The organism is Bacteroides sp. 51 (genome assembly GCF_010500965.1).
In the GTDB taxonomy this organism is placed as follows: domain Bacteria; phylum Bacteroidota; class Bacteroidia; order Bacteroidales; family Bacteroidaceae; genus Bacteroides.
Map to the genome: position 1 here is coordinate 1 of NZ_QVMI01000008.1, position 57,671 is coordinate 57,671.

Annotated in this window: 48 protein-coding genes, 2 tRNA genes and 1 pseudogene (1 of these 51 running past the window's edge); 25 read left to right on the forward strand and 26 right to left on the reverse strand. The window is 40.3% G+C overall.

What is annotated here, in order from left to right; all coding sequences use genetic code 11:
- Positions 1-158 precede the first annotated feature (158 nt).
- From D0T87_RS07980 to D0T87_RS07995, 4 genes are all read left to right on the forward strand, one after another.
- Positions 159-962, forward strand: coding sequence for an MBL fold metallo-hydrolase (locus tag D0T87_RS07980; protein ID WP_163174687.1), 804 nt, complete (start codon positions 159-161; stop codon positions 960-962).
- Positions 963-1,049: 87 nt separating this feature from the next.
- Positions 1,050-1,122: transfer RNA gene (locus D0T87_RS07985), tRNA-Lys, on the forward strand.
- 961 nt (positions 1,123-2,083) lie between these two features.
- Positions 2,084-2,521: a DoxX family protein gene (locus tag D0T87_RS07990; RefSeq protein ID WP_163174574.1), complete on the forward strand. Its 438-nt coding sequence runs from the start codon at positions 2,084-2,086 to the stop codon at positions 2,519-2,521.
- Positions 2,522-2,685: 164 nt separating this feature from the next.
- Positions 2,686-3,240: a DUF3332 domain-containing protein gene (locus D0T87_RS07995; RefSeq protein WP_163174576.1), complete on the forward strand. Its 555-nt coding sequence runs from the start codon at positions 2,686-2,688 to the stop codon at positions 3,238-3,240.
- A gap of 43 nt (positions 3,241-3,283) precedes the next feature.
- Here D0T87_RS07995 and D0T87_RS08000 read toward each other — a convergent pair whose 3' ends face one another.
- On the reverse strand, positions 3,284-5,593 hold the full coding sequence (locus D0T87_RS08000; protein ID WP_163174578.1) for a BamA/TamA family outer membrane protein: 2,310 nt from the start codon (positions 5,591-5,593) through the stop codon (positions 3,284-3,286).
- Between the two features lie 329 nt (positions 5,594-5,922).
- Here D0T87_RS08000 and D0T87_RS08005 point away from each other — a divergent pair, with 329 nt between their 5' ends.
- Complete coding sequence (locus D0T87_RS08005; protein WP_163174580.1) at positions 5,923-6,681, forward strand: RNA methyltransferase; 759 nt, start codon at positions 5,923-5,925, stop codon at positions 6,679-6,681.
- Positions 6,682-6,685: 4 nt separating this feature from the next.
- Here D0T87_RS08005 and D0T87_RS08010 read toward each other — a convergent pair whose 3' ends face one another.
- From D0T87_RS08010 to ileS, 5 genes are all read right to left on the reverse strand, one after another.
- Positions 6,686-7,048, reverse strand: coding sequence for a hypothetical protein (locus D0T87_RS08010; protein WP_163174582.1), 363 nt, complete (start codon positions 7,046-7,048; stop codon positions 6,686-6,688).
- Positions 7,048-8,010, reverse strand: coding sequence for a DUF4296 domain-containing protein (locus tag D0T87_RS08015; RefSeq protein WP_163174583.1), 963 nt, complete (start codon positions 8,008-8,010; stop codon positions 7,048-7,050). The genes D0T87_RS08010 and D0T87_RS08015 overlap by 1 nt, the downstream gene beginning before the upstream one ends.
- Entirely contained in the window at positions 7,997-8,644 is a 648-nt protein-coding gene (locus D0T87_RS08020) for a lipoprotein signal peptidase (RefSeq protein WP_163174585.1), read from the reverse strand. Before D0T87_RS08020 ends, D0T87_RS08015 begins: the two co-directional genes overlap by 14 nt.
- A gap of 97 nt (positions 8,645-8,741) precedes the next feature.
- A complete protein-coding gene (locus D0T87_RS08025) occupies positions 8,742-9,122 on the reverse strand; it encodes a TraR/DksA C4-type zinc finger protein (RefSeq protein ID WP_163174587.1) in 381 nt (126 codons plus the stop codon).
- Between the two features lie 35 nt (positions 9,123-9,157).
- Positions 9,158-12,583, reverse strand: a complete 3,426-nt coding sequence (gene ileS, locus D0T87_RS08030; protein ID WP_163174589.1) for an isoleucine--tRNA ligase — start codon at positions 12,581-12,583, stop codon at positions 9,158-9,160.
- A gap of 169 nt (positions 12,584-12,752) precedes the next feature.
- On the opposite strand from ileS, the gene D0T87_RS08035 reads away from it, so the two are divergent.
- Together D0T87_RS08035 and D0T87_RS08040 are read left to right on the forward strand one after the other, a co-directional pair.
- A complete protein-coding gene (locus D0T87_RS08035; protein WP_163174591.1) occupies positions 12,753-14,090 on the forward strand; it encodes an MATE family efflux transporter in 1,338 nt (445 codons plus the stop codon).
- A 118-nt stretch (positions 14,091-14,208) separates the two neighbouring features.
- Complete coding sequence (locus D0T87_RS08040) at positions 14,209-14,880, forward strand: OmpA family protein (protein ID WP_163174593.1); 672 nt, start codon at positions 14,209-14,211, stop codon at positions 14,878-14,880.
- Between the two features lie 560 nt (positions 14,881-15,440).
- Here the strand turns inward: D0T87_RS08040 and D0T87_RS08045 are convergent.
- A pseudogene (locus tag D0T87_RS08045) lies at positions 15,441-15,854 on the reverse strand (RNA polymerase sigma factor); the annotation flags it as partial.
- 332 nt (positions 15,855-16,186) lie between these two features.
- On the opposite strand from D0T87_RS08045, the gene D0T87_RS08050 reads away from it, so the two are divergent.
- Positions 16,187-16,630, forward strand: a complete 444-nt coding sequence (locus D0T87_RS08050) for a DUF4251 domain-containing protein (protein WP_239063565.1) — start codon at positions 16,187-16,189, stop codon at positions 16,628-16,630.
- Here D0T87_RS08050 and D0T87_RS08055 read toward each other — a convergent pair.
- On the reverse strand, positions 16,616-17,224 hold the full coding sequence (locus tag D0T87_RS08055) for a trimeric intracellular cation channel family protein (protein ID WP_163174599.1): 609 nt from the start codon (positions 17,222-17,224) through the stop codon (positions 16,616-16,618). The genes D0T87_RS08050 and D0T87_RS08055 overlap by 15 nt on opposite strands.
- A gap of 71 nt (positions 17,225-17,295) precedes the next feature.
- Between D0T87_RS08055 and D0T87_RS08060 the strand changes: the two genes are divergently transcribed.
- The 4 genes from D0T87_RS08060 to D0T87_RS08075 all read left to right on the forward strand — a co-directional run bounded on the left by D0T87_RS08060 (position 17,296) and on the right by D0T87_RS08075 (position 23,370).
- Positions 17,296-18,399: a UDP-N-acetyl glucosamine 2-epimerase gene (locus D0T87_RS08060; RefSeq protein WP_163174601.1), complete on the forward strand. Its 1,104-nt coding sequence runs from the start codon at positions 17,296-17,298 to the stop codon at positions 18,397-18,399.
- 138 nt (positions 18,400-18,537) lie between these two features.
- On the forward strand, positions 18,538-21,105 hold the full coding sequence (locus D0T87_RS08065) for a DUF5686 and carboxypeptidase-like regulatory domain-containing protein (RefSeq protein ID WP_163174603.1): 2,568 nt from the start codon (positions 18,538-18,540) through the stop codon (positions 21,103-21,105).
- Positions 21,106-21,117: 12 nt separating this feature from the next.
- Entirely contained in the window at positions 21,118-22,392 is a 1,275-nt protein-coding gene (locus D0T87_RS08070) for a replication-associated recombination protein A (RefSeq protein WP_163174605.1), read from the forward strand.
- A gap of 21 nt (positions 22,393-22,413) precedes the next feature.
- Positions 22,414-23,370 (forward strand): D-2-hydroxyacid dehydrogenase, encoded by a 957-nt coding sequence (locus D0T87_RS08075; RefSeq protein WP_163174607.1) that lies wholly within the window; start codon positions 22,414-22,416, stop codon positions 23,368-23,370.
- Positions 23,371-23,604: 234 nt separating this feature from the next.
- Here D0T87_RS08075 and cydB read toward each other — a convergent pair whose 3' ends face one another.
- Genes cydB through D0T87_RS08090 form a run of 3 tightly spaced genes read right to left on the reverse strand, consistent with a single transcriptional unit; the run spans position 23,605 to position 26,590 of the window.
- Entirely contained in the window at positions 23,605-24,750 is a 1,146-nt protein-coding gene (gene cydB, locus D0T87_RS08080; protein ID WP_203558640.1) for a cytochrome d ubiquinol oxidase subunit II, read from the reverse strand.
- Between the two features lie 17 nt (positions 24,751-24,767).
- Positions 24,768-26,336 carry a cytochrome ubiquinol oxidase subunit I gene (locus tag D0T87_RS08085; RefSeq protein ID WP_163174609.1) on the reverse strand — a complete coding sequence of 523 codons (1,569 nt, stop codon included), beginning with the start codon at positions 26,334-26,336 and terminating at the stop codon, positions 24,768-24,770.
- A 17-nt stretch (positions 26,337-26,353) separates the two neighbouring features.
- The gene (locus D0T87_RS08090) at positions 26,354-26,590 is read right to left on the reverse strand and encodes a DUF4492 domain-containing protein (protein ID WP_163174611.1); all 237 of its coding nucleotides are present in this window, start codon (positions 26,588-26,590) and stop codon (positions 26,354-26,356) included.
- A 246-nt stretch (positions 26,591-26,836) separates the two neighbouring features.
- On the opposite strand from D0T87_RS08090, the gene D0T87_RS08095 reads away from it, so the two are divergent.
- From D0T87_RS08095 to D0T87_RS08120, 6 genes are all read left to right on the forward strand, one after another.
- Positions 26,837-28,168 carry a TolC family protein gene (locus D0T87_RS08095; RefSeq protein ID WP_163174613.1) on the forward strand — a complete coding sequence of 444 codons (1,332 nt, stop codon included), beginning with the start codon at positions 26,837-26,839 and terminating at the stop codon, positions 28,166-28,168.
- 57 nt (positions 28,169-28,225) lie between these two features.
- On the forward strand, positions 28,226-29,422 hold the full coding sequence (locus tag D0T87_RS08100; RefSeq protein ID WP_163174615.1) for an efflux RND transporter periplasmic adaptor subunit: 1,197 nt from the start codon (positions 28,226-28,228) through the stop codon (positions 29,420-29,422).
- An 8-nt stretch (positions 29,423-29,430) separates the two neighbouring features.
- Positions 29,431-30,174 carry an ABC transporter ATP-binding protein gene (locus D0T87_RS08105; RefSeq protein WP_163174617.1) on the forward strand — a complete coding sequence of 248 codons (744 nt, stop codon included), beginning with the start codon at positions 29,431-29,433 and terminating at the stop codon, positions 30,172-30,174.
- A 107-nt stretch (positions 30,175-30,281) separates the two neighbouring features.
- On the forward strand, positions 30,282-31,502 hold the full coding sequence (locus D0T87_RS08110; protein WP_163174620.1) for an ABC transporter permease: 1,221 nt from the start codon (positions 30,282-30,284) through the stop codon (positions 31,500-31,502).
- Between the two features lie 19 nt (positions 31,503-31,521).
- The gene (locus D0T87_RS08115) at positions 31,522-32,613 is read left to right on the forward strand and encodes a sensor histidine kinase (RefSeq protein ID WP_163174622.1); all 1,092 of its coding nucleotides are present in this window, start codon (positions 31,522-31,524) and stop codon (positions 32,611-32,613) included.
- Positions 32,614-32,622: 9 nt separating this feature from the next.
- On the forward strand, positions 32,623-33,321 hold the full coding sequence (locus D0T87_RS08120) for a LytTR family DNA-binding domain-containing protein (RefSeq protein WP_163174624.1): 699 nt from the start codon (positions 32,623-32,625) through the stop codon (positions 33,319-33,321).
- A 727-nt stretch (positions 33,322-34,048) separates the two neighbouring features.
- On the opposite strand, the gene pgl is transcribed toward D0T87_RS08120, so the two are convergent.
- From pgl to gnd, 3 genes are all read right to left on the reverse strand, one after another.
- Positions 34,049-34,762: a 6-phosphogluconolactonase gene (gene pgl / locus D0T87_RS08125; protein WP_163174626.1), complete on the reverse strand. Its 714-nt coding sequence runs from the start codon at positions 34,760-34,762 to the stop codon at positions 34,049-34,051.
- Positions 34,759-36,240, reverse strand: coding sequence for a glucose-6-phosphate dehydrogenase (gene zwf, locus D0T87_RS08130; RefSeq protein WP_163174689.1), 1,482 nt, complete (start codon positions 36,238-36,240; stop codon positions 34,759-34,761). The genes pgl and zwf overlap by 4 nt, the downstream gene beginning before the upstream one ends.
- 167 nt (positions 36,241-36,407) lie before the next feature.
- The gene (gnd, locus tag D0T87_RS08135) at positions 36,408-37,883 is read right to left on the reverse strand and encodes a decarboxylating NADP(+)-dependent phosphogluconate dehydrogenase (protein ID WP_163174628.1); all 1,476 of its coding nucleotides are present in this window, start codon (positions 37,881-37,883) and stop codon (positions 36,408-36,410) included.
- Between the two features lie 115 nt (positions 37,884-37,998).
- On the opposite strand from gnd, the gene D0T87_RS08140 reads away from it, so the two are divergent.
- Genes D0T87_RS08140 through D0T87_RS08150 form a run of 3 tightly spaced genes read left to right on the forward strand, consistent with a single transcriptional unit; the run spans position 37,999 to position 41,346 of the window.
- Positions 37,999-39,171: a dicarboxylate/amino acid:cation symporter gene (locus D0T87_RS08140; protein ID WP_163174630.1), complete on the forward strand. Its 1,173-nt coding sequence runs from the start codon at positions 37,999-38,001 to the stop codon at positions 39,169-39,171.
- Positions 39,172-39,173: 2 nt separating this feature from the next.
- The gene (gmd, locus tag D0T87_RS08145; RefSeq protein WP_163174632.1) at positions 39,174-40,247 is read left to right on the forward strand and encodes a GDP-mannose 4,6-dehydratase; all 1,074 of its coding nucleotides are present in this window, start codon (positions 39,174-39,176) and stop codon (positions 40,245-40,247) included.
- Positions 40,240-41,346 (forward strand): GDP-L-fucose synthase, encoded by a 1,107-nt coding sequence (locus tag D0T87_RS08150; protein ID WP_163174634.1) that lies wholly within the window; start codon positions 40,240-40,242, stop codon positions 41,344-41,346. Before gmd ends, D0T87_RS08150 begins: the two co-directional genes overlap by 8 nt.
- A gap of 132 nt (positions 41,347-41,478) precedes the next feature.
- Here D0T87_RS08150 and ettA read toward each other — a convergent pair whose 3' ends face one another.
- Both ettA and D0T87_RS08160 read right to left on the reverse strand, forming a co-directional pair.
- A complete protein-coding gene (gene ettA / locus D0T87_RS08155) occupies positions 41,479-43,167 on the reverse strand; it encodes an energy-dependent translational throttle protein EttA (protein ID WP_163174636.1) in 1,689 nt (562 codons plus the stop codon).
- 78 nt (positions 43,168-43,245) lie between these two features.
- A tRNA-Lys gene (locus D0T87_RS08160) sits at positions 43,246-43,318 on the reverse strand.
- 209 nt (positions 43,319-43,527) lie between these two features.
- On the opposite strand from D0T87_RS08160, the gene D0T87_RS08165 reads away from it, so the two are divergent.
- Positions 43,528-44,259: a 1-acyl-sn-glycerol-3-phosphate acyltransferase gene (locus D0T87_RS08165; RefSeq protein WP_163174638.1), complete on the forward strand. Its 732-nt coding sequence runs from the start codon at positions 43,528-43,530 to the stop codon at positions 44,257-44,259.
- Between the two features lie 149 nt (positions 44,260-44,408).
- Positions 44,409-45,377, forward strand: a complete 969-nt coding sequence (locus tag D0T87_RS08170) for a YihY/virulence factor BrkB family protein (protein ID WP_163174640.1) — start codon at positions 44,409-44,411, stop codon at positions 45,375-45,377.
- A gap of 200 nt (positions 45,378-45,577) precedes the next feature.
- Here the strand turns inward: D0T87_RS08170 and D0T87_RS08175 are convergent, their stop codons facing one another.
- The 3 genes from D0T87_RS08175 to D0T87_RS08185 are packed head-to-tail and all read right to left on the reverse strand — an operon-like array spanning position 45,578 to position 48,163.
- Positions 45,578-46,795: an MFS transporter gene (locus tag D0T87_RS08175; RefSeq protein ID WP_163174641.1), complete on the reverse strand. Its 1,218-nt coding sequence runs from the start codon at positions 46,793-46,795 to the stop codon at positions 45,578-45,580.
- Between the two features lie 7 nt (positions 46,796-46,802).
- The gene (locus D0T87_RS08180; RefSeq protein ID WP_163174642.1) at positions 46,803-47,126 is read right to left on the reverse strand and encodes an L-rhamnose mutarotase; all 324 of its coding nucleotides are present in this window, start codon (positions 47,124-47,126) and stop codon (positions 46,803-46,805) included.
- 5 nt (positions 47,127-47,131) lie between these two features.
- Positions 47,132-48,163 carry a uroporphyrinogen decarboxylase family protein gene (locus tag D0T87_RS08185; RefSeq protein WP_163174643.1) on the reverse strand — a complete coding sequence of 344 codons (1,032 nt, stop codon included), beginning with the start codon at positions 48,161-48,163 and terminating at the stop codon, positions 47,132-47,134.
- A gap of 129 nt (positions 48,164-48,292) precedes the next feature.
- On the opposite strand from D0T87_RS08185, the gene D0T87_RS08190 reads away from it, so the two are divergent.
- On the forward strand, positions 48,293-49,150 hold the full coding sequence (locus D0T87_RS08190) for an SGNH/GDSL hydrolase family protein (protein ID WP_163174644.1): 858 nt from the start codon (positions 48,293-48,295) through the stop codon (positions 49,148-49,150).
- 175 nt (positions 49,151-49,325) lie between these two features.
- A complete protein-coding gene (locus tag D0T87_RS08195; RefSeq protein WP_163174645.1) occupies positions 49,326-50,180 on the forward strand; it encodes a neutral zinc metallopeptidase in 855 nt (284 codons plus the stop codon).
- 45 nt (positions 50,181-50,225) lie between these two features.
- Here the strand turns inward: D0T87_RS08195 and D0T87_RS08200 are convergent, their stop codons facing one another.
- The 7 genes from D0T87_RS08200 to nrdD all read right to left on the reverse strand — a co-directional run.
- Entirely contained in the window at positions 50,226-51,053 is an 828-nt protein-coding gene (locus D0T87_RS08200; protein WP_163174646.1) for an endonuclease VIII, read from the reverse strand.
- Positions 51,054-51,062: 9 nt separating this feature from the next.
- Complete coding sequence (locus D0T87_RS08205; RefSeq protein ID WP_163174690.1) at positions 51,063-52,214, reverse strand: GyrI-like domain-containing protein; 1,152 nt, start codon at positions 52,212-52,214, stop codon at positions 51,063-51,065.
- 80 nt (positions 52,215-52,294) lie between these two features.
- On the reverse strand, positions 52,295-53,005 hold the full coding sequence (locus tag D0T87_RS08210) for a precorrin-2 C(20)-methyltransferase (protein ID WP_163174647.1): 711 nt from the start codon (positions 53,003-53,005) through the stop codon (positions 52,295-52,297).
- A gap of 21 nt (positions 53,006-53,026) precedes the next feature.
- Positions 53,027-54,343, reverse strand: a complete 1,317-nt coding sequence (locus D0T87_RS08215) for an acetylxylan esterase (RefSeq protein WP_163174648.1) — start codon at positions 54,341-54,343, stop codon at positions 53,027-53,029.
- A gap of 234 nt (positions 54,344-54,577) precedes the next feature.
- Complete coding sequence (locus tag D0T87_RS08220; RefSeq protein WP_239063557.1) at positions 54,578-55,612, reverse strand: L,D-transpeptidase; 1,035 nt, start codon at positions 55,610-55,612, stop codon at positions 54,578-54,580.
- A gap of 231 nt (positions 55,613-55,843) precedes the next feature.
- Positions 55,844-56,320, reverse strand: a complete 477-nt coding sequence (gene nrdG / locus D0T87_RS08225; protein ID WP_163174649.1) for an anaerobic ribonucleoside-triphosphate reductase activating protein — start codon at positions 56,318-56,320, stop codon at positions 55,844-55,846.
- Positions 56,298-57,671 carry the 3' portion of an anaerobic ribonucleoside-triphosphate reductase gene (gene nrdD, locus D0T87_RS08230; RefSeq protein ID WP_163174650.1) on the reverse strand. 717 nt of this gene lie beyond the right edge of the window, so only the last 1,374 of its 2,091 coding nucleotides appear in the window; its start codon lies beyond the right edge, outside the window; the stop codon is at positions 56,298-56,300. The genes nrdG and nrdD overlap by 23 nt, the downstream gene beginning before the upstream one ends.

The window sequence follows — 57,671 nt, forward strand, 5'->3', positions numbered from 1 at the left end:
AAGTTAAGGAACCGCCACGTGCCGAACGGCATGCGTGGTGGTGTGAGAGGTCGGAAAATGAAATAGGAGGAAACTATTTCATTTTCCTCCTACTCGATTGTCTATATTTGCGGTCACTTATGCAACAGTTGAAGATAAATTATCCGATTGATTATACAATGAAGGTGAGATTCATGAGCCTGGCAAGTGGTAGTAGTGGAAATTGCTACTATTTAGGCTATGGAGATCATGGAATATTAATAGATGCCGGTATCGGCATCCGTACGATAAAGAAGCACTTGAAGGACGTTGGTATTTCAATGGATTCTATTCAGGCTGTTTTTGTTACTCACGATCATGCAGACCATATAAAGGCAGTAGGGCATCTTGGCGAAAAGCTGCATATTCCGATATACACAACTGCTCTTGTCCATGCGGGAATAAATAAGAGTTATTGTATGACAGAGAAGTTGCACTCCTCTATACGTTTTCTTGAAAAGGAGGAGCCACTGCAACTGGAACATTTCCGGATCACTTCTTTTGAAGTACCACATGATGGTACAGACAATGTAGGGTATTGTATTGAGGTAAATAATAAGGTCTTTTCTTTTGTAACTGACCTGGGTGAGATAACTCCGCTCGCTGCGCAATACATTAATAAAGCACATTATTTGATTCTTGAAGCGAATTACGATGAGGAGATGCTTAAGATGGGGCCTTATCCTGCATATCTTAAACAGCGTATTTCCGGGAAGAATGGACACCTTAGCAATTCCGCTGCTGCAGATTTTTTGGCCGAGAATATTAGAGAAGAATTACAATATATCTGGCTGTGCCATTTAAGTAAAGACAATAATCACCCTGAGTTGGCTTATAAAACAGTAGAATGGAAATTAAAAAATAAAGGAATTATTGTGGGTAAAGATGTGCAACTGCTTGCTTTAAAGCGAAGTACGCCATCGGAGCTATATATCTTTGAATAAGCTGCCACAAAAAGTAAATAAAAAACATCCATTTCATTTGGCGAAATAAAACAAAACCCCTAAATTTGCAACCGCAAACCAGGAAATGCACTCTTAGCTCAGCTGGTAGAGCAATTGACTCTTAATCAATGGGTCCAGGGTTCGAGTCCCTGAGGGTGTACTAAAAAAGAGAGTTACATAAAAGTGGCTCTCTTTTTTTGTTCTTATTCTAAAAACTCTTAGTTTACATTTTGCTAATTCTATCCTGAATCGCATAAAAGCATTTACCTTCGTTCGTTAGCTGAAAAACATTCAGCAATTCCTGTTTTGAGAATACAAAATAAAATCGAACTTACTGATTATGTGTGATTATATAACAAATCGGGATTCTTTTTAAATTTCCAGTTTAATATTGGCGCGTTTCTGTGTCTATATGACAAATTTACATTTCGCAGAAAAACAATTGAAATAGAAAGAGTAACCTTTTAAATTTTCTTTTTTACTCGGTTTTGCCTTTTTTCAATATTCAAAAATGTGACAGAAATACCTTTTATTCTCCTTGTTACACACAGCGACTGTCAACGTTAACATATCAACTGGCGCACTTAACACCACAAGTAGCCACGCATAACACGAGCATTGATATTTATTAATCCCCAGAGTTGATTTGTTAAGCAAGCGAGTTAACCTGTTAAACAAAGAAATATGTAAGAATTGTGCCAACATTCCGGTTTTCTAGCAGAGAATTTGCCAATTTACATAGTAAACATGCCTTTCTTTCTCTTTTTTAGCTAGAATTCTTTTATTTAATTACAATTAAATAGCTCTTATACGACTTCTGGGGCATATTTTGTATCTCGAACAGGCGAAAATCGCCACAAGTGTACTGTCGAAAAGAAATTGAACAATTAGAAAGGGTACCAATTTGACGCATGAATTGAAATACACAAATCAAATTGACATCTTTTAAATGCATTAAAAACAACTCTCCACACCTTCAGGAGCCCGAACCCTGGACCCATTGATTAAGAGTCAATTGCTCTTGAATTAAAATTTAGCGTCTCTCTTTTTTAAATATAAAAACAATTATTCGTTAATATTGTTATTTATAGAAACAGATATTTATTAAACGATATTAGAATATGATTTATAATTTACTATTTCCTCGCAAACCCGATACAACAGGTGCTTCCCTACTTCTTCTCTCTGCACGCATTATATTTGGCCTGTTATTCTTATCTCATGGTATACAAAAATGGAGCAATTTCCAGGAACTTTCATCAGTATTTCCAGATCCGTTGGGAGTTGGTAGTTCTGTTTCACTTGGATTGGCTATTTTTGCAGAATTAGCCTGTTCGATTGGTTTTATGTTTGGTATTCTTTATCGTTTGGCTATAATACCGATGATATTTACCATGCTTATGGCATTTTTTGTTATTCATGGAGCTGATCCTTTTGCAGTAAAAGAATTAGCATTGGTATATTTGGTTATCTTTGTTTTAATGCTACTTGCTGGTCCGGGGAAATTTTCTGTTGACAGCATTCTGGGCAAGATTTTGGCTAAAAATAAAAGAAAATAAAGGTTTTACAGTATTAATAACCACCTATATTGCAATAACATCAAGTTGACAACGGATAAGGGGACAATAGAATCTCAAACCCTTATCCGTTTTTTATGTTTGTATATTGACTTAAACGTTTTATATTTGCATTTGAATTTTTAAACTTTAAAAAACAAATTATTATGAAGAGAAGTAAATCATCATTAGCACTTGTATGCGTACTTTGTAGTAGCATTCTGTTTAGTTCATGTATCGGTTCGTTCGCTTTGTTTAACAAGGTTAAAACATGGAATCAGGGCATTGGAAACAAATTTGTAAATGAACTTGTATTTGTAGCACTAAACATAGTGCCGGTTTATGGTGTCGTATACTTAGCTGATATTTTGGTTATTAACTCTATTGAATTTTGGTCAGGTGACAATCCGGTTGCTAGCGTAGGTGAAGTTAAAACTGTAAAGGGAGAGAATGGCGATTATCTGGTCGAAACACTTGAAAATGGCTATTCTATTACCAACGAAAATGGCGATCAGGCTATGGAATTGCTTTATAACAAAGAAGCTAATACCTGGAGTGTTGTATCAGACGGCGTAAGCTCAGATTTAATTAAGATTAATGATGACGGTACTGCACAACTGTATTTGCCAGACGGTAACTCTATGAACGTGACACTAGATGCACAAGGTGTATTGGCTGCACGCGAAGTGACCATGAGTACATTGTATGTACTTAACAAATAAATAAAATAAATAAGGTTGAGAACAATTCTCAACCTTATTTATTTTAAAATGGATATCCAACGGCAAAATGAAATGCAAAATCGCGGCTGAATTTAGGACGAACAATTGGATACCTTTCTTTTCCGCTACTATATTCAGGGTTAATCGCTTTCATACCTCCATCAATACGTATAACAAAGAAATCCAAATCAAGCCTTAATCCCAACCCATAGGCCACAGCTATTTCTTTGTAGAATTTCTTAAATTTAAACTGTCCTCCGGGTTGTTCCTCACTATAATTGTGAAGCGTCCAGATATTTCCGGCATCAACAAATAAAGCTCCCTGGAATTTCCAGAAAAGTTCACTTCGAAGCTCAATACTTGCATCTAGTTTTATATCTCCGGACTGGTTTAAAAAGTTCTTCTTATCACCCGAGAATGAACCGGGCCCAAGGCTACGTACCGACCAACCACGGACACTATTTGCCCCTCCCGAAAAATAACGTTTTTCAAACGGAATAACATCTGCATTTCCATAAGGTATAGCAATTCCCATTCCGATATGGTACGCCAACGAGTTACGCTCATCCACAACTATATTTTTGGCAAAATCAAAATCAGCCTTTATATATTGCGCAAAAGGTATATTTAATATAGAATACTCTCCTTTATCATTTTTAGACAGGCCTGCCAATTTAGAAAAACCATATAGTAAGTTCCCGGCAGATTCAATGCCCGTTCTGATTGAATAAGAATTAGATGCAATGGTATTATTTGTCAGGTTCGCACCAACGCTATTATAACTATAAGTATACCCCATGCGTACAATCAGGCGATTTTTGTAATTATATTCAAGAATATAATTTTGTCCGTCTTGATAAAGTTGCTCAAAGGCATCGGACATAGATGCCATATAAAGGTAGTTGACATCAATTAAATCAATACGGTGTTGTGCACGCTGCCGTTCTATCCAATGATACGACCAGGAAGCTGATGCAACCATGCGCGAGAATTCCGGTCTTATCTGATAATTATACTGCATACCAAACTCAGTGGTAGCGCGGATTCCCCGTCGAAAATCCGACGAAAGAAAAGGAAATAAAAATCGTGGAAAATTTATACTTGTTTCAACTCCATATTCTGTATAGTTATCACTTGTATAATCTTGTGTAAGACCCGAGATGGCCTCGTATGCTCCACGAAATTTCAATGTTAATTGCTCAGATCCCCGGAATAAATTACGGTGTTGATACGATACAGCGGCGGCAGCGCCTAAATCACCGGCCGAATTTGTTCCTTCAACCTCAAACGATACCGACTGATGCTTGCTCTTGGTCAGCAATACATAAGCATCTAATTTCGTACTATCTCCTATCTGGGTTTCGATAAAGCGAATGTTTGTATATTTTAAGGCTGATAAACGCCCGAAGTTATTGTATGTCCGTTGCACATCCCTTTCATCATATAAACTACCTGATTGGATTCGCAGGTTATTCACCAGAATTTTAGGTCGTATATACAAGCTTTTATTATAATATACCGGAATACCGTTATAATGCACAGAATCATTTACATATATGCTGTTTAATGAAGAGGAACGCATAATATCGTAGTCCGTCAGAAAACTAACTTTATTAATTTTATATTGGCTATGATCCTTAGGTGCATCTGCAAGGTGTGTACCGTATGGAAGAACCTGTAGCGTGAGATCTACCAGGTATGTATTTCTTACGGTATCTGCAATATAAGTGATATAGTCTTTATTAAATTTATAATACCCATTCCGAAGTAAATGGTTTGTTATGCGTTGCCGTTCTGCATCCAATACACTAACATCAAATACCATTCCCTCCTGCAATAAAGTAGACATTGAGTCTTCCTGCATATATTCTGCAATTTTGTGATCTTCAATATCCTTTTTTATAAAACGAACAATATATGGCCTTCCCGAAGTGACATCAAAAGATAGTTTAAGTTTCTTTTTTTTGATTTTTATCTTAGTATCTACCGTCGCTCCCATATATCCCATATTATGTACGGCTTTAGTAATCTCATTCTCCGAACGTTGTGCCAGAGATTCATTGTATATTACAGGAGCATCGCCAATCTTGCGCAAGAATTTATTGAACCAGCGGGTTGAATCGCGCCCGGAAAGATTATACACATAGAGTTGCGTTTTTATCGTACTGAACCACTTTGAATTCGGGTTCTGCCTCACATAAGGTTGTAGAGTAGATGATTTTATGTTTTTATTGTCGGTTTGTATCTTTACCTCATCTAATAAATAAGTCCCATCAGGCACGTACTTTGTCGAAGAACATGATGCAAATATAAAAAGAATAAATAGTAGTGAATAAGGGAAACCTTTCTTCATACGTGCGTACGTTAATATATACAATGCTTTTTAAAGCCTTGCAAATATAAACTATAATTTCCCTTTTAGAAAATAAAACGGAAGGAAGATGGCGAGTTTTTTGAAGCGGCAATATACCGCTTCAAACTTTTAAGGCTTCGTTACCTTTAAGCCATATAATTAATGAAATTCTGCATAAGGCTCTTTTCTGATATAATCAGTATTTCTATAATCTGATATGATGTTATACTCCTATTTCAGAGAAAAAGAAAGACTCTCAAAAAAACATAAGGTCATTTCACCATTTATTAAGATTATCTTTATAGTTTTGCTGTTAAAATAAGCAATACATGTTATTAAGTAAGAATAAAATAAAATATATACGTTCACTTGAATTAAAGAAGAAGCGAAAGGAAGAAAAAGTATTCATAGCCGAAGGCCCTAAGTTAGTGGGTGATTTGCTTGGTATTTTTCCTTGTATCCTTCTCGTTGCAACTCATGACTGGCTAATTGAAAACCCTAATATTCAGGTTAATGAAGTTATTGAGGTTAATAATGAGGAATTATTAAAAGTAAGTTTGTTAAAGCATCCCCAACAGGTTTTAGCTATATTTGAGCAACCAGAATACGCTACAGATATAAATGTGATTAAGAAATCACTTTGTTTGGCACTGGATGATGTGCAAGATCCCGGGAACCTCGGCACTATAATACGCCTGGCAGATTGGTTTGGTATCGAACATGTCTTTTGCTCTCTTAATACGGCTGATATTTATAATCCCAAAACAGTACAGGCCACGATGGGAGCTATTGCGAGGGTTAAAGTCCATTATCTACCTCTCTACGAATTGATAGATAAGCTTCAGGACTGTCCGGTTTATGGAACCTTCCTGGATGGAAAGAATATTTATGCTGAATCCCTCTCTTCTTATGGACTAATTGTGATGGGAAATGAAGGAAACGGAATTAGCCATGATATTGCAGGATTAATCAATCGTAAGCTATATATTCCCAATTATCCGAGTGGGCGGGAAACCTCAGAGTCATTAAATGTTGCTATTGCCACAGCAATAACCTGCGCTGAATTTCGCCGCCAGATGCTGATGTAGCAGACTAGGATATACGATTCCCTAAAATCTGGATAATTGTACTCCCGGTTGGTTGCATTTGAGTAAAATCAAATGGATAGAGACGAACAGCTGCAAGTTCTATACTTGCCATGTTGTTATACTCAACAGGAAGCTCTGTTTTAATCTGCTTATGCTCAAAGATTATTGAACCTTGCCACTCTTCTATTTTGGTAAGCCATTCTGGTGTAACCAATAAGATTACGCCTGGCGTCCAGATAATTGATTCGCTTTCTTCTCTTAACGGATATAATGCAGTAACATGTCCATCATTATTAACTTCCACCACATACTGTTTTAGAAAACCATATGAAGGAATATATAAATAATGCGAAGCAAAACGTTTCATTATCTTGCTATCTCTTTTAGCGTATCACCTTTCTGCAAAGCCCGTGGCCTTTCTCCCCTACGTCTTAATTCATCAGGGCTTATTCTTTCCGGTTGTTGAATAGGTTGCTCGATCAGGTTTTCTTCTGTTTTTTCCGGTTCTACTTTAAGAATAGGTCCGGTTTCTAACGTATCTGCTTTATTTGAGAATAAAGAATCATTTGAATGATAACGCATTAACGATATGCGATTAGCAAATAAGTGTTTGATCGAGTCTTTACCTCCCGAGTAATAAACATATCCCCTAATTTCTTTGATATCTCCCAATGTATCAGCTTGCAGGCGTATACTTTGCAATCCTGATTCAACAACCCTTTTTGTAAAACTAATAACACTATCATTAGCGTATTGAATAGCCATTGACATTAATGCGGCTTCAGCGCTATCCGGTTTTGAATCCAGGAAATAATAATGTATATCCCATTGGAGCGTATCTCTGGCTTTAAAGTTTGAGTCAGATGGAATTGCAAACGTAAGTTTATTATTCAGAGGTTTACCAGTGAGATGTAACATTCGATCCAGAAGCCAAACATCAATACTATCTCCGGGTGTAGATATTTTAGGTTTATTATCGCGAATAGCAATCAGGTTATCTATCTCACCCTGTTCTGCTTTGAGCCTACTGTTCACCCTATCATACATTTTAGATAGCAAATTAGCATGCCTTGTATACCAAACCATAGAGGAATCGAACACAGCTTCTGTCGTACCGTGTTTCTGGAATACGTATTCTATATATAATGCTTTTTTATAGTTCTCATTGTATGGTAAGTTCTCTCCTAACGCTTTGGCGATATGATAGTCGTACAACAAGTTCTCCATCTGACTTTCGGGAATAACTTCCTTAGGCCTTCTGACTTTACAGCCAGTCAACACAAAAATGAGGACCAGCGCATATAATATATAGTATTTATTTATCTGCATTTTCATTATGCTTTATTCCTGCATGATAAGCGTCATTCAAATATTTGCTATAGAAAAGAAGCAATGCGATAATACCACAGCTGATAGCTGCATCAGCGAAGTTAAAAATTGGGCTAAAAAAGATAAAATGTTCTCCCCCTACGAACGGCATCCAGCTGGGCCAATTTGTTTCAATGATAGGGAAATAGAACATATCAACTACTTTACCGTAGAACCATTGAGAATATCCTCCACCTTCAGGCATAAAGGTAGCAATTTGCGAATGAGTGCTTTCGTTGAATATAACTCCATAGAAAACACTATCTATAATATTGCCCAAAGCTCCGGCAAGGATTAGTGAAATACATACGATATATCCAGTCTTGAATCCACGTTTTACAATACGGTGGATATACCAACCAATCAAGCCTACGGCAATGATGCGGAATGTGGTAAGAAAAAACTTTCCGAAGATTTCCATACCGAACGCCATCCCGTTATTTTCGGTAAAGTAGATATAAAACCAATCTGTAATCCGGATGCTTTCATGCCAGTACATATTAGTTTTTACTAAAACTTTGATAATCTGATCTATTATTAGAACAGCGAATATGATCAATACCGAGATCTGGCCTTTTGTTAATCGTATTTTCATTAATCGTTTTTAAAAGTGCTTTAATTAAGCATTTTACTAAAAAGCGCACAGAGACATATGTTGGATATATGTCTCTGTGCAAATTATTCAGACTATGTTATTTCTTACCGTCATTTTTCGCTTCAATACTTAGTGTAGCATGTGGTACTGCACGAAGTCTTTCCGCCGGAATCAATTTTCCTGTTTCACGGCAAATTCCATATGTCTTATTTTCTACACGAATCAAAGCTGCTTGAAGTCCTTGAATAAACTTTAGCTGGCGTTGTGCCAATCTGGATGTTTCTTCCTTTGACAATGTATTTGCTCCTTCTTCCAATACTTTGTAAGTTGGAGACGTATCATCCGTGTCATTTCCATCCAGGTTCATGATACTTCTTTTTAACAGGTCATAATCGCGTTGAGCCAGTTCCAATTTTTCATTGATGATCGCACGGAATTCTTCCAATTCGGCGTCAGAGTATCTTGTTTTTTCTGCCATAACTTCAAATTTTAAATGGTTAGTTCTAGTAGTTATTATTCTTTCTCAACAACGATAAACAAAGAGAACTCGTCAAAGTTCAGTTCGGTTCCGTCTTCAACTTTATCTGTTAGTATTAATGAGGTTCCCAACACTTGGTTGCAAATATAGGTATTATATTCTATCACGGCATCATCCGTTTGCGGATTTTTAGATAAAGTAATTTTTATTTTATCTGTTATTTCAAAGCCGTTTGATTTGCGGATATTTTGGATGCGGTTTACCAATTCACGGGCAATTCCTTCCCGGCGTAACTCCTCTGTGATTGTTACTTCCAGGGCAACAGTTAACTTCCCTTCATTAGCTACAAGCCATCCAGGTATATCTTCACTGAACACTTCTACATCTTCAAGTTCAATAGTAGCTTGTCCACCGTCGATGTCAAGAATATATCGGCCATTTCTTTCCAGTTCGGCAATTGCTTCCTGCGACATTCCGCCAACGGCAGCAGCAACTGCCTTCATTTGTTTACCAAATTTAGGGCCGAGCTTTTTGAAATCGCACTTCACTTTCTTAACCAAGACTCCGGCTGCTCCATCTACAAAATCAATGTCTTTCACATTGACTTCGCCCATTATCAGTGACTTCACAGCTTCGATGTGGGCTTTTTGTTCGTCGTTAAGCACGGGTATCATTATACGCTGTAATGGCTGGCGTACCTTGATATTCACCTTACGTCTGAGTGCTAACACCATAGAAGTAATATCTTGTGCCATTTTCATCCGGGTTTCCAATTGCTCATCGATCAATGTTGTATTGTATTCCGGGAATTTGGCTAAGTGTACAGACACGCCATTATCACGACCTGTTGCCGTAGCAAGATCCATGTACAGTTGGTCTGCATAGAAAGGTGCAATCGGTGACATTAGTTTGGCTACTGTTTCCAAACAAGTATATAATGTTTGGTATGCCGACAATTTATCCTGTGTAAATTCACCACCCCAGAAACGTTTACGATTCAGGCGCACATACCAGTTTGAAAGGTTGTCGTTTACAAAGTCAGAGATTAAACGCCCTGCTTTGGTTGGTTCGTAATCGTTATAACATTCATCTACTTCTTTAATTAAAGTATTCAGTACGGACAAGATCCAGCGATCAATTTCCGGACGATCAGCCATCGGTACATCGGCTTCTTTATAATCGAAACCATCTACATTGGCATAAAGTGAGAAGAATGAATACGTATTATATAATGTTCCGAAGAATTTACGACGCACTTCTTCTACTCCGTCAAGGTCGAATTTCAGGTTATCCCATGGAGAAGAATTAGTAATCATGTACCAACGTACAGAGTCCGATCCGTATTTCTCTATGGCCATAAATGGATCTACTGCATTATTGAGGCGTTTAGACATTTTATTTCCATTTTTGTCTAAAACCAGTCCATTGGAAATAACAGCCTTAAAGGATTTGGTGTCAAACACCATTGCTGCGATAGCATGCAACGTAAAGAACCATCCACGTGTCTGGTCTACCCCTTCGGCAATGAAATCGGCAGGAAATACCTGCCCACTATCCAAAAGTTCTTTGTTTTCAAACGGATAATGTATTTGTGCATAAGGCATGGCACCCGAATCAAACCATACATCGATAAGATCGGCTTCGCGTTTCATTGGTTTTCCACTTTGAGAAACCAAAATAATATCGTCCACATATGGACGGTGCAAGTCTATTTTATCGTAGTTCTCATCGCTATATTGACCTGGTACAAATCCTTTATCTTTGTAAGGGTTAGATGTCATAACACCAGCTTCTACAGCACGCTCAATCTCGTTGTATAGTTCTTCAACAGATTCAATACAGATTTCTTCGCTGTTATCTTCTGTACGCCATATTGGAAGTGGTGTACCCCAATAGCGTGAACGGCTTAAGTTCCAATCGTTCAGGTTCTCCAGCCATTTGCCGAAACGTCCGGTTCCTGTTGATTCTGGCTTCCAGTAGATTTCTTTATTCAATTCCATCATGCGTTCTTTGCATGCAGTAGAACGAATAAACCAGCTATCCAGCGGGTAGTATAAAATAGGCTTGTCTGTACGCCAGCAATGTGGATAGTTGTGCACATGTTTTTCGATCTTGAAAGCCAGGTTGTTTGCTTTCAACATCATACAGATTGCTACATCCAGCGATTCGTCTGCTTCGGTTAGACTGGGGTCATATATGTTTTTAACAAAACGTCCGGCGAAATCCTTATACAGGTCTACATTAACTCGTGTTTTAACGAATTCCGTATCCAGTTCATCCAGTTTGTAGAATTTACCTGTCAGATCAACCATTGGGCGTAATTCGCCTTTAGTGTTTACTAATTGTAAGGGAGGGACTCCGGCAGCTTTAGCTACCTGGGCATCATCTGCACCAAAGGTTGGAGCAATATGTACGATACCTGTACCGTCTTCGGTAGTCACATAATCGCCTTGTATTACACGGAATGCACCTTCTCCAGGGTTTACCCAAGGGATTAGTTGCTCGTATTCCATTCCAACAAGATCTGTTCCTTTATATTCGGCAATAACCTTGAATGGGATTAGTTTATCACCTTGTTTATAATCTTCCAGTACCAGTTCGGCCGCTTTAGGATTGAAGTGTACATTCATCAATGCTTTGGCAAGAAGAACAGTAATTGGTGCTCCTGTATAGGCATTGTATGATTGTACAGCTACATAATCAATCTTTGGACCTACACATAATGCTGTGTTTGAAGGTAATGTCCAGGGAGTTGTTGTCCAAGCGAGGAAATAAGGTGTTCCCCAGGCTGCCATTTCCGGTTTGGGGCTTTTCATCCGGAATTGTGCTACAACAGTAGTGTCTTTTACATCGCGGTATGTTCCCGGTTGGTTCAACTCGTGCGAGCTTAAACCTGTTCCTGCAGCAGGAGAATAAGGTTGAATTGTATATCCCTTATACAAATATCCTTTTTTATGTAATTGTTTCAATAACCACCAAAGCGTTTCAATGTATCGGTTATCGTAGGTGATATAAGGATCTTTCATATCTACCCAATATCCCATAATATGAGTAAGATCTTCCCATTCTTTGGTGTATTTCATCACATCTCTGCGACATGCTGCGTTATAATCAGCAACGGAAATCTTTTTGCCAATATCTTCTTTGGTAATGCCCAATGATTTTTCAACACTAAGTTCTACGGGCAGGCCGTGAGTATCCCATCCGGCTTTCCGCTTAACCTGAAAACCTTTCATTGTTTTGTAGCGGCAGAAAATGTCTTTAATGGCACGTGCCATTACGTGGTGAATCCCTGGCATACCATTAGCCGAAGGAGGACCTTCATAAAACACAAACGAAGGTTGTCCTTCGCGCTCTGTCAAGCTTCTGGCAAAAACGCTGTTTTCATCCCATTTCTTCAGTACTTCTTTGTTTACTTCGGAAAGGTTAAGCTGAGAATATTCAGCAAATTTCTTACTCATAGTTATATTGTAAATAGATTTTTGTTGTTTTTTTAAGACCTTTGCAGCGGTACATTGCCGTCTGCCTAAAAATAAGGTGCAAATTTACAAAAACATTAGTTAGCAGAAAAGATTTATATATTCTTTTTTATATATAACTTTGCCCCCTTTAAGAAGAAAACTTAAACCTATGCAAGGAGTTAAACAATTAACCCAAGGCCCGATCCATAAACAGCTTTTCAATTTGGCATTACCTATCATGGCCACCTCTTTTATCCAGATGGCGTATAGCCTTACAGATATGGCATGGGTAGGTCGTATTAGTAGTGAAGCAGCGGCAGCTGTCGGTTCGGTAGGTATTTTGACATGGATGGCCAATTCGATTTCTTTATTGAGTAAAGTGGGATCGGAAGTTAGCGTAGGACAATCTATAGGCTCAAAGAATGATGAAGATGCACGAAATTTCGCATCTCATAACGTAACTATAGCTTTGATCATATCTGTTTGCCTTGGTATAATCCTGTTTGTGTTTGCCCATCCCATTATTGGTATATACAAATTGGAGGAACACATTGCTGCGGATGCTGTTTTTTATTTGCGGGTCATTTCTACAGCACTTCCATTTCTCTTCTTGTCTATCGTGTTTACTGGTTTGTATAATGCAGCAGGAAGAAGTAAAGTGCCTTTTTATATCATGGGGATGGGGTTGATACTAAATATGCTGCTCGATCCGTTATTTATTTTTGTTTTCAATTTAGGCGTACACGGAGCGGCTTATGCTACCTGGATTGCACAAGGGTGTGTTTTCTCACTGTTTGTATATCAACTCCGGTATCGCGACGCGCTACTTGGTGGCTTTCCATTCCTAACCCGTTTAAAAAAGAAATACTCACAACGCATCTTTAAAATCGGGTTACCTGTAGCTGTATTTAATACATTATTCGCTTTCGTAAATATGTTTCTGGGGCGTACTGCATCTGAATACGGCGGACATATTGGTTTGATGTCTTTAACCACAGGAGGACAAATTGAAGCTATTACCTGGAATACGTCTCAAGGTTTTTCTACGGCATTAAGTGCTTTTGTTGCTCAAAATTATGCAGCAAAAGAATCTAAGCGCGTTATTAAGGCTTGGCATACAACATTATGGATGACCTTCGTATTTGGGACTTTTTGTTCCCTGTTATTCATTTTTGCAGGTAGTGAAGTCTTTTCCATATTCGTTCCTGAACCGGAAGCATATCATGCCGGAGGAATTTTTCTACAGATATCTGGTTATTCGGAAGTGTTTATGATGCTCGAGATCACTACTCAGGGCATCTTCTATGGTCTGGGGCGTACTATCCCTCCGGCAATAGTCAGTATTGTTTGCAATTATTCCAGGATTCCTTTGGCTATCCTGTTTTCCCGGATGGGTATGGGTGTGGAAGGTATTTGGTGGGCTATCAGCGCAACAAGTATTGCGAAAGGAATCATCCTGACAATATGGTTTATAATTATAAAAAAGAAAGCATTAGTACTTAGGTGAATCTAAAGTTTATCCGTACTTATCAAATTTTAACTTAAAAAAATGAACTTTGTGCAGCAAATTCAGTTCTAATGTTGTTAATTAGATATAGAATAAAAACTAAATTAAAATTTATAGTATGAAGAAGATGAAGTTTTCGGCATTGCTTTTGAGCATTGCATTGATTTTAGGAGGTTGTAACGCAAACAACACGGTAAAAGGCGGAGCAATCGGAGCTGGTTCCGGTGCTGCTTTGGGTGCCATTATCGGTGGTATTGCAGGTAAAGGTAAAGGCGCTGCTATTGGTGCCGCTATTGGTACAGCCGTAGGTGGAGGTGCAGGTGCTATCATTGGAAACAAGATGGACAAGAAGGCCAAACAAGCAGCAGAAATTGAAGGTGCTGAGGTAGAACAAGTAACCGATACAAATGGCTTACAGGCTGTTAAGGTTACATTCAACTCTGGTATTTTATTTGGCTTCAACTCTTCTACACTGAGTGCATCGGCAAAATCTTCCTTGAGTGAATTCTCTAAGATTTTGAGAGAAGACCCAACGATTGACATTGCCGTAGTTGGACATACCGACAAAGTTGGTTCATATGAAGCGAACCAAACCGTATCTACGAGGCGTGCAAATGCTGTTGCCGATTATTTGAAACAAAATGGTGTTGCATATAATCAATTCCAGGCCGTACAGGGTGTAGGATATGATCAATATGATGAATCTGCATCAGCCGAACAGAATCGCCGTGTAGATGTGTATATGTATGCCAGCGAGCAAATGATTAAAAATGCTGAAGCTGGTAAATAATACCTGGCGCTACATAACAAAACAAATTAAAGCCCGGATCATGATAAAAGCATGTATCCGGGCTTTAATGTAAGCATTCGGTTTGATATATTACTTATTTTTCCACTCCGTTATTCATAGTAAAAAGGGTCGGACCATCGATTATAAATCATCCAACCCTTTACTATAAATCATCCGATGTTTTTCATCAAAGGTCCGGAGTTTAATTTTCTGGGATCAAGCAGAAAATAATGTGAACTAGTAAAATTATCTCTTTATTTTATTTCTAAAAAGGTCGGTGCCATCCCAGTGAGATGCCCTAGGCATTCCAATGGTTTGCCTAGGGCATCCCAACCACATAGTAGCTATACAATAATTAGCAATCTTTCTGCTTGCCCCCTTTTCTGACCATACTATGATAACATTCATTGGGTGGTATGCTAACTTCCGTTGGTAGTATGGTAAGAACACCAGGGTACTACCTAGGAAAACAATGAAAGGAGTAAACCAGCCTAAGCCTATTTACTCCTTTCCAACAAACTAAAAACTACACTAAATTTTGAACTAACCTAAAAGTCTATTTAATTATCTGAAATTATTCCTGATTGAAGCTGTAATCTTCTATGGGTAAAGAAAATACGGCTCTTTACTGTACCAAGAGGTAAGCCTAATTTATCTGCAATCTCATGGTATTCAAAACCAGCGATATGCATAGAGAATGGTATCTTATATTCTTTTGACAGTTCATTCAGTACATGACGCACCTCTTTCAAATCGTAAGTACTTTCTGCATTGCTAACCTCTGAGGTTTGGGGTAGGTTAAGGTGATATAGGTTTTCTGTGTGGTCAACGTGAGTTTGTTCCCGAACCACTCTTTTGTAATTGTTTATAAATAAATTGCGCATCATAATGTACATCCATCCTTTAAAGTTAGTTTTGGGATTATATTTATTTTCGTTATCTAATGTCTTAATCGAGGTTTCCTGTATGAAATTTAAGCTCTTTTTCATAATAAACTCACTTTCCTTTTAAATTATTAATTTATTCGTTTTTTATCGTTTAGGTATTGCAAGTTTAGCTGTATTTTCCGACTTTAGTGGGATGAAAACTATCTCAAAAAGGGGGTAAAACTAACATCTGATAGTTTTCCGGTTCTTTTTGACAGTTTATAGGTGGTTTATTTGCAGTATATCTTTTTTAAACCATTGTATGATCAAAACATCTAATATATTGTTTAGTGTATATTATGTGTTTTATTTAATGGAGGATAATTATGAAAATGAAAACGTTTTTTTGGATCACTTGCATAATAGCATGTTTAACGACTATGCCACTTATGGCTCAAAATGCATCAAATAAAAAGAAACAAAAAGAAGTAGCAATAAAAGAGCTTATTAAGTCGGGAAATTATAAAATAGAGGTTTCAATCGCTTATCCGCGAGGTGGAAAGAGCGTACCCTTAACATCTTCGTATGATCTGGAAATACGGAATGATTCCGTTATTTCGCACTTACCTTTTTATGGAAGGGCTTATTCTATACCTTATGGAGGTGGAGATGGCTTGAATTTCAAAGCTCCTTTGGATGAATATGAAGTAGAGTATAATCCTAAAAAAGAAAAATACGAAGTCAAATTGGGTGCACGAACAAACGAAGATACCTTCCGGTTCAATCTGGAGATCTTTTTTAATGGTTCCTCAAGAATTGATGTTACGATGCAAAACCGCGAATCAATTAGCTATTCGGGCGAAATAGAACTACTCCCCCTTTAGAGTAGGAAGCCCTATTTGATATTTGACTGCAATTATACGAACCAGGAATACGCTGCATCCGCTGATGATTTGTGTAAGGATTAAATCTATACCAATCCAATCACATATATAATACACAATGCCTCCGATAAGGCAGGCCAGCGCATATATTTCCTTTCGGAAGATCAGGGGGATTTCGTTGATAAATACATCACGAAGTACCCCACCCGCCGATCCGGTAATACCACCCATAATGATAGCTACCCAAAACGGATAGCCCAGAGCGATTGTTTTCTCAACTCCAACGACAGTGAATAATGCCAGCCCGATGGTGTCAAACATAAAAAAGGTATTATTCAGGTGGATGAGATATTTGCCAAAGAAAACAACCCAAAGTACAGCCAATCCTGAGCAAACAAGATACATCGGGTTTGTCATCCAGAAAGGGGTAACATCCAGGAGTAAATCACGTATCGTACCGCCGCCGATAGCGGTTGCCAGCCCTACAACGTAAGCTCCAAACCAATCAAATTGCTTGGCCGAAGCCAGCCGGATACCACTAATTGCAAATGCAAATGTACCAAAGAACTCTATTATTTGGGTAAATGTTGGCATATTGTTATTTTTCTTTCTGCAAAGAAACGAATAATTTGCGGCAACAAAAAATATCATGTATTTTTGTAGATATGAAAATAACTATTGTTGCAGGGGCACGCCCGAATTTTATGAAAATAGCTCCTATTACACGAGCTATTGAAACGGCCAGAAAGCAAGGACAACTTATTTCTTACCGTTTAATATATACCGGTACAGAACAAGATGCCAGTCTTGACGCTTCTTTATTTTCAGATTTACAAATGAAAACTCCCGATGCTTACTTAGGTATAGATGAAACGGACCCGATACAGTTGGCAGCCCGCATTATGATCGCTTTTGACAAAGAGATACAGAAAAATCCGACTTCGGTTGTTCTTGTTGTCGATGATCTTACTGCTACAATGAGTTGTGCAATTGTAGCTCAGAAACGAAATATAAAAGTAGCTCATTTGGTTGCAGGAACCCGTTCATTTGATTTGCATATGCCCAAAGAAGTGAACCGGGTGATTACAGATGGACTGTCGGATTACCTTTTCACCGCAGGAATGGCTGCAAACAGGAATTTAAATCAAACAGGCACCGAAGCAGAACATGTTTATTATGTAGGTAATATATTGATAGACTCCATCCGTTTCAATCGTGGACGATTAATCCAGCCTGTGTGGTTTTCTGTTTTAGGGTTGAAGCAAAAAGAATATCTATTGCTGACGATCAATCGCAGGGTTTTATTAGAAAATGAGAAAAACCTGACGGAATTATTAAAGGTGTTGATTAATCATGCACAGGGCTTGCCGATTATTGCTCCATTGCATAGCTATGTTCGTGAGGCTATTAAGCGCACAGGCATAACAGCGCCAAACCTGCACATACTTCCCCCCCAAAGCTATTTATCTTTTGGATATTTAATGAATAACGCCAAAGCGATTATTACAGATTCGGGCAATGTAGCCGAGGAAGGAACCTTTCTTGGTATACCTTGCATGACCCTTAATACATATGCCGAGCATCCTGAAACCCACCGCTTTGGGACCAACGTACTGGTCGGAGAATCTCCAGAGGCTTTGAAAGAAGCTATGCAAACCTTAATGGCGGGCAATTGGAAGACCGGCAGTTTACCCGAACGTTGGGATGGCCGCACAGCCGAAAGAATCGTCCAAATCCTGCTACAAGGTACTACACCCAAGCTTGACTAATATCGATTTTTGATTCCATAGGGTTGGAAAACTCTCATCCAGTGAGCAAGTTTTCTATTTTCTTAGCTTATATTAGGAATCTGTTTGAATTTGTTTGATAGTAATTGTTTAACTTTGTCGCCTTATGCTTTGACTTTTATGGCACAACGATATTATAAAACAATTATATTTCTTCTTTTTATTCTGATTTCCCCACAGGCTTTTTCGCAGTTGCGAGGAGTCATTACGGACTCGTTGACGAATGAGACGTTAATGTATATATCCGTATTTTATGAAGGAAAAGGTGTAGGGGCAATATCAAATACCAAAGGAGAATATACGATCGAAACCCGCAGAGGGTGGAATGAACTGACGTTTTCTGCCATAGGATATATCACAAAGGTGGTTCGGATAGAACCCGGCATGAAATTTCTTAATGTAAAGATGGCTCCCGCCGATATCATGCTTAGCGAAGTCGTTGTAAAGCCACAACGCGAACGTTACACCCGGAAAAATAATCCTGCGGTAGACTTTATGCGTAAAGTTATTGAACATAAGTCGGAACAAAAACTTGAAGAAAATGATTTCTATCGTTACGACAAATACCAGAAGATGAAAACATCACTCAATGATGTTAAACCTGAAGGACTGGATAAAGGGTTATTTAAGAAAATGCCTTTCCTCAAGGATCAGATAGAGGTATCGCCGGAATCACAAAAATTAATCCTGCCTTTATCCATTCAGGAAACAGCTTCGGAAGTTATTTACCGTAAGTCTCCCAAAAACCAGAAAACGATTATTAAGGGAATGCGTTCCAATGGTATTGATGAGCTCTTTTCAACGGGCGACATGGTGGGCACGGTATTGAATGATGTTTTCTCTGACGTGAACATCTACGACAATGATATTCGTTTGTTGCAGGAACGATTTGTCAGCCCTATTTCCAGTTCTTCGGCTATATCTTTCTATAAATTCTATTTGATGGATACAATTATGGTTGACCGGCACGAGTGTGTTCATTTGACCTTCGTACCGCAAAACTCCCAGGATTTTGGATTCACGGGGCATCTGTATGTTGTTAACGATTCAACTTATGCTGTGAAGAAGTGCCAGATGAATCTTCCGAAGAATACAGGTGTGAACTTTGTGGAACGTTTGGACATCAGCCAGGAATTTGAGCAATTGCCCAATGGTAACTGGGTGCTGACGGATGATGATATGGTGATCGACCTTTCGCTAGTCGATGCTGTTCAAGGCGCACAAGTGCGGCGAACGACTAAATATACAAATTATTCTTTTGAACCTTTGGAGGCCGACCTATTCAAGAAAAGAGGAAACGTAATTAAAGATCCAAGAGCGCAAAACAGGGACGATAGTTTCTGGGCTGAGGTAAGGCAGGTGCCGCTGACAGAAACCGAAGGCGGGATGGATAACCTGATTGATAAATTCCAGGAAATACCGGGTTTCAAATACTTTATGATCGGTCTTAGAGCACTGGTCGAAAACTATGTGGAAACCGGCACCAAGAATACGCCCAGTAAGTTTGATTTTGGACCTGTGAATACGGTTATATCCAGTAATTATATAGATGGTACCCGTTTTAGGCTGAGTGGACAAACCACAGCACAGTTCAATCCCAACTGGTTCCTGAAAGGATATGCAGCGTATGGCCTTCGCGACCAGAAGTGGAAATATGAAGCAGAGGTTACTTATGCATTCGACAAACGGGAGTTTTTCCCCTGGGAGTTCCCACGCCATAATCTATCGCTGAGGTATCGTTATGACGTGATGTCTCCAATGGATAAATTCCTTGCCACAGATAAAGACAACGTATTTGTTGCCTGGAAAATTACAACTGTAGATCAGATGTCTTACGTACGCGATATAGAGATGAAGCACGAGATAGAAACGATGAACGGACTATCTTTAACAACATCTTTACTGCATCGTAATGATGAACCTGCCGGAAAGTTACAATATTTGCGTAATGATGGCGATGCTACGGCTGTGCATGATATTACTACAACTGAACTTGGTGTAACCTTAAGTTATTCTCCGGGGCAGACGTATATTAATACTAAACAACGTCGCCGTCCGGTATCTTTCGATGCTCCGGTTTACACATTATCACATACTACTGGTTTTAAAGGTGTACTAGGTGGGGATTACAATTTTAACCTCACAGAAGCCAGTATATGGAAGCGTTTCTGGTTATCGTCATGGGGAAGGGCGGATGTAACATTAAAAGCGGGTGCACAGTGGGATAAAGTACCTTTTCCGTTGCTCATCTTACCTGCCGCCAACCTATCGTATATAACGCAGAAGGAAACCTTCAACCTGATCAACAACATGGAGTTCATGAATGACCGTTATGCTTCTTTTTCCGTAACTTATGATATGGGTGGCAAACTGCTGAACCGTATTCCTTTAATGAAAAAGCTGAAATGGCGCGAAGCATTCCGTTTCCGCACGCTTTGGGGAGATCTGACGGACAAGAATAATCCTTATAAGAATCCGGGAGACAGCGATCTGTTCTTATTTCCGGCACGTGATGGAGAAGTGACAAGCTTTGTTATGGACCCTAAAAAACCTTATATGGAGGCCAGTGTTGGTATTTATAACATATTCAAGATATTGCATGTCGAATACGTACGCCGTTTGAACTATTTGGATAATCCGAATACAAAAAAGCATGGTATTCGCTTTATGATAATGATGACTTTCTAAATCTCAGAGACTATGGCAAAACCACTCGCCGAAAGGCTTAGGCCGAAGACATTGGATGAGTACATCGGTCAGAAACACTTGGTTGGCCCCGGAGCTGTACTTCGTAAAATGATTGAATCCGGGCGTATCTCTTCCTTTATACTCTGGGGACCTCCCGGGGTAGGAAAAACTACATTGGCGCAGATTATTGCGAATAAACTGGAAACTCCTTTTTATACACTGAGTGCTGTTACATCAGGGGTGAAAGATGTGCGGGAGGTTATTGAACGTGCCAAGAGCAATCGCTTCTTCTCGCAATCCAGTCCGATACTTTTCATTGATGAAATCCATCGCTTCAGTAAGTCGCAACAAGATTCGCTGTTGGGTGCTGTCGAAAATGGAACGGTAACCTTGATCGGGGCAACAACAGAGAACCCTTCGTTTGAGGTGATACGTCCTCTCCTATCGCGTAGCCAGCTTTATGTACTGAAATCGTTGGAGAAGGATGACCTTCTGGAATTACTGCAACGTGCCATTACAACGGATACCATATTAAAAGAGCGAAGGATAGAGTTGAAAGAAACGGATGCTATGCTTCGCTTCTCGGGTGGAGATGCGCGAAAGCTTTTGAATATACTAGAACTTGTGGTAGAGTCTGAGTCAGAGGAAACGGTTATTATTACGGATAAACTTGTTACAGAGCGTCTGCAAGAGAACCCTTTAGCTTATGATAAGGACGGAGAGATGCACTATGACATTATCTCTGCATTTATAAAATCCATCCGGGGCAGTGATCCCGATGGGGCTATTTATTGGTTGGCCCGTATGGTGGAAGGTGGAGAAGATCCGGCGTTTATAGCCCGTCGTTTGGTAATATCTGCTGCCGAAGATATTGGGTTGGCCAATCCGAATGCGTTGTTGTTGGCTAATGCCTGTTTCGATACTTTAATGAAAATCGGATGGCCTGAGGGACGAATTGTATTGGCGGAAACAACTCTTTATCTGGCAACCAGCCCCAAAAGTAATTCTGCTTATATGGCCATAGACAGTGCCATTGCTGCTGTACGCGAAACGGGCAACCTGCCTGTGCCCTTGCATTTAAGGAATGCGCCGACCAAGTTGATGAAACAGTTGGGCTACGGACAAGATTACAAGTATGCCCATAGTTATGAAGGGAATTTCGTTAAGCAACAGTTCCTGCCGGATGAAGCTAAGGACCGCCGTTTCTGGGAACCACAAAGTAATGGATCGGAAGCAGCATTAAAGGACCGTATGCAGCAGTTGTGGGGAGATAAATATAAGAAATAGAACCAATTAAATTACATACTTATGAAAATCGTTGTATTAGATGGTTACACCCTCAATCCGGGTGACTTGTCGTGGGATGAATTGAAAACCTTGGGTGAATGTACACTATACGACCGTACATTGCCTGATCAAATCCTGGAACGTTCTGCCGGTGCAGAAGTACTGTTAACGAATAAAGTGGTACTTACTGCCGAACTTATAAATCAACTGCCCGATCTGAAATATATTGGCGTATTGGCTACCGGTTATAACGTGGTAGATATCCCTGCCGCCAAAGAACGGGGAATCATTGTTACCAATATTCCTGCCTATAGCACTCCTTCTGTAGGGCAGATGGTATTTGCACATATCCTCAATATTGCACAACAAGTACAATACCATTCCGAAGAGGTGCACAAAGGCCGCTGGGTCAATAGCCCGGACTTTTGCTTTTGGGATACTCCGCTGATTGAACTGCTAGGAAAGAAAATCGGTCTTATCGGCTTGGGACAAACCGGATATAATACTGCCCGTATTGCTATGGGCTTTGGTATGAAGATATGGGCACATACATCGAAATCGCGCTTGCAACTACCTCCTGAAATTAAGAAACTGGAAATAGATCAGATTTTTAAAGAATGTGATATCGTGAGCCTGCATTGTCCGCTGACCGAAGAGAACCGCGAGTTTGTAAATGCCGAACTACTTTCGTCTATGAAACCTACCGCTATATTGATCAATACGGGCCGTGGCGGACTGATCAATGAACAAGATCTGGCCGATGCTTTGAACTCCGGAAAACTCTATGCAGCAGGACTGGATGTGTTATCCACCGAACCTCCTCGCGCAGATAACCCACTGCTTACGGCTAAGAATTGTTTTATTACACCGCATATTGCCTGGGCAACCCTTGCTGCCCGTCAACGGCTGATGGGGATAATGCTGGAAAATATAAAAGCCTACCAAAGTGGCAGACCTGTGAATAACGTTGTGCGCTGAAATTAGAATTATAATATGGATGCGTTTGACAATAAAAATGGAAGTCAATAGTAGAAGCCCAAAAGAATGATGCATCAAAAAAAACTTCTTGATGCAACGAAAATTATTTTTTGATGCATCAAAAATATATTTTTGTCGAATCAAAAAATAAACCCCATTCAGAATCACTCTAAACCGCTTTTCGGTTTTGCATTCTGAATGGGGTTTCTGTAATATATTTTATACTAATTTGCTTTAATAAGCATGCCCTTCCCCATCCATTTCCTGAGCATCAATTTTCTTATTATCAATGCTTCTCCATGCATAAAATATATAGGCTATTACAAATGGAACCAGAATAGATACATACGCCATTGTTCGCAGTGTGAACTCACTGGAACAACTGTTGGCTAGGGTCAATGAACTTTGTATATCCAAGCTGGATGGATAATAAGCCGTGTGGTTATATCCCGCACAAAGCAACAACGCCAATACTGTGAATACCGTTCCAAACCCGGCAAACCAGATTCCTTTTGTGAATCCCGGCTTAAATATACTTTTCCCAATACCAAACAGCACCAATACAACACCAATAAGGAACAGTCCCAGAACCACCGGCATCTCTATAAAGTTGGTGAAGTATTTATATTGCTCCATATATACTTCTTGCGTTGCAGGATTAACTGCAAAGCCTTTGGCCAGAAGCGTACGGACGACAAATGCGAGGAAAAATACCAGGAACAACCCACTGTTTACGATCAGTGCTTTCCGGGAGCGGTCATTCAACTCTTTGTCATCAATGTTATTCAGAAAATACAAAAGGCCCAGTACCCTGGCCAGGAAAAAGACTGCCAACCCAAGGACCACATTCCAAATGTTGGTCAGTGCATCCAATCCATGCCAGTTATTTCCCCAGCTACTGATTACAGGCATCATCTGATCAATCATATTTTCTTTATTAACCAGGAAATTCGATCCCGTAAAGAACGTGGCGACTGCACCACCTAAAAGAACAGGACCAACGATTCCATTGATTACCAGAAAAGTCTGATAAGTTTTCTTCCCCAGTAAATTCCCGGCTTTACTCTGAAACTCATAACTCACAGCTTGCAGAACGAAGCTGAAAAGAATAATCATCCACAGCCAGTACGCTCCTCCGAAGCTTGTGCTATAGAAGAGAGGGAACGAAGCAAAAAATGCTCCACCAAAGGTTACTAAAGTGGTAAACGTAAACTCCCACTTACGACCAGTGGAGTTTACCATCATTTTTCGCTGTTCCTCCGTCTTAGCCAATGAGAACAACAGCGAATTTCCACCCTGAACAAAGAGCAGGAAAACCAGAATAGCGGCCAACAAGGATACCACCAGCCACCAATATTGTTGTAAAAGTTCGTATGACATAATTTTTAATTTTAAATTTAGGATTCAGGCACATCATGTTCAGTAGCCGGCCCTTTCTTTATCTCGCGAAGCATTATACTGATCTCTGCAATTAACATTACAGTAAACAGTCCCAGGAAAATAAAGAAAGTGGTTTGTACGGAACTTGTTTGAAGTTTGGACACTGCTGCTCCCACAGGAAGCATATCCTGTATAGCCCACGGCTGGCGTCCACACTCAGCCACAATCCATCCGGCTTGCCCCGCCATGTATCCCAAAGGTATGGTCAATAAGGCAATCCAGTGCATCCATTTGATCTTTGTCAAATCTTTCTTGTAGGCAAAAAACAATACCACTAGAAAGAAAAGTATGAAATACATCCCTAATATAACCATGATACGGAATGCATAAAAGTTGAGTGGAACATTGGGCACCAGATCGTGCACATTTTTAATATACCCATATCCGAAATAAGCCACGTTTTCTTTCAATGTTTGATAAGCAGTTCCTGCTTCAACTTCATTTCCTGCTTTCTTAGCTGCACGGTAAGTAGATAAAGCAGCTATCGCGGTTTTGCCCCGTTCAATTTTCTCTGCGGCAGAAAGCGCAATCGTGCCATCCCTTTCTGTGTATCCTCCTTCAATAATATCTTTAATACCCGGAACATAACCGTCCAGGTCTCTTGTGGAAAGGAAAGATAATAATTGGGGAAGTTCGATACGGAACAGGAAAGGGTCTACTCCATCGTCATATTTTTCTTTCTGAGGATTCAACAATCCTACAGCAACCAGTCCGGCACCTTCCCCACCTTCGTAAAATCCTTCTACCGCTGCCAGTTTCATGGGTTGCACTCTGGCTACATCATAACCGGAACTATCGCCTGTCAATGCCGAGAATACAGTAGCCACTAATCCGAAGATTGCCGCAATCTTAATACTGGCAAGAGCAAACTTCTTCTCCCGGTTCTTCAACAGGAACCAGCAACTCACCCCAACTACAAAAACAGCACCGAGCACCCATCCCGAAAGAACAGAGTGGAAGAACTTGTTAACAGCCACAGGTGAGGTGGCGATGGCCCAGAAATCTACCATCTCATTACGCATCGTATCCGGATTAAACTCCATTCCTATAGGATATTGCATCCATGCATTGGCCACCAGAATCCACCAGGCAGAAATAGTAGCGCCTATCCCCGTAAGCCAGGTCGAAGCCAGGTGGAAACGTTTGCTAACTTTGTCCCAGCCAAAGAACATAACAGCAATAAAAGTAGCCTCCATAAAGAATGCAAGTATGCCCTCAATAGCCAAAGGAGCACCGAATATATCGCCCACAAACCAGGAATAATTACTCCAGTTTGTTCCGAACTCAAATTCGAGAATGATACCCGTAGCTACTCCTACGGCGAAGTTAATCCCGAATATCTTCATCCAGAACTTCGCAGTCTTTTTCCAGAACTCATCTCCTGTTTTATAGTACATGGTTTCCATAATTCCCATGATTACGGCGAGTCCTAGCGTTAATGGAACAAAAATCCAATGATACATAGCTGTCAGAGCGAATTGTGCTCTCGACCAGTCAATTAACGAAGTGTCAATGCTTTCTATCATAATTTTATCATTAAGTGTTAACGGTTATCATCCACAAGGATATCCGGACGCTCCAACAGTTCAGTTGCAACAAACTCCTCCTTTGTGGTTCCTTCTGGGCGGGTATTTAAAAAATTAGGAAAGAAAAAGATTTTTAAGATACCGAACATAATAAAGAGTTTTAAAAGGATAATTAGCCATAAAGTACGACCCAGAGTCATACTACGGAATCCTTCTACGTAGAAATTCCAAATGCGAGTCACCGTATTTTTCATCTTCTGTATTATTCGGTTTTTACAAAACTATGAATTCTATTGAATTGGACAATCTATTGATATATAGATTTTTTCAATCTCTATATAATTAAAACCAATTAATGAGCGTTTTGTTTAGTAAACCTCAATGAAGTTATCGATAAATTCATTGAATTGGCAGATACATAACCTTGCGGTGTCTATTGTTTTTGCCATAAAAAGATAGGAAGAGTAATTTTGTTTTAGTAAAATCATAAAACTACAGATATGACAAGAGTAAAAAGATGGATAGGGATAACGCTATGTGTTGGGGCGTTCTTTGCATGCCAAAGCTTATATGCACAAGAACGTCCCATCGTATGGGACTTAGCAACTTGTATTGATTATGCGATGGAGCATAATATCAGCATTCAGAAGAGTCGTATCAATGCCGAGAGCAGCAGCATTGATGTCAGAACTGCCAAAGCCAATCTCTTTCCAAATTTATCATTCAATACCAGCCACAACTATGTGAATCGCCCGTTGACGGAAGATGGAAGTGCGAAAAAGAATAGTTACAACGGCAATTACGGATTGAATTCCTCGTGGACGGTATACAATGGTGGAAAGAATACCAAAACCATAAGTCAGGAAAAGCTGAATAGCCGTATGGCCGAGCTGGATGTGGCGCAAAATGAAAATGATATAGAGGTTGCCATAACACAACTGTATGTGCAAATCCTTTATGCGGCCGAATCAGTGAAGATCAATGAAAGTACGGTTGAAGTTTCGGAAGCACAAATGAACCGTGCAAAAGAGTTGTTAGCTGTAGGATCAATAGCCAGGAGTGATTATGCTCAGATGGAATCGCAATACAGTAGTGATAAGTATCAGTTAGTTAATTCGTTGGCATCGTTACAAGATTATAAACTTCAACTAAAACAACTGCTGGAATTAGATGGTGAAGAAGAAATGGAACTCTCTATGCCCGAGCTGAGTGATGGAAATGTATTGAATCCATTACCCACTAAAACAGATGTATATAGGGCAGCGCTTACTTTCCGTCCTGAAATAGAAGCCGGAAAACTAAACATTGAAGCGTCTGATCTTGGGATAGATATTGCCCGTGCAGGGTATATGCCAACGTTGAGTTTAAGTGCAGGAATCGGAACCAATCATACCACCGGTAGTGATTTTACATTTGGTGAGCAGGTTAAGAACGGATGGAATAACTCTATAGGTTTAACCGTTTCTGTTCCTATTTTTAATAACAGGCAAACGAAAAGTGCGGTACAGAAAGCCAAACTTCAGTATCAATCGAGCAAACTGGATATGTTGAATGAAGAAAAAGCCTTGTATAGCACCATTGAAGGTATTTGGCTGGATGCCAATACGGCCCAACAACGTTATGTAGCAGCAAAAGAGAACCTAAATAGTACACAAATCAGTTACGATCTGGTGAATGAACAATTCACATTAGGTATGAAAAATACGGTTGAACTTCTTACGGAAAAGAATAATTTGTTGTCGGCCAAACAGGAGCTTATTCAAGCTAAGTATATGGCTATTTTGAATATGCAGTTATTAAGATTCTATCAGGGAGAGGAGATCGTGTTATAACCGTAGGGGCGGTTCGCGAACTGTTCAGGACAAATAAAATTAAATAAATATCAGAATATGAATAAGAAAAAACTAATTATCATCATTGCTATCCTGCTAATTGCCGGAGCTATTGCATGGCTACTATGGGGTCCTGCACCCAAACATAAGGTAGTATACGAAACCACACAGGTGAGTAAAGGAAACATCAGCAATTCTGTGACAGCTACCGGCACTGTGGAGCCTGTAACACAGGTAGAAGTCGGTACCCAGGTTTCCGGTATAGTAAGCAAGCTCTATGTGGATTATAACAGCGAGGTGAAGAAGGGTGAGGTTATAGCCGAACTGGATAAAATAAACTTATTGAATGAGTTAGCCAGTAGAAAGAGCACTATGTCCAATGCTAAAACAGAATACGATTATCAGCTAAAGAACTATACCCGCATTAAAACCCTGCATGAGAAGCAGTTGGTTTCCGATACGGACTACGAGACAGCTTGGTATAATTACGAAAAAGCTAAAAACTCTTATGATATCAGCCGGAATGATGTAGCGAAAGCAGAGACTAACCTCGGCTATGCTACAATCTATTCGCCTATTGATGGGGTGGTATTGAGCCGTGCAGTGGAAGAAGGTCAAACGGTAGCTGCTTCCTTCAGTACTCCTACCCTCTTCACTATTGCGAATGACTTGACAGACATGCAGGTAGTGGCCGATGTAGACGAAGCAGATATAGGTGAAGTGGTTGAAGGACAGCGTGTCACATTTAGCGTAGATGCTTTCCCGAATGATACTTTCGAAGGAAAAGTAACCCAGGTACGCCAGCAGGCAACCACAACCAGTAATGTAGTGACTTATGAAGTAGTGGTATCTGCCTATAACCCGGATTTAAAATTAAAACCGGGACTGACTGCTAACATCACCATTTACACCCTGGAGAGGAATAACGTGCTTTCCGTTCCTTCTAAAGCCCTACGTTTTACTCCTGTACAACCACTTATTGGCAAAGAAGATAAAGTTGTCGATACCAATGCCGAACATAAGCTGTGGACCCGCGAAGGCAATACCTTTACGGCTCATGCAGTTCAGGTAGGGATTAACAATGGTATTCTAACTGAGATTACGGGTGGAATAAGCGAAGGTACAGTAATTGTCACCGGAGCAACTATCGGACAAATGCCGGGTGAAACAGGTATGACCCCTCCACAAGGAGAACAACAGGAATCATCTCCATTTATGCCTGCACGTCCCGGTAGCAGAAACAATAAAAAATAATAGTCAGAATGAGTAAACCCATTATTGAACTTCATAATATAAAGCGAGACTTCGTGGTTGGTGAGGAGATCGTACATGCTCTCCGGGGCATATCTTTCACCATTACAGAGGGAGAGTTCGTTACGATCATGGGTACATCCGGATCGGGAAAATCAACGCTGCTCAACACCTTGGGTTGCCTGGATACTCCCAGCAGTGGCGAGTATCTGTTAGATAGCATTCCTGTGCGTAGTATGAGCAAAAACGAACGCGCCGTATTGCGCAATCGCAAGATTGGTTTTGTATTTCAAAGCTATAACCTGCTGGCTAAAACAACAGCAGTAGAGAATGTCGAGTTGCCTTTGATGTATAATCCGTCAATAAGCGCAGCTGAAAGAAAAAAACGGGCGATTGCTGCATTGAATGACGTTGGACTTGGCGATCGTTTGATGCATAAAAGTAATCAGATGAGTGGTGGACAAATGCAACGTGTAGCTATCGCCCGTGCATTGGTAAATGACCCTGCGGTGATATTGGCCGACGAAGCAACCGGTAACCTGGATACGCGTACTTCATATGAAATTCTTGTGCTTTTTCAGAAGTTGCATGCCGAAGGCAGAACGATTATATTCGTCACCCACAATCCGGAAATAGCACAATATAGCAGTAGAAATATTGTACTACGTGATGGGCAGGTAAAAGAAGATACGGTAAACAAGAATATACTCTCGGCGGCGGAAGTGCTGCAAGCACTTCCTGTAGTTGAAGATTGAAAGTTACCATGCGGACAAAATACGATGAACTTTCAACTCTCAACCTTCAATCTTCAACTAAATAAATTAACTTTCAATTTTCAACTTTCAATTTTCAACTAAATAAAGTGAACGGAACAAATCTATTCAAGATAGCCCTAAAGGCGCTGGTAAACAATAAGATGCGTGCCTTCCTGACTATGCTGGGGATTATTATCGGAGTAGCTTCGGTAATAACCATGTTGGCTATCGGGCAAGGTTCAAAAAGAAGCATTCAGAGTCAGATAGCCGAAATGGGTTCTAACATGATCATGATACACCCCGGTGCCGATATGCGCGGCGGAGTGCGTCAGGACCCCAGTGCTATGCAGACACTAAAACTGACCGATTACGAAAGCCTTCGCAATGAGACGAAATATCTTTCGGCGGTAAGTCCGAACGTTTCCAGCAACGGACAGTTTATTAATGGTTCGAACAACTACCCTTCCAGTATGAGCGGTGTTGGTCTGGATTATTTAACGATCCGCCAGTTGACCGTTGAAAACGGTGAGATGTTTACTGAGGCAGATATACAAAGCAGTGCTAAAGTTTGTGTTATCGGAAAAACAATTGCCGACAACCTGTTTACCGATGGAAGCGACCCTGTAGGGCGTGTTATACGTTTTAATAAGATTCCTTTTCGTGTGGTCGGAGTGCTTAAATCCAAAGGATATAACTCGATGGGGCAAGATCAGGATGCTGTAGTACTTGCACCCTACACAACAGTTATGAAACGACTGCTTGCTGTAACCTACTTACAGGGAATCTTTGCTTCTGCACTGACCGAAGATATGACCGATCTGGCCACAGAAGAAGTGTCTACCATTCTCCGCACCAATCATAAACTGAAATCTACCGACGATGATGATTTTAATATCCGCTCGCAACAGGAGTTGAGTTCTATGTTAAGTTCAACAACAAACCTGATGACCACGCTACTGGCATGTATTGCAGGAATTAGTTTGATCGTAGGGGGAATCGGAATTATGAACATCATGTATGTGAGTGTAACGGAACGTACCCGTGAAATCGGTTTGCGCATGTCGGTAGGTGCACGTGGAGTAGATATCCTGAGCCAGTTTCTGATAGAGGCTATTCTGATTAGTATTACCGGTGGTATTATCGGGGTATTTTTAGGTGTAGGTGCATCATTTGTGGTGAAAGGTATTCTTAACTGGCCGGTATATATTCAATTATGGAGTGTTTTCCTTAGTTTTGCCGTATGTACACTAACCGGTGTTTTCTTTGGTTGGTATCCTGCCAAAAAAGCAGCCGACCTTGATCCGATAGAAGCGATCAGATACGAATAAAAATGTTACTTTTGTGATTATGAAGAAATTACTGGCACAACATCATCGCACGCTCGAGGTACTGATCCATATCATCAGTTGGGTTATTGTCTTTACATTCCCCCTACTGTTTGTTGATCGTACAAGTGAATATTTTACCTGGGATCGTTTCTTACGACACTCCATCGTGCCTTTATCTTTTGTTGTCGTATTCTATCTGAATTATCTTTGGCTCATTCCCAGGCTTTTATTCAGGGAACAAACCTATAAGTATATTATATTTAATCTCATTCTGGTCACTGTAATGGGGCTAGGCATTCATTATATTCAAGAGTTTTATTTCACGATTGAACAGCCCATCCGCCCTACAAAACGTCCCCCACAACCCAGATGGACATTTCTGGTCCGGGACATCTTAGGCATGTGTTTTACTGCCGGATTAAGTGCCATTATTCGCATCAGCCGCAGGTGGAGTAAACTGGAAAGTGCACGTCGCGAAGCCGAAAAGCAACGGACTGAGGCAGAGCTTAAGAATTTACGCAATCAGTTGAATCCTCATTTCCTGCTGAACACGCTGAATAATATATATGCTTTGATCGCTTTTGACTCGGGCAAGGCACAACAAGCGGTTCAGGAACTTAGTAAACTGCTGCGCCATATGTTGTATGACAATCAACAGACGTATGTATCACTAGGCAAAGAGGCAGAGTTTATTTATAATTATATTGAACTGATGCGCATCCGTTTGTCGTCGAACGTAAAACTGGAAACTCATCTGGATATCGATAAAAATAGCCGCACTCCGATTACTCCATTGATCTTTATTTCTTTGATAGAGAATGCATTTAAGCATGGCATATCTCCTACCGAGCCTAGCCGGATATATATATCATTATCTGAAGATAACAACCGTATAATTTGCGATATCGTAAATTCAAATTATCCGAAGACTGATCAGGATAAAAGTGGTTCGGGAATAGGGCTGTCTCAGGTAAGTAAACGGCTTGAGTTGCTTTATAAGGGGCAGTACACGTGGGAAAAGTCAGTATCACCCGATGGGAAAGAGTATCATTCGCGTCTGATCATTGAAAGCGGCAAGGTGCTGCCGCCCGATTCCTTGTTTCACCAATAATTACTGATTATGATTTTGAATTGTGCTATAGTAGATGATGAACCTTTAGCATTGGATTTGCTGGAGAGTTATATAGAAAAGACATCATTCCTGCAACTCGATGGGAGATATTCCAGTGCAGTGCAGGCGATGAAGGAATTGCCGGATAAACAGATTGACTTGTTATTCCTCGATATCCAAATGCCGGAACTGAATGGATTGGAGTTTTCCAAAATGGTCAATCCGCATACTCGTATTGTGTTTACAACGGCTTTCGAACAATATGCCATAGATGGTTACCGGGTAAATGCACTGGATTATTTGTTGAAGCCGATATCTTATGTCGAATTTCTTCAGGCGGCCAATAAGGCGTTGCAATGGTTCGAACGTAGTACGAAACCGGAAGAAATAGAGAGCATTTATGTGAAGAGTGATTATAAGCTGGTACAGATTGAGCTCAAAAAGATACTTTATATTGAAGGATTGAAAGATTATATCAAGATTTATACAGAAGACAATACACGTCCGGTACTTTCGCTTATGAGCATGAAAGCAATGGAAGAACTTCTCCCTTCGAGTCGTTTTATGCGCATTCACCGTTCGTTCATTGTCCAGAAGGATAAAATACGGATTGTGGACCGCGGACGTATTGTTTTTGACAAAACCTATATCCCCGTAAGTGACAGTTATAAGCAGGTTTTTCAGGCATATCTGGACGAAAGAAGTTAATCGGTGCGGATTAATCGATAAAAAACGGGAGTTTGTCTATTCCATTTGTGTATCTTGATAATTGTAATTACTTTTGTAACGAACAGATAGGGAGTTGTGATAACTCTTTTATAGAATAGTTTAGTTAAGTCTAGTTTAGTTTTTGTATAAGCATCCTACAGCAGCGGCTGATAGGGTGCTTATTTGCAATCAGACGCTATCATCCGGAAAGTCAACAGTTTAAGAAAAAACAGATCAAAAAGTCGGCATTTGCCTCATTCTACTTACATGCAAACTTTCCGGAAAACACCAATGAGATGTTAAAAACGGGTTTTAGGCTTGCTTCTACGGCATATTATTGATCTTTGGAAGCACTTCAGCGCAATAATCTCTACATTTGAGCCGCGCATTGGCGACAGCACGCGGCTCAAATGTCAACAGTCGAGCGCTCAAGTATCGGCAGCACGCGGCTCAAATATTTAAAGGGTTTTACTTCATTGGCTTTTATCCTCTGGTTGGTCTGTTTTAAGAACGGTGATTAGAGTATTTATTTGCTGTTTATATTTAAATATGTGCAACTATTCGATCCGAATTCTACATCGATTCAAGCATTTAATCTGTATATTCTTCAAATTTTAATCTTTTTGTTTTTCACAAACAGAGCTCTTTTCTCGTTTTTCCTTCCCTTCCTGCCTAAGCCCGGAATTTGCTATTACAGGTCCGTTCTATTATCAAAATGTCATTTCTGTCATTTTGATAATTCCGAGGCAGCGGCTTTATCCAGAAAGAATTCGACATAATTGGCATGATGGGCAATGTATGCAGATGGCGTAACATCTCCCGAGGTATATATTTCATTGATAACAGATGCTTTTTCCTTTCCTGTTACCAGAAAAATGACATGCTGTGAATTTAAAATAGGATTTCCGGTCAATGCAATACGTGCTTGTTTGGTCTTTGGATTTTCGCTGACTTCGTATGTCTTGCAGGATGATAACAGATGTTCCTGTCCCGGGAAAATAGATGAAGTATGACCATCATTGCCGACTCCCAGAAGAACAATATCAAAAGACGGGAACTGTCCTACTTTAGGTACATGTTTCTCTACTTCCGAGGAATAGCGTACAGCTTCTGCCTGAGGTTTTTCTTCGCCACGAATACGGAAAATGTTTTTGCTGGGGATGGGAGCATCACTCAATAAGAGTTTACGCATAAGCCCGTAGTTACTTTCCGGATTTCCGGGTTGCACGCATCGTTCGTCTACCCACCATATATTCATTCTTTCCCAAGGGGTTATTTTAACGATATCATGAGCCCAAAGATCGAACATAATAGCAGGCGTCGAGCCACCGCTGAAGGCGATGTTAAACGTTTTGTCTGGCTGTTCCTTCATTAACTGCAAGATATGCGAAATCAATGCATAGGCCACAGCGGTGGGAGAAGGATAAATGTTCAGTTTCATAGTTCGCAATATAAATTACTGTTCGTTAGGTTCTTGCACGGATTTGTCCATGCTGCTCCATGTTCATTCATCATAGCCTCGCTCTCGAGAGGCCCCCATGTTCCGGCCGGATAACCATAGAGTGGTGCGTCGGGGCTATTGTTCCAGTATTTCAATAGCGGATCAAAGAAGCGCCACGAAGCTTCAACCGCGTCGCCACGGGTAAATAAGGTAGGATCGCCCGAGATACAATCTTCAATAAGCCGGGCATAAGCGTCGCCGGCGGGGATACCGCCCAATTTATCGTAAGTCAAATCAAGGTCGGCTTGCTTTACCTCAAAGCCAGACCCCGGCACTTTCATTCCTACTCTGAGCAATACACCTTCATTGGGCTGAATACGAATAATCAATGTATTCCCCTTCGGACATTTGCCTTCGGTACAATGAAACATCTGGTGTGGTGCAGCCTTAAAATGAACCACAATTTCGGTTACTTTTGTGGGCATCTGTTTGCCTGTTCGCACATAGAACGGTACCCCACTCCATCGCCAGTTACTAATGCCCAGTTTCATGGCAATATACGTATCTGTACGGGAATCCGGCGATACGTTCTTTTCTTCGCGGTAGCCTTTCTGCTTATCGGATGCGGTGTATTGACCACGAACGACATGCTCGTCCAAATCGACTTTGCTTAATGGAGTCAGCGAATCATATACTTTGACGACTTCATTGCGGAAATCCGTTTCATTGAAAGCTACCGGTGGCTCCATAGCCGTCAGGGCAACCAACTGTATCAAATGGTTTTGTATCATATCGCGCAAGGCACCGGATGCATCATAATAACCACCACGATTTTCAATGCCCAGGTTCTCTACTGCGGTAATTTCAACATAGTCAATGTAGTTCCGGTTCCACAACGGCTCGAAAATGCCATTAGCAAAACGAAAAGCCAGGATGTTCTGAGCAGTTTCCTTACCCAGGAAATGGTCTATGCGATAGATTTGATGCTCACTGAAAGCCGAAGTATAGATGCGATTCAATTCTTGTGCCGACTTCAGATCATATCCAAATGGCTTCTCTACAATGATACGGGTCTGTTTTCCATTCAGATGGTATTTCTTTAAATGCAAAGGAATAACACCATACAATGAAGGTGGTGTTGCCAGATAATAAAGAAGATTGCTTGGACGCTCCTCTCCTGTTAGTTCCTGCAAACGCACCAGTAACTCCTCATAATCAGCTTCAACCGATGGATCTATGGAAAGATAATGAAGCCGCGAAACAAAGTATTCCATGGCAGTTTTATCCTGATCGTCACTATCTACAAAGTCTTTTAATTCATCCAGAATATAGTTTTGATAATCTTCGTCATTATATTCAGTACGCCCTACCCCCAGAATGGAAAAATCCTTATTAATCCGTTTATCTTTATATAAAGAGTATAAAGCAGGCATTAATTTGCGCTTCGTCAAATCGCCCGATGCACCGAAGATCACCATTACAAGAGGATGGGTTGACTGTTTATTATTCATAGTTTTAAGTTTTGAGTTATGAGTTTAGAGTTATGAGTTATGAGTTTAGAGTTATGAGTCGCTATATAAAGCTAGTTTATTCTTTACCTAAAACTCATTACTCAAAACTCATTACTCATTACTCATAACTCTAATTACACATTATATGATCCCGATTTGGTATTCCCGCCGTGGCCCGTCCAGTTCTCATGGAAGAACTTTCCACGCGGTTCGTCTACCCTTTCAAATGTATGCGCTCCGAAATAATCGCGTTGTGCCTGTATCAGGTTGGCAGGAAGCTTCTCGGAAGTTAATGAGTAGAAATAGTTTAATGCTGAAGAAAATGCCGGAACGGGTATTCCTTCGGTTATAGCATAAGCCACTACACGCCTCCAACCTAAAAATACATCTTTGATCTCATTCTTAAAATAAGGAGCCAATAGTAAATGTGCAGGTCTGTCTGTTGCTTCAAAAGCTGCTGCAATATCGTTCAGGAATGCACTGCGAATGATGCATCCGGCACGCCACAAGCGGGCAATAGAAGCCAAATTCAGGTCCCATGCAAACTCATCGGATGCTTTTTGTAAAACAGCAAATCCCTGAGCATATGATATTAATTTCGAGGCGTATAATGCAGAGTGAATATCCTGTACAAGTTCAAGCTGTTTGGACGATATCTTTTTAGGGCTGTGATGGTATTGCATAGCAGCCTTTCTACGTAAATCAACCTGATTGGACAAGCTACGTTCAAACACAGCCGAAGCAATTAAACCTAATGGCATATTCAATTCCATTGCATTGATTACAGACCACTTACCTGTTCCTTTCTGTCCGGCAGCATCCAGGATATTATCTACCAGCCACCCTCCGTACTTAAAATCTTTGTGTTTAAGAATATTTGCTGTAATCTCAATCAGATAACTGCGCAGTTTACCCTCATTCCATTTACTAAATACGGCAGACATCTGTTCATTGGTGATATCCAACAGATTTTTCATTGTCCAATAAGATTCGGCAATGAGCTGCATATCTCCATATTCAATACCGTTATGGATCATTTTTACGAAATGTCCGGAACCTGCCGGTCCAACCCACTCGCAACAAGGAGTGCCATCTTCGGCTTTGGCTGCAATGCTTTGTAAGATAGGTTTAACCTCTTGCCATGCTTTTGCAGAACCACCCGGCATGATAGAAGCCCCGTTCAAAGCCCCCTCTTCACCGCCCGACACACCTGCTCCGACAAAAAGAAAACCTCTGGATTCGGCCAATATTACACGACGGTTGGTATCTTCATAATTAGAGTTACCACCATCAATAAGGATATCGCCCTCGGATAGATAAGGGAAAAGTTGCTCCATCAGTTCATCCACAGGACTTCCTGCACGAACCATCATCATAATCTTACGCGGCGACTCCAACGAATCAACAAAATCTTTTATTTCGGTAAATCCTTGAATATGTTTTCCTTGGGCGCGTCCGTTTATGAAACGCTCTACTACTCCTTCTTCTATTCCGGGTACTGTACGGTTGTAAACAGATACTCTCCAACCCTTGTTTTCCATGTTGAGAGCCAGATTTTCGCCCATTACGGCAAGTCCGATCAAGCCCACATTAGATACTGCTTTCCTCATGTTAATCTGATTGTTTTATTCTTATTTATATATATGTATAACGATAGCATAAAGCATTTGTTCGGGGAAATCAAAAAGAAATTGTACTTTTGCAACTTACATGTAAAGAAGTGTTATGAAGAAAATCCGTTTAGGTTTGCTGTCGCGCATTGTTATTGCAATTTTGCTTGGCATTATATTGGGAAACTTCCTACCAACCCCCTTGGTGCGGGTGTTCGTTACATTTAATTCGATCTTCAGTGAGTTCCTTAATTTCTCAATTCCACTGATTATTCTTGGATTGGTGACCGTCGCTATTGCCGATATCGGTAATAAAGCAGGAAAGTTATTACTCATCACCGTCCTGATTGCTTATGGTGCGACTCTATTATCCGGATTTATCTCTTATTTTACAGGTGCAGCTTTATTCCCTTCTATGATTGAACCGGGAACTTCATTAGGCGAAGTTACAAACTCCGATGGTCTACTACCCTACTTTTCCGTTGGCATACCGCCACTCATGAATGTTATGACGGCATTGGTATTTGCTTTCACACTTGGATTGGGCTTAGCAAACCTGAATAGTACTTCTCTTAAGAACGTTACGCGAGATTTCCGCGATATTATAGTTATGGTTATAGAGAAGGTAATTATTCCACTGTTGCCTATCTATATATTCGGCATATTTCTGGGCATGACACACTCCGGACAGGTTTATTCTATTCTTCTGGTATTTATCAAGATTATAGGTATTATTTTCGGCATTCATGTATTTGTTTTGCTTTTGCAATACTCTATAGCAGGAGCAATCACACGCCGTAACCCCCTGAAACTATTATTGAAAATGCTACCGGCTTACTTCACGGCTTTAGGCACTCAATCATCCGCGGCTACGATTCCTGTTACGCTGGAACAAACAATAAAGAATAACGTATCTCCCCAGATTGCCGGATTTGTGATCCCGCTTTGTGCAACAATACATTTATCTGGTAGTACACTAAAGATCGTTGCCTGTGCATTAGCGCTAATGATCATGCAGGGAATGCCATATGATTTCCCCATGTTTGCCGGGTTCATTTTCTTATTGGGAATAACAATGGTTGCTGCTCCCGGTGTTCCGGGTGGTGCTATCATGGCATCTTTAGGCGTACTTCAATCGGTTTTAGGATTTGATGAATCGGCACAAGCCCTGATGATTGCTTTATATATTGCTATGGATAGTTTTGGCACAGCCTGTAATGTAACAGGCGACGGTGCTATTGCATTGATTATAGATAAAATAACTGATAAAGATTCAATTAAAAAATAAATATGAAAACAGCCCTTATAACAGGTATAACTGGACAAGACGGCTCATTTCTAGCCGAATTCTTATTACAGAAAGGCTATGAAGTTCATGGCATCCTACGTCGGTCATCTTCATTCAACACAGGACGCATTGAACACCTGTATTTTGACGAGTGGGTACGTGATATGAAGCAAAAGCGTACCATCAATCTACATTATGGCGACCTGACGGACAGTAGTTCGCTGGTACGTATCATCCAACAGGTGCAACCGGATGAAATATATAATCTTGCAGCACAAAGCCACGTTAAAGTTAGTTTTGAGGTGCCGGAATATACAGCCGAAACCGATGCAGTGGGAACGCTCCGAATTTTAGAGGCAGTCCGTATACTCGGGTTGGAGAAGAAGGTACGCATATATCAGGCATCTACCTCAGAACTTTATGGTAAGGTACAAGAAGTTCCTCAGAAAGAGACTACTCCCTTCTACCCCCGCTCTCCTTATGGGGTAGCTAAACAATACGGTTTCTGGATAACCAAGAACTATCGCGAGAGCTATGGCATGTACGCGGTGAATGGGATTCTCTTTAATCATGAAAGTGAACGCCGTGGCGAAACATTTGTAACCCGTAAAATCACTTTAGCTGCTGCCCGTATCCGTTTAGGCGAACAAGACAAGCTTTACTTGGGTAATCTGGATGCCATGCGCGACTGGGGATATGCCAAAGATTATGTAGAATGCATGTGGCTGATGCTGCAACATGATACACCGGAGGATTTTGTAATTGCCACAGGTGAATATCACTCTGTACGCGAATTCTGTACCTTGGCCTTCTTTGAAGCAGGTATTAACCTACGCTGGGAAGGTGAAGGTATTAACGAAAAAGGTCTTGACGTAGAAACCGGTAAAGTACTTGTTGAAGTAGATCCGAAGTATTTCCGTCCGGCAGAGGTTGAACAATTACTAGGCGATCCCACAAAGGCCAAAACATTATTGGGATGGAACCCTAGAAAAACAAGTTTTAAAGAATTAGTTCAGATTATGGTTCGACATGATCTGGCCAAAGTAAAACGAATGATAGCTTATAAACATGAATAAAAACGCTAAAATTTATATAGCAGGACATCGCGGATTGGTGGGCTCTGCTATTTGGAAAAACCTGCAAAAGAAAGGTTACACACAGTTAATCGGTAAAATCCGTAGTGAACTAGATTTAATGGACCCTGTAGCTGTTCGCGGGTTCTTCGATGAGGAACAACCGGAATATGTTTTCTTTGCCGCCGCTCATGTGGGTGGTATTATGGCAAACAACACTTATCGCGCCGATTTTATTTATAACAACCTGCAAATCCAACAAAACATTATCGGCGAGAGTTTCCGTCATAATGTGAAGAAACTCCTATTCCTGGGGAGTACTTGTATATACCCACGAGATGCAAGGCAGCCTATCAGCGAGACTGAACTGCTTACTGGCCCACTGGAATATACGAACGAACCGTATGCAATAGCCAAGATTGCAGGATTAAAAATGTGTGAGAGTTTTAATCTGCAATATGGCACGAACTACATTGCTGTAATGCCTACCAACTTGTATGGCCCAAACGATAATTTTGATCTGGAACGCAGTCATGTACTTCCGGCTATGATTCGTAAAATCCATTTAGCGAAATGCCTGCAAGAAGACAACTGGAAAGCAATACAGATTGATTTGGATAAACGCCCGGTAGAAGGTGTTAATGGCAGTTCTTCGCAAAAAGAGATATTGGATACCCTTTCTAAATATGGAGTAACAAGTCAGGGTGTTGAACTATGGGGAACAGGCAAACCACTGCGTGAGTTCCTTTGGAGCGAAGAAATGGCAGATGCTTGTGTGTATATTATGGAGAAGATTAACTTTGAACAATTAAGCAGCGGCAGCGAGGCGCTGCACCCAGGTTTCCATGCGGAAGGAACGAACAAAGAAATACGTAACTGCCATATCAACATTGGCACTGGTAAGGAAATCACGATTAAAGATCTTTCTGTATTGATTGCTCAAACTGTAAACTATAAAGGAAATATAACATTCAACAGTGATAAGCCAGATGGAACTATGCGTAAACTAACTGACCCGTCTAAGCTACATTCCCTAGGATGGCATCATCAGATAGAAATAGATGAAGGGGTGCGTCGTATGTATGACTGGTATTGTGAGTAAGTTAGGTTACTAGCCTACCCAATGAATATAAAAGTAAAGGATCTGCAACATAACCGTAGAACGGTTTTAGTGCAGATCCTTTTTTATATAACGTTTACAAAAAAAGCCTAGGTGCAGCGCCTCGCCCGCTGTTTAATCGTTTGTTAGTTTTCTGTATCGTACACGTTTAGGTTCTTCATTTCCTAAGCGTTTCAACTTATTTTCTTCGTATTCCGAGTACGAACCTTCAAAGTAGAATACATTCGAATCACCTTCAAAAGCAAGGATATGCGTACAGATACGATCCAGGAACCAACGGTCGTGGGAGATGACAACGGCACATCCTGCGAAATCTTCCAAACCTTCTTCCAAAGCACGTAATGTATTTACGTCAATATCATTGGTCGGCTCATCGAGAAGCAGTACGTTGCCTTCTTGTTTCAATGCAATAGCGAGGTGCAGGCGGTTGCGTTCACCACCGGAAAGCACTCCACAAAGTTTTTCCTGGTCACCACCCGAGAAATTGAAACGTGAAAGATATGCGCGGGCATTAATATCCCGTCCACCCATGCGAATCAATTCATTACCTCCTGAAATGACTTCATATACACTTTTTTCCGGATCAATATCTTTATGCTGTTGGTCGACATAGGAGATCTTCACGGTTTCTCCTACTTCAAATGTTCCTTTATCTACGGTTTCCAATCCCATAATCAGACGGAAAAGCGTTGTTTTACCGGCACCATTAGGACCGATAATACCAACAATACCATTCGGTGGAAGCATGAAGTTCAAATCATCAAACAGCAGTTTATCACCATATCCTTTGGCTACATGAATGGCTTCAATAACCTTGTTACCCAAACGTGGTCCGTTAGGAATAAAGATTTCCAACTTTTCTTCTTTTGCCTTAACATCTTCATTAAGCAATTTATCATATGAATTCAAACGGGCTTTACCTTTAGCATGTCGGGCTTTAGGAGCCATACGTACCCATTCCAACTCTCTTTCCAGTGTTTTGCGACGCTTGCTGACGGTCTTTTCTTCCATCTCCATGCGTTTGGTTTTTTGCTCCAACCATGAAGAATAGTTTCCTTTCCATGGAATACCTTCACCACGGTCTAGTTCAAGAATCCATCCGGCTACGTGGTCAAGAAAGTAACGGTCGTGCGTTACGGCAATAACAGTACCTTCATATTGTTGCAAGTGTTGTTCCAACCAATCAATAGATTCTGCATCAAGGTGGTTGGTAGGCTCATCAAGCAACAGTACATCCGGCTTCTGCAATAACAAACGGCATAACGCCACGCGACGACGTTCACCACCCGACAGATGTTTTACCAACTGATCTTCCGGTGGACAACGAAGGGCATCCATAGCACGCTCCAGTTTGGTGTCCAGATTCCATGCATCTGTTGCATCTATAATATCTTGTAGTTCGGCCTGACGGGTAAAGAGTTTATCCATCTTGTCCGGATCTTCATAATATTCCGGTTCGCCAAACTTCAGGTTGATTTCTTCATATTCCTTCAAGGTGTCAACAATAGACTGTACACCTTCCATTACTACCTCTTTTACTGTTTTTTCATCATCCAGTTTGGGTTCCTGTTCCAGATATCCCACCGAATATCCTGGTGAAAATACAACTTCGCCCTGATAAGATTTCTCTAATCCGGCAATGATTTTCATCAACGTAGATTTACCCGAACCGTTAAGACCAATGATACCAATCTTTGCACCATAGAAGAAAGATAGGTAAATGTCCTTTAATACATACTTGTTAGGTTGAAAGGCTTTGCTCACCCCAACCATAGAAAAGATTATTTTCTTATCATCCGCCATAATTAAACGATTTGTTAATTTAGAGTAGTTTTAAAAGATAAAAAGCTCTAACAATCTACTGACCATCAGAGCTTTAAGTGATCCAGCTGGGGCTCGAACCCAGGACCCCAACATTAAAAGTGTTGTGCTCTACCTGCTGAGCTACTGAATCAATCCTTTATTGCTGTTAAGCGGGTGCAAAGGTATAACTATTTATTAAAAATGCAAAAATATTCTATTCTTTTTTCTATATTTGTTTTTAAATTGATAGCAAGCACTATAGGTGATAGATAAAAACAATAATCAGATGCTTTATTAAAAGAAATTGTGAAGAATCATATATTAGTTATATATTTGCGATCATAAAAACATCTGGCACTTATGCAAAAACTTGTAGCATACCCGCTTTCCATCATCTACTATCTGTTGTTTGGAAGTACTTTGGTTATTTTTCACGTGATTCAATGGCTGAGTTTTAATTTATTTGGCTACCAGGCTCATAAAAAGAGTGTAGATGTATTGACTTTCTTTCTGGTCGTGAACACCTACGTTTTAGGAACAAGATATAAAATCAGGAATATAGATAAACTTCCCTCAGGAGTTCCTTTGATTATTGCCTCTAACCATCAAAGCCTGTATGATATTACAAGTATGGGCTGGTTTATGCGAAAAGTACATCCTAAATTTATCAGTAAAATAGAACTGGGTAAAGGAATTCCAAGCATCTCATATAATTTAAGACATGGCGGCTCGGTACTTATTGATAGGAAAAATCCGAAACAATCTCTGTCCGCCATAAGGATAATGGCCGAATATATTGAAAATAACCAGAGAGCAGCAATCATATTTCCCGAAGGAACAAGAAGCAAAACAGGTAAGCCACGATCATTCGCAGAGAGTGGATTAAAGATTCTTTGTAAATATGCGCCATCTGCTTATATGGTTCCTGTTACAGTCAACAATTCGTGGAAAATGACCCGATGGGGTTCTTTCCCTTTAGGCATAGGCAACAAAATCGAACTAATAATTCATGATCCTATTCCGGTAAATGCCATGCCTTTCCCTGAGCTTTTTGAGAAAACAGAACAGACTGTTATTCAGGCTATCAATTGATGAGCCTGAACCACTGTATTCTTCTTCTTAATTAAATATATATTGAGTATTTGTGCGGTTTTCTGCCATCGAAATGAGCATATTTCTTTCATCAACATCTCCTGATTTGAACAAAAGAATATTTCCTTCTGTTTTATCTAAAAAAATAAATGAAAGATCAATCAGGTGCCAAAAGAAAACTGACTCCTTCTATCATGATGAAAATCATGAAAGATACCGTACAAGGGTTTATGGATGATAATGTACTGCAACTCAGCGCATCATTGGCATATGCCACATTATTTTCAATTATACCTTTCCTTTCTCTTATAGTTACTATTGGAACATTCTTTCATACCGACCTGACTAATCAATTATTTGTTCAGTTGCAGCCAATCCTCGGTGCTGAATCCGTTGAACAACTTAAAACAATAATATTGAATGCTAAAAAAACAGATTCGTCTACATTAACGGCAATTGTAAGTTTAGGAGTTACCATATTCGGTGCAACTGCCATCTTTGCCGAAATACAAGGATCGTTAAATTCAATTTGGGGAATAAAAGCCATACCCAAGAAAAGCTGGCTCAAATATATTAAGAACAGACTACTCTCCTTCTCTATCATTCTTATATTCGCCTTTATCCTGCTTATCACATTTACGATAACAAATGTTATTGGTAACCTGAGTGATCGGTTTATGTCTAATTATCCTGATATAGCGGAGTCATTTGTTAAGCTGGTTGGTTTGATTTTGAATATTGGGGTTACATCTTTTATTTTTGTATTGATGTATAAAATATTGCCCGATGCCAAAATAAAGAGTAAAGATGTACTGGTAGGAGCTCTCGTAACTACCATTTTGTTTCTAATCGGGCAATGGGGAATCTCTCTTTATATTGGAATGGCAAGTGTTGGAACTGTCTACGGGGCGGCAGCTTTTATGGTTATTCTGATTACCTGGATTTATTATTCGGCTATAATTATTTATATAGGTGCAGAGTTCACCGAAGCTTGGGCAAATGAGATGGGAAGTAAGATTTTCCCGGATGAGTTTGCCGTAACAACCCGAATTATTGAGATTCATGGGGATAAGCCTGCAGAATCGGTGAATAAGATAGAGATTAACGAACAAGAATAAGTTCCGGTAGATTATCTCTTAATGAAATAGCAAAAATCACTTAACTTCCTATACAACTAGATGTACATCTGGTTACAGACTAGATGTACGTCTGGTTAGCAACCACATGTACATCTGGTTGTACAGAGCAATAAGAGATAATATAATTACGTCCTGGAGATATCCGTCGAGGATTAGGACATAACACAATAATTAAAGTATCAAACTGCTTTTCTCATCTGATGATATCCAAAATAGGAAATAAAGACAAAACAGAATAGCGGCAGGATAAATCCTAATGCCATATAAGTTGTACCTATCGCTCCCATTAAAATAGGAAATACAGCTCCTCCTGCAACTCCCATAACTAAATAAGAAGATGCTTTTTTGACTTGCGAATCGCTAAACCCTCTAACTCCTAACGCAAATATAGTTGGAAACATGGTCGACATGAAAAAGAAGGATGCGTATAAGGAGTACAAGGAGAGTTTACCAACGGACATAACAACAAATGTCATGCAAATAGCCGCCAATAAACCAAAGATGATAAGTACCATTTCCGGTTTGAGCCAACGCATAATAAAGCTGGAGCTAAGACGCCCAACCAGGAAAAGGAACATTCCACCAAAACCTAATAGCTGAGAAGCATGAAGGTTGGATAGTGTTGGGTCCAATTCTGTTACATAGTTTATAAAGAAACTAAAAATGCCGGTCTGTGCTCCACAATATGAGAACTGTGCAAGTACAGCTAAAACAAAACCTGTAGATTTCCAGATTGAGGTTGTTGCTTTTACATGATCTTTTTCTTCGACAACAAATTGGTTTACTTCGATTTGAGGGAGTTTTGTCCATGCAAATATAACAGTAACGATCAAAACAACAATTCCGACGAGAATATAGGGTTTTGCCAGAGCCAATTCGTCTTCAGGGCTTGAACCGAAGATTAATGCACCGCCAATGATGGGACCAATAATCCAGCCTACACCATTAAAGCCGGCTGCGATATTGATTCTTTGTGCAGCCGAGTCCTCCTCTCCCATTGCGGTTATGTATGGATGCGCACCAGTTTCAATAATACATAATCCGCAGGCTAATACAAACAAGGCAATCAGGAATGGAATGGGAGAATGCAGGAAAGCCGACGGAATGAATGCAAATGCACCGATAGCAAATAACAATAAACCTATTACTATTCCTTTTTTATATCCTACTTTGCCCATAATCAATCCGGCGGGCAGTGCCATGATGAAATAAGCAATATAAGTAGAGAATTGTACAAAACCGGATTCGGCTTTAGTCATTTCAAACGCGCCTTGGAAATGTTTGTTAAGCACATCCAGAAGTCCATGGGCGCAGCCCCACATCAAGTACAGACACGAAACTAACAGGAACGCGACCAGGTAGCTTTTTCCTGTAGACGATTTTAATATGGATTTCATACGCAGATTAGTCTAAATGAAAGAACTCTTCCATATCTGCCCACCATTCGCCCTCCTGCCGGGTTTCCAACGGCTCCTGGCAAGGTTTACATACCGCCCACCATCGTTGGGTTTCAGGATCATCAGCCATTTTAGCCATATCGGCTTCATAATCCGTACCTATATATTCATAGTAGCTGAATAGGTATCCGTCTTTATAATAGATACTGTAATTCTGAAGACCACATTCTTTAATCATTCGCAAAACTCCCGGCCAGGCATTGGCATGTAGCGTTTTATATTCTTCCAGTTTCTCGGGACGAAGGCGGATTATACTTCCATATCTTTTCATATCATTTATCTTTTTAGTGCGTTAAACAAGGCTTCGATATTTGCGGGGGGAATATCGGGTAGAATGGCTTCATGGCTTGGAGAGATGATAAGTCCGGTAGGAAATATCTCTTCCAGTTCTTTTACTTTGGCATAAACATCTTCCGGTTTACCGTTAACTAATAAATGCTGTGCATCAACACCTCCGCAGAAAGAAATCCTGCTTCCAAAGTCGTCATGCAAACGTTGTGGTTCCATATTTGCGGCAAGCGCCTGAATGGGGTGAATGATATCTACTCCCAGATCAATAAGATCGGGAATGATATCATAAATACTACCGCACGAATGGTGAACGACTTTCAGGTTATACTTTTTGGCCTGTTCAATCATTTTTTTGGTCCCGTCGAATACAAACTCCCTCAACATCTCGGGTGAAACCATCAGGTTATTTTGGCTTCCAAAGTCATTTCCGATTAAAACGGCGTGAATCTTTCCTTGTGTAGCTTTGTAGAATATCTCGTTTGCCCGCAGATAAAAGTCTGTAATTCTGTCAATGACAGCTTTAAACATTTCAGGTTCCAATATCATTTTGATCATGGCTGTTTCCATACCGAAAGCCGCGCAAGCGTCCTGAAAGTGGGCCGACCATGAAACTCCCATAATGGCATATCCTTCAGGTACTTCATTGACCACCCTTAGACATTCCTCCGGGTCAATGTATTTCTCAGGGTCGGGCCAGGGGAACTTATCAACATCTGCCGGGTTTGAATAATCCTCAAAGAATCCCGGAGCGGTTAACGTCCGTTCATCTACATTCACATGACTGTCTTTTGCAAAGTTGAAAGCTGCATATATGGCGTTACTATCGGGAGAATGATATGGAATCTCGACAGGATAAATGTCGTCATCCAAACAAGCTTTTAAGCTATTGATATCATTTACATTAAAATGTGATAACAAAGCCGGTATGGCCGAATGGTCGGGTATGCCAAGCCAGGAGGCTGGCCTGTCAACCGGGCGACGCTCCGCTGTAGCATAAAATCGTTCAATGTGATTCATTGTTGTATTAGGTTTTAGATATGAATAAGATATATAAATCAGACGGAGTTTTTTTGTATCTGTACTATGTTTATGAGCTAGTCGTCAATCTTTTATTTATATTTGTGGGAGTTTTTAAAAGATATGGTTATGAAAAACAAAAAGCAATTCGTATTTATATTCTTCATTTTCTTTCCTGTTTTCCTTTGGGGACAGAGCAATACCGGTGCAACAGAATTCGCAAATATTCCTAATAACAGTTCTATTCAACACCCGTGGTTTGGTAAGCGTATAGGCTATATCGGAGATTCAATCACCGACCCGAAAAGTTACGGCGATAAGATAAGGAAGTATTGGTCTTTCTTAGAAGAATGGTTAAATACAACGTCTTATGTTTACGGTATCAGCGGCCGGCAATGGAACGATGTTCCCCGACAGGCCGAGTTATTAAAACAAGAGCATGCCGAAGAAGTTGATGCCATTATCGTCTTTATGGGAACAAATGATTTTAATGCCAGTATACCTGTTGGCGAATGGTTTACCGAAAAGGAAGAACAGGTAATGGCTGCTCGTGGTGAAACAAAAAAACTGGTAACGCGCAAACAACGAACTCCAATCATGTCTACCGAGACGTATAAAGGACGTATCAACATGGGTATCAGCCAATTGAAGAAATTGTTCCCTGATAAACAAATCGTACTGTTAACACCCTTGCACCGTTCATTTGCCGAATTCGGGGAAAAGAATGTGCAACCCGATGAAAGTTACCAGAATAATTGCGGAGAATATATTGACGCTTATATCCAGGCTATTAAGGAAGCAGGGAATTTATGGGGAATTCCAGTCATTGATTTCAATGCTCTTACCGGATTGAACCCTATGGTTGAAGAACAACTGATTTATTTTAATGATGCCGGATTTGACCGTTTACATCCAAGTACCGAAGGACAACAGCGAATGGCTCGTACTCTGATGTATCAGTTGTTAACATTACCGGTAACATATTAAACAGTAGTCACAAACAAATCCATTACTATAAAAGTTGTCTTGGTGTGTTAATAAACCGAATTGCATTTCATGTTTTAACGATTAGGTTCGAAAGGATATTTTCACGCTAAGTAAACTTTTACTTGCCTCCGGCTGTTGTTATGGAAAACAAATAGAAACAAATAAAATTCCGGATATGCAATGGCAAGGAAGAAGAGGTAGCACAAATGTAGAAGATCGTCGTGGACAAGGCGGCATGTCTCCTCGTGGATGTAGTGTTGGCGGAGGTATTGGTACTCTCGTTATTATTCTCATTTACTGGTTAATGGGTGGTAATCCATTACAACTAATTGGACAACTAAGCGATAGCCAGGGAGATACCTCAGGATATACACAAGAATATACACATACGGCAGAATCAGATTCAACTGCCCGTTTCGTCTCTGTTGTCCTGGCCGATACGGAAGATGTATGGACCAATATATTCAACCAAATGGGACGTGATTACCGTAAACCAACCTTGGTTATTTTCAGCGGATATACCACATCGGCATGCGGAACTGCCCAAAGTGCTACCGGTCCTTTTTATTGTTCGGAAGACGAGAAAATATACATCGACCTTGCATTCTTTAACCAAATGGCCGGACAATTACAGGCTGGTGGAGACTTTGCTTATGCCTATGTGATAGCGCATGAGGTTGGGCATCATGTACAGAAACTCTTGGGTACCCTCGATCAGGTACACAATATGATGGCACGCACAGACGATGTTAATGCCAATAAACTATCCGTCGCCCTGGAACTTCAAGCTGACTTTTACGCCGGTGTATGGGCAAACCATACAGAAAGCATGTTCAATAGCCTTGACCAGGGAGATATAGAGGAAGCGCTGAACGCAGCAAATGCCATCGGCGATGACAAATTGCAGGAAAGTTCCCAAGGGTATAGCGTACCCGACTCGTTTACCCATGGAACTTCCCAACAGAGACATGACTGGTTCTATAAAGGGTACAGAACCGGCGATATCCAACAGGGAAACACTTTCGAATAAGATTAACCGGAAGGTTTGTTTATTTTAATGGCATAACCACTCTGGCTATTTCTGACAGTTTGGACAAAAGTAAATACTGCCTCCCATATAGGATTCTTTCATGATAGAACCACCACAAGCCGGACAAGGTTGCTTCTTCCATGTATTTGCAGATAAGACCGTTATATATCTTCCGCTATTCCCATACAGGTCACTTTGGGTGTTACGTCCTCCCTTTTCGGTCATATCTTTTAATGTATCTTTTAAAGAACGAAATAAAGTGGCTCGTTCTTCATCAGACAAAGTGAGTGCTTTGCGTTTAGGGTGAATCCGGGCATTAAAAAGTATATCCTGCAATACCCCATTCCCAACTCCGGGAATACGTTGTTCGGTGGCTAGTATCGCTTTTGCACTCAATGTTTTCTTTGCTTCTGCAAATAACTGATTGAAGTTATCCATGGTGTATGTATCATCCAATGGAGATATACTATTCATACTCAATTCATGGTATTTGTTCTCTATCACTCCATCCGGATAAACAGAGATAAAACCATACATAGCTACCGTAAAAACAAGGAACGACTCATCTTCAAAGCCTAGTATAAGTTGATAGTTTTCCGGTATATTATTGCCGGGCTCGTTGTACTTAGCAATGACTCCATCGCCTATGCTCAGGATGGTTCCGCCGGTCAGAAAGAAGTCAACGAACATGCCATATCCTTTGGCGGATTCTATGGTCTTTCCTACAAGATGTCCTCCATACTCTAATGGATCACCTATATAAAAGGTGAACTTATGAGGCTTACTTGCATTAAATACATGTGCTATTTTCTTTCCAACCAGCGTTTCGCTTGCCTGTTTGGTGAGGGTAACAACTTCGGGTAATTCTAACATAACATTCTTTTATTTACGTTTTTCAATCGGAATATATATATCTGTTGTCCATTCGGACATATCCGTATACCTGGGTTCATTTTGATATACTTCAAAACTTATACTGTTACTTTGCGCATAGTTGCTTTGAGGTAACCAGTCTTCATATATCGAGCGGTAAAGTTCGGGTAATGCGGCATAACTTCCTTTGTGCCTGAATACGGCATAATATCCTCCGGGTATCTCTTGTATACTGAATTTTCCTCTGGGTTTATATTCTCCGGTTATAAAAACTCCCAGATAGAACCGGCATTGCTCTTCAACAGTGACCTGTGGATTATCCCGGCTTATACTCACATATTTTCCGGAATCTTCTTTTTTAATATACTTCTCTCTGTAATGCACAATCTTTTCCCAGATTTTGAGATAATTATTCCGATCCTTATAACTTCTTTCGACCGGATAACTAATAACAGTCTGAGTATCTAGCTTTTTAATCTGAGGTTGTAATGATATGGCTATTTGTGGAGAAGATTCTTTTATTGTTACCTGATAGAATCTTTCCCTGTATTCCGTCATGGAAAGTCCAAAGTGTTTTTTGAAAGCTTTAGCCAAACTTGCATTGGTTTGGTATGCCGTTTGCTCTAATATTCCATTTATTGTCAGGTTGGTTAATATTAGTTTATGGGCAATACCCTCCAATCGAAGGCGTTGTATATAGCTGCCAATATTTTCTCCAATCATATCCTTAAATACCCGGCGAAGATGGAAAAAGGATAGATTTGATATCCGGCATAATTCATTAACATCAATTACCGTATTCAGGTTCTGATCAATATAAGCCTTTATTTTACCTACAGCTTCGTTATGGACATTCCGGGTGATTTCTTTTTGTTTCCAGCGTTTTAAGGTGGGAAGTCGTTTATTGAGAAGTATCCGCAAATCTTGTGGAGTATAGCTGGTACTGGAATATTCGTTATACTTATCGGTGTACTTCACCCATATATCAACCATTTGTTCCATGGGGATATCGACAATGTACTCTCCATCTTTCAGACAGTAGTAACAATACTCATCACTCCGGGAATGATCGGCATTTGTTCCCAGATATTCCTCTACATCAAAACGAAGAGGCATACCACAACTCTGACAGTATTGTTTCCTGAGCGTTTCCTGTTCCATAGATACAAAAATAAAAAGGCTATTCGGGATATTGTTGTCCAAAATAGCCTTTTTTAGTTATGTTATGCAGAATTATACTTTTAAATATGCTTTTGAATAATCATTAAAGAGAAATAAGGAAATGCTTTATTTTGCAATTCGCTGATATCGGTAGAATAGTATTCTTTTTCTGTTCCTGCATTTTCAAAATAGTGGTAATAATAGGAAGGATGGCTCGGTATAAAACGGTGTAACTCATCTGTACATTGGGATAGTTTCATGATAACGACTGTCATATTTGAGTCAAGTAGTTCTGAAAGTTCCTCCACATTCGTATTTCCCGGAATAACCACCAAGCGTTCTTCTTGTTGTACCACATGCAGACCGGCAATAGCTCCGCATGCAATAAAAGCAGGGATGCCCGGAACACTGCATACCGGAATATGGATAGTATGCAGCCTGTCATATACATAATGAATAGAAGAATAGAATCCGGCATCACCCTCAGCAACGACTGCAACCCGGTAAGCTTCTTTATATAATGCAGCGGCTGATTCGAACATACGGTCATAAACCTGCATGGCCAATGAGCGGTCTTTACTCATGGGCAGCGGGAACAACCTGATCTTATCATCCGGTATTTCCAGTTGATGTAATATATCGGCGGCACGGGAAGAAACATGACCATTGCCTGTAACTGTTGCCGGACAAAGAATAACATCCGATTGCTGAAGTATGCGAAGGCCTTTTAACGTGATAAGCTCTGCTTCACCTGGCCCGAGAGAAACGAAAGTAACCGGATGTTGTTCCATTATTTTTTTAATGTTATTGGTTTATTTCAAATTCGCTTTGATCCAATCCAGTTGTACATAGCGTGTTTTGGTAGACACCCAATGTTCGTTAACAGGGGTTATCAATGCTTCTTTTGGAGAAGTCAACACATTATATACGGCATAACTGGTGGTCGGCGGACAAACATCATCATTAAATCCCCAAGTCATAAATACAGGAGCAGTAACACGACGGGCAAAGTTTACAACATCATAATATACAAGTGTGTTGATTACTTCGGGAGTTAAAGAGATACCTTTATATTTGCGTCCGAAGTGTGGATAACCTCCTGTAACGTCTTTACCGGCATAGCCAGCCATATCAGACAAAGCCGGATGATTAGCTACACAAGCTGTTATGCGGGAATCCAATCCCGAAAGAATGATAGCAAGCGCACCACCCTGGCTCCCACCTTGTGCAATCATATTTTTACCGTCCCATTCGGGTAGAGTCGATACATAATCTACCGCCCGTACACAACCCAGATATACCTTCTTCATATAATAGGTGTTACGATCCTGGATTCCATTAGCCAAATAACCATTAGGATGATGGTCACCAAACGCACGGGAAATATCTTTGTATGTTTCGGCGTCCAATGATGGGTTAATTCCATGAATTTCCATATCAAAACGGATACAATCGGCTTCTACATAGAACATCGTTTTCAATGGGTTCATCGGCTTCACTCCTGCTCCCGGCGGACAAACAACAACCGGATATTTACTGGGTTTCTTTGGTTTACTTAAGTAGCCATATACAAATTTTCCGGGTTGGTAGCATTGAAGCTTAACAAGATAGCAATCTACTTTATCCGAGGAATATTCGGGTGCATAGGTTACTTCCGGGTTCATCGGGCATTTAGACTGTTCCTCAAGTGCTTCTTTCCAGAAAGCATTGAAATCCTTAGGCATTTGTGTGTAGGGTTCTATTTTCTCTGGCGAGAATCCTACTTTGATATGGTGTTTGTAAGTCTCGTTTTTAACCTTAACACTCATCCGGCAATCACGAAAACCGGGCTTTTTCATGGTGCCGATTGCAATTTCAGCTTTGCCACCTTTTAGTTTAACTGTACCTTCGGTATCGGGTTCCAGATTGTCCTGACCAATGCGGTATGTTATTTCCAGGTTGTCTTGTAGAATTCCATATTCATAGATAGCAACGGTTACCGTAGCCTTCTCGCCTGTTTTGTAAAGCCAATCGGTATGGTTAGGAGTGGTTACCCAAAGTAAATTGCTTTGATGTGGGTAATTCTGTGCATCGGCAGGCAATACAAATATTCCTAACAGCAGGATAAGGAAAAGAAAGGGTGTCTTCATTGGTTGTATTCTATTTAGTAATTATTGGAATATCAGAGAAGCAAAAGTAGTGCTTTTCTTATGATATCAAAGAATTGTAGAAGAAGAAACAACCACATCTTATATCCATCGACCAGTGAAATCCCTTTCAACTGTTTCCTGAAATCTGATAAAGACAATGTTGTGTTTGCTTTTATAGTTTTAGCCCTATCAGGTAACAAATGTATTTTCAATTTGTCAGGTTAACCACCTTGATTACTCAATAACAATGACCAGTGATTTATCTACCGGTGCCCAGTCATAAACAAATTTGGCATGCGAAGATGCATTCCGTACACACATGTGCGAACGGGGAATACTACCCAATGTGGCACTCCACTCAATAATGGCTGTCCGGGGCAGGTTTACAGGAACGCCGTGAATATAGCCACCATTGGTAAACCGGCTTGCCCACGGTGTATAGCCGGCAATGCGTGATGTACCATCGACAAGGAATTGCATTTTGGGCTTTTTCTCCTGAACGACAAATATTCCCAGCGGGGTTTCTTTTTGATAAGGAGGATTATGTGCTCCGGTGGTTGCCGGATTCTGACTGCGTATCAGCCATTTAGTGCTGGTAGAATCTTTTTCTAACGTAGCTATATTCTGATTGGTTCTATCAACTACGGCTATGCGCTTAAAAGTCTGCATTTCAATGGGTTTTACGTATTTCTTCGGAATAAACCATTCTCCATCTCCGTAAACATGTGCTACATGTACCAAAGAGCTATCATTGTTATATCCTATAAATCGAAACAATGTTCCGTCTGTAGCATAAATTTCAGGAGTAATGGTATCTGTGAGTAAATAAAGTGGTACGGACTGATACCTTTCTGTACCCAAAGAGTCGGAAATGTTTTTATAGGCGTTGCGACTATACTTTTTCACAAGAGGCGATTCTCCGTTTACATTCTTCCGGTTCCGGACTACTCCCCAGGCTGTTGGTTTTTGCTGGGCATTTTCTATTTTTGCCAATTCCTTGCGCATCTTACCCCATTGGAATACACGCACGGTATCTTTATACGGGTATTTATCTTCCAGCGTATATTGATCGTATAGCAAGGCCTTTTCAAAGACAATGTCTTCCGGGAGTATTTCTTTGATCTCGGGTTCTTTGACTACTGAAATATTTTCAATGGTATCGTTCTCTGCTTTGGTTTCGATGTTTTCCTCAGATACTGAAGGCTTACAGGCTATTAAGGATAATAACCCGATGAATAAAACCATGTTTTGTTTACTTAATATCGACATAATATTATCTCTCTTCTTTTAACTTAAAAACAAAAGAGATAATACTTATGTTTAATCTCGCAAGAAATAAACAATCATTGTGAGTCATTAATTAAAGCCATGTTTATTCAAATACCGTTGCTGTAAAACTTTAAATTTTAGCATGCAAAAAACTCGTTTTTTACATGCTAAAATTTAAAGAAAAGTACCCCCTTTCAGAAGGCTCTGACACGGATAAATATGGCTAATAAATTATAGTGCTTTCTTCTTCTGAAACCGCACAGTAACATCCATCATCATTCCATTACTTACACAGTAGAAACGTTGATTAGTAGTAGGCGAATCAAGCCCGCCAAATTGTTCAATATACGGACCCAGTTTGATATAATCAAAATGCTCGAGAGAACACCCTTTCGGTAAAACCGCTTTCCCGGAATACCATCCGGTTTTAATTCTATTGCCGGTTATATGATGCACATAACTGGCCAACTCTTCTACTTCTTTGGGAGAAGCATCACCACCCATGAAACAAACACAGGTGATGGCTCCTCCATATTTACCCAGTAAGATATCCAACGCGTGGCGATCCAGCACATTTCCAATATCTTCCATCAGGTAAGGACTATGGCATCCCTTACATCGATTGGGACAATTGGACAGGTTGATCGCCAATGTTACTTCATCGGGCACCTCCTGGAAAACAATATCATAACTGGCGAACCGGAGCATAATGACGCCGTGCAGCCTCCCCCTGCCTGCTTTCCGAGAAATTACTTACCCGTTTCATATATCCGATAATGCGAGTCAGGTAGTCCAGATTCTTGCTTTTACATGATGGGCATTCATGCAAATACCGCTTATCAATATGCCCGCAATCGTTACATATGGCATTCGGTACATTGAATGTAAAGTAATTGCAGCCTTCATTGGCAGCCACACAAATCAGATGATAGTATTGTTCCTTGCTTAAATGTTCTTCCAGATTCATGTGCAAGGCCGAACCACCGGTAAGATGCTCTATATACTTCTTTCCATGCAGACGGAATTTATCAATGACATTCAATGATTTGTCTTCAACAATATAAAAATAGCTGTTATAGCAATCGCGGTTCACTTTATACCCGTCTCTCCTATCCCACTTCGCATGTTTTACTCCTACGTTCTCTGCCGGAATCATTTCACAGTTAAACATCAGATCTTTCGTGCGGTATCTCTTATTATACTCTTCAATCAGTCCGAGGATTTGCTGTACAAATTCCTCATAACGTGGATTGTCTGTTATTTCTATGCCCAAAGACTCGGCCGCTTCGACCAATCCGTTTACACCAATGGTCAGATATTGGCGTCCCAGATTAATATATCCGGCATCGAACAAAGGCAGCATACCTTTTTCCTGCATATATTTCAGATTTTCATTGTATGCCATCTGGACTTTATGCACCAGATCAACCACTTCTTCGAGGAAGAACATATAATGGATTCCCTTCCGCGAAGCCGACTGGATACAACGATTCAGATTAATAGTCAATACACTTTTTGAACCGGTAGACACTCCACCCGCACCCAAAGTATAGCTAAATCCGTTATCCTGAATTTCGTTACGTAAACGGCAACAGCTACTTAATGAATCAGCATTGTCACTGATATAAGTAAAGAAAGAATGCCCCTCGGCATACATCTCAGCAGTAAACTCACCATATTCCTTATCTTTAGGCTCGCCATTTTCAGTCAACAGCGCCATAGTTTCTACCGGGAAAGTCAATACGGTGCGTGTGCGTTCTTTATTGAACCATTTCATAAACCGTTTCTGAAGCCAGTTCAATGAATCCCAATGTGGAGCACTTCCATCGGGGAAGATAAAGTTCTCAAAAAGACTTTCGAAATAAAAACGATCGTAATAAGATATATTCCAGAATACCGCCTGGAAATTCCTTGCACCGGTAGGTTGGTTAATGGAATATACAATCTGCTCAAAGCAATCGGTAATGATTTTATCCAGTGTACGTTGCTTCAGTGATAAGTCAACAACCTTATCGGCTTCTTTATAATACTCCTTGCCATATTCCAGTCCGATAAAGTA

What these genes read in the sequence shown, in the direction of transcription:
- D0T87_RS07980 (WP_163174687.1), top strand. Translation starts at nt 159, where the DNA reads ATGAAGGTGAGATTCATGAGCCTGGCAAGTGGTAGTAGTGGAAATTGC.
- D0T87_RS07990 (WP_163174574.1), top strand. Translation starts at nt 2,084, where the DNA reads ATGATTTATAATTTACTATTTCCTCGCAAACCCGATACAACAGGTGCT.
- D0T87_RS07995 (WP_163174576.1), top strand. Translation starts at nt 2,686, where the DNA reads ATGAAGAGAAGTAAATCATCATTAGCACTTGTATGCGTACTTTGTAGT.
- D0T87_RS08000 (WP_163174578.1), bottom strand. Translation starts at nt 5,593, where the DNA reads ATGAAGAAAGGTTTCCCTTATTCACTACTATTTATTCTTTTTATATTT.
- D0T87_RS08005 (WP_163174580.1), top strand. Translation starts at nt 5,923, where the DNA reads ATGTTATTAAGTAAGAATAAAATAAAATATATACGTTCACTTGAATTA.
- D0T87_RS08010 (WP_163174582.1), bottom strand. Translation starts at nt 7,048, where the DNA reads ATGAAACGTTTTGCTTCGCATTATTTATATATTCCTTCATATGGTTTT.
- D0T87_RS08015 (WP_163174583.1), bottom strand. Translation starts at nt 8,010, where the DNA reads ATGCAGATAAATAAATACTATATATTATATGCGCTGGTCCTCATTTTT.
- D0T87_RS08020 (WP_163174585.1), bottom strand. Translation starts at nt 8,644, where the DNA reads ATGAAAATACGATTAACAAAAGGCCAGATCTCGGTATTGATCATATTC.
- D0T87_RS08025 (WP_163174587.1), bottom strand. Translation starts at nt 9,122, where the DNA reads ATGGCAGAAAAAACAAGATACTCTGACGCCGAATTGGAAGAATTCCGT.
- ileS (WP_163174589.1), bottom strand. Translation starts at nt 12,583, where the DNA reads ATGAGTAAGAAATTTGCTGAATATTCTCAGCTTAACCTTTCCGAAGTA.
- D0T87_RS08035 (WP_163174591.1), top strand. Translation starts at nt 12,753, where the DNA reads ATGCAAGGAGTTAAACAATTAACCCAAGGCCCGATCCATAAACAGCTT.
- D0T87_RS08040 (WP_163174593.1), top strand. Translation starts at nt 14,209, where the DNA reads ATGAAGAAGATGAAGTTTTCGGCATTGCTTTTGAGCATTGCATTGATT.
- D0T87_RS08050 (WP_239063565.1), top strand. Translation starts at nt 16,187, where the DNA reads ATGCCACTTATGGCTCAAAATGCATCAAATAAAAAGAAACAAAAAGAA.
- D0T87_RS08055 (WP_163174599.1), bottom strand. Translation starts at nt 17,224, where the DNA reads ATGCCAACATTTACCCAAATAATAGAGTTCTTTGGTACATTTGCATTT.
- D0T87_RS08060 (WP_163174601.1), top strand. Translation starts at nt 17,296, where the DNA reads ATGAAAATAACTATTGTTGCAGGGGCACGCCCGAATTTTATGAAAATA.
- D0T87_RS08065 (WP_163174603.1), top strand. Translation starts at nt 18,538, where the DNA reads ATGGCACAACGATATTATAAAACAATTATATTTCTTCTTTTTATTCTG.
- D0T87_RS08070 (WP_163174605.1), top strand. Translation starts at nt 21,118, where the DNA reads ATGGCAAAACCACTCGCCGAAAGGCTTAGGCCGAAGACATTGGATGAG.
- D0T87_RS08075 (WP_163174607.1), top strand. Translation starts at nt 22,414, where the DNA reads ATGAAAATCGTTGTATTAGATGGTTACACCCTCAATCCGGGTGACTTG.
- cydB (WP_203558640.1), bottom strand. Translation starts at nt 24,750, where the DNA reads ATGTCATACGAACTTTTACAACAATATTGGTGGCTGGTGGTATCCTTG.
- D0T87_RS08085 (WP_163174609.1), bottom strand. Translation starts at nt 26,336, where the DNA reads ATGATAGAAAGCATTGACACTTCGTTAATTGACTGGTCGAGAGCACAA.
- D0T87_RS08090 (WP_163174611.1), bottom strand. Translation starts at nt 26,590, where the DNA reads ATGAAAAATACGGTGACTCGCATTTGGAATTTCTACGTAGAAGGATTC.
- D0T87_RS08095 (WP_163174613.1), top strand. Translation starts at nt 26,837, where the DNA reads ATGACAAGAGTAAAAAGATGGATAGGGATAACGCTATGTGTTGGGGCG.
- D0T87_RS08100 (WP_163174615.1), top strand. Translation starts at nt 28,226, where the DNA reads ATGAATAAGAAAAAACTAATTATCATCATTGCTATCCTGCTAATTGCC.
- D0T87_RS08105 (WP_163174617.1), top strand. Translation starts at nt 29,431, where the DNA reads ATGAGTAAACCCATTATTGAACTTCATAATATAAAGCGAGACTTCGTG.
- D0T87_RS08115 (WP_163174622.1), top strand. Translation starts at nt 31,522, where the DNA reads ATGAAGAAATTACTGGCACAACATCATCGCACGCTCGAGGTACTGATC.
- D0T87_RS08120 (WP_163174624.1), top strand. Translation starts at nt 32,623, where the DNA reads ATGATTTTGAATTGTGCTATAGTAGATGATGAACCTTTAGCATTGGAT.
- pgl (WP_163174626.1), bottom strand. Translation starts at nt 34,762, where the DNA reads ATGAAACTGAACATTTATCCTTCTCCCACCGCTGTGGCCTATGCATTG.
- zwf (WP_163174689.1), bottom strand. Translation starts at nt 36,240, where the DNA reads ATGGTGATCTTCGGTGCATCGGGCGATTTGACGAAGCGCAAATTAATG.
- gnd (WP_163174628.1), bottom strand. Translation starts at nt 37,883, where the DNA reads ATGAGGAAAGCAGTATCTAATGTGGGCTTGATCGGACTTGCCGTAATG.
- D0T87_RS08140 (WP_163174630.1), top strand. Translation starts at nt 37,999, where the DNA reads ATGAAGAAAATCCGTTTAGGTTTGCTGTCGCGCATTGTTATTGCAATT.
- gmd (WP_163174632.1), top strand. Translation starts at nt 39,174, where the DNA reads ATGAAAACAGCCCTTATAACAGGTATAACTGGACAAGACGGCTCATTT.
- D0T87_RS08150 (WP_163174634.1), top strand. Translation starts at nt 40,240, where the DNA reads ATGAATAAAAACGCTAAAATTTATATAGCAGGACATCGCGGATTGGTG.
- ettA (WP_163174636.1), bottom strand. Translation starts at nt 43,167, where the DNA reads ATGGCGGATGATAAGAAAATAATCTTTTCTATGGTTGGGGTGAGCAAA.
- D0T87_RS08165 (WP_163174638.1), top strand. Translation starts at nt 43,528, where the DNA reads ATGCAAAAACTTGTAGCATACCCGCTTTCCATCATCTACTATCTGTTG.
- D0T87_RS08170 (WP_163174640.1), top strand. Translation starts at nt 44,409, where the DNA reads ATGAAAGATCAATCAGGTGCCAAAAGAAAACTGACTCCTTCTATCATG.
- D0T87_RS08175 (WP_163174641.1), bottom strand. Translation starts at nt 46,795, where the DNA reads ATGAAATCCATATTAAAATCGTCTACAGGAAAAAGCTACCTGGTCGCG.
- D0T87_RS08180 (WP_163174642.1), bottom strand. Translation starts at nt 47,126, where the DNA reads ATGAAAAGATATGGAAGTATAATCCGCCTTCGTCCCGAGAAACTGGAA.
- D0T87_RS08185 (WP_163174643.1), bottom strand. Translation starts at nt 48,163, where the DNA reads ATGAATCACATTGAACGATTTTATGCTACAGCGGAGCGTCGCCCGGTT.
- D0T87_RS08190 (WP_163174644.1), top strand. Translation starts at nt 48,293, where the DNA reads ATGAAAAACAAAAAGCAATTCGTATTTATATTCTTCATTTTCTTTCCT.
- D0T87_RS08195 (WP_163174645.1), top strand. Translation starts at nt 49,326, where the DNA reads ATGCAATGGCAAGGAAGAAGAGGTAGCACAAATGTAGAAGATCGTCGT.
- D0T87_RS08200 (WP_163174646.1), bottom strand. Translation starts at nt 51,053, where the DNA reads ATGTTAGAATTACCCGAAGTTGTTACCCTCACCAAACAGGCAAGCGAA.
- D0T87_RS08205 (WP_163174690.1), bottom strand. Translation starts at nt 52,214, where the DNA reads ATGGAACAGGAAACGCTCAGGAAACAATACTGTCAGAGTTGTGGTATG.
- D0T87_RS08210 (WP_163174647.1), bottom strand. Translation starts at nt 53,005, where the DNA reads ATGGAACAACATCCGGTTACTTTCGTTTCTCTCGGGCCAGGTGAAGCA.
- D0T87_RS08215 (WP_163174648.1), bottom strand. Translation starts at nt 54,343, where the DNA reads ATGAAGACACCCTTTCTTTTCCTTATCCTGCTGTTAGGAATATTTGTA.
- D0T87_RS08220 (WP_239063557.1), bottom strand. Translation starts at nt 55,612, where the DNA reads ATGTCGATATTAAGTAAACAAAACATGGTTTTATTCATCGGGTTATTA.
- nrdG (WP_163174649.1), bottom strand. Translation starts at nt 56,320, where the DNA reads ATGCTCCGGTTCGCCAGTTATGATATTGTTTTCCAGGAGGTGCCCGAT.